Genomic DNA, 55,264 nt, shown 5'->3' on the forward strand with positions numbered 1-55,264 from the left:
CGGTCGTCGACCGGACTGCCGCTCACCTGCGCGATCAGCGTCGCGGTGATCTGCGGCGACAGGATCGGGTGCCCGTCGGCGACGCTGCGCACCGCCTCGACGAGCCGCGCCGGGGGAGTGTCCTTGAGCAGGAAGCCGCTGGCCCCCGCCCGCAGCGCGCGCACGACCAGGTCGTCGGTGTCGAACGTCGTCAGCACCACCACCCGCACCGACTCGCCGTGCCGGCCCAGGATCTGCTCGGTGGCGGCGACCCCGTCGAGCCGCGGCATGCGCACGTCCATCAGCACGATGTCCGGCCGCAACCGGCCGACGACCTCGACCGCGGCCTGCCCGTCGGTCGCCTCGTCGACGACCTCGATGTCGGGTGCGCCGCCGAGGATCAGCTGCAGCCCGGCGCGCACCAGCGGGTCGTCGTCGACGAGCACGAGGCGGATCGGGGTGGCGTCGGGCATCAGGCGTTCTCCTTCGCGGGTGGTGGCCAGGGAAGCACGGCCCGTACGACGAACGCGCCCGAGCGGTCCGGCCCGGCCGAGAGCGTGCCGCCGCTGAGCGTGGCGCGCTCGCGCAGCCCGACGAGCCCGAGCCCCGAGCCGGGTGCCGCGGGTCCGTCGCCGCCGCGCTCGTTGCGCAGGGTGATCGTCAGCTCGGTGCCGGGACGACCGGCCAGCCCCAGACGTACGACCGCGCCCGGCGCGTGCTTGCGGGCGTTGGTGAGTCCTTCCTGGACGATGCGAAAAGCATTGCGCGACACCAGTTCTGGGAGACCGGTCAGGTCGGTGCCGGTCGTGCTCACCTCGATCTGCTGACCGCCCGCGCGGGCGTCGGCGACGAGGTCGTCGAGGTCGCGCAGCGTGGGTTGCGGCGGCTCGGGTGCGCCGGGGGCGGGGGAGTCGGTGTCGCGCAGCACGCCGAGCACCTCGCGCAGCTCGGTGAGCGCCTGGTGGGAGGCGGTCTGCAGCAGCCCGGCGGTGGTGCGCACCTGCTCGGGCGGCAGGTCCTCGCGGTAGGCCAGCGCGCCGGCGTGCATCGCCACCAGCGAGATGCGGTGGGCCAGCACGTCGTGCATCTCGCGCGCGATCCGGGCGCGCTCGTTGGTGCGCGCCTGGGCGACGCGCAGCTCCTGCTCGCGCTCGGCGGTCTCGGCGCGCTCGCGCAGGTTCGCGATCAGCTCGCGCCGGGCGCCGATGAACAGGCCGAGCGCGACGAGGAAGGCGATGGTGATGGCGTTGACGACCAGGTCGCTGACCAGCGTGTTGTCGGGCGAGCGGTGCACCCAGTTGAACGTCGCGCCGCTCGCGAACAGCACGACAGCGGCGACCGCGATCTCCCGCCACCGCCGCCGGGTGGCCAGCGAGATCGCGACGAGCGAGGAGGGGCCGACCGCGGTGGCCGACACGGCCGTCAGCAGGGCGGTCGCGATCGTGATCGGCAGCGGCCAGCGACGCCGAAAAGCCAGCAGCAGCAACCCTGTTGCGCCGACGATCGGGTCGAGCGCGAGCCACAGGTGACCGGCGGTGAAGCCGCGGCTGTCACCCTCGCCGGCCATCGTGAAGAAGACGAGCAGCCCGAACGCCGCGCTGACCAGCATCCGCCAGGCGAGGCCCCACGCCTCCCGCGCGGTGAACGACGTCAGCCAGCGCGCGAGGCGCCCGTCACCCACGTCGGCGCCGGCAGCGGCGGCGCGGCGCACCCCGACCGCCCAGCCCAGCGCGACGAGGACCACGGTGCCGGCGACGTTGATCGCGGCGTCGACCAGCAGGTCCGGCACGTCGTGGATCGCGGAGAAGGCCGTGGTGCCCGCGGCGTAGGCCACCGCCACCACGGCGGTGTCGCGCCACCGGCGGCGGGCGAAGACCGACAGCGCCGCCACCGTGGCCGGGCCCATCGCGGCGATCGACATGACGCACAGCGCGCAGATCGTCAGCGCCACCGGCAGCGGCCGGACCCGGCGCCACGGCAGCAGCAGCACCGCGCCGAGCCCGACGACCAGGTCGAGCACCAGCCACGCGGGAGTGGCGAGGCGCTGCGGCTGCGGCTCGACCACCCACGCGACCCAGATCGCCAGCGCCAGCGCGGCCGCCACCGCCATCCGCGTGGCGGTCGGCGCCACCGGGCCGGGGAAGCCCCGCCCGGTGGCGGAGGGCAGGAGCGGTCGCGGGCACGCACCGAGGGTAGGTGCCGGGCGCCGGCTCGCCGGCCACGGACGTACGGCGGGCGACGGAGGTCGCGCGAGGACATACCAAAGTCGTACGCAGGTCGCACCGTCCGACGGATGTGCGGCCCCGGCGCGCGCGGGCACCGTGGTGGTCATGATCGAAGTCGAGAACCTCACCAAGCGCTACGGCGGGCACGCCGCCGTCGACGACGTCAGCTTCGTCGTGCGGCCCGGGCAGGTCACCGGGTTCCTCGGGCCGAACGGCGCCGGGAAGTCGACCTGCATGCGGATGATGACCGGGCTGACGCCGCCGACCTCCGGCACCGCGACGGTGCTGGGCCGGCCGTACGCCGCACTGCCCAACCCCGGGCGGCACGTCGGCGTGCTGCTCGACGCCGGCGCCCAGCACTCCGGCCGCACCGGCCGCGAGGTGCTCAGCCTCGGCGCCACGCTGATGGGTCTGGACCGCAGCCGCGTCGAGGAGATGCTGGCGCTGGTCGGCCTCACCGCGAAGGAGGCCGACCGCCGGGTCGGGGGATACAGCCTCGGCATGCGCCAGCGCCTCGGCATCGCCCACGCGCTGCTCGGCGACCCGCAGGTGCTGATCCTCGACGAGCCGGCCAACGGCCTCGACCCGGCCGGCATCCGCTGGATGCGTTCGCTGCTGCGCGGTTATGCCGACGACGGCGGCACGGTGCTGCTGTCCTCGCACCTGCTGCACGAGATCGAGGTCGTCGCCGACGAGCTCGTGGTCATCGGCCGCGGCCGGATCGTGGCCGCGGGCAGCAAGGCCGAGCTGATGCGCGCGGCCGGCACGGTCGTACGCACCACGGACGACGCCGCCTTCGCCGGCCACCTGCGCGGGGCCGGGCTCTCGGTCGAGCAGACCGCGGGCGGGCTGCTCGTCGACACCGACGCCGAGACCGTCGGCAAGATCGCCGCCACGCACGCCGTGGTGCTCACCGAGCTGCGTGCCGCCGACGCCGGCAGCCTCGAGGAGATGTTCCTGCAGCTGACCGCTTCCGACGCACGAGAGGGGTGGCGGCATGAGCACCGCCGCTGACACCCGCACCACCCGTCCCGAACCGCGGCCCGCCGTCGCGCTCCCGAGCCGGCTCGACGACGTCCCCGCCACCGGGGTGCCGTTCGCCCGGCTGGTCAAGGTCGAGCTGCGCAAGGCCACCGACACCCGCGCCGGCCGCTGGCTGCTGGGGCTGATCGGCCTCGTCACGCTGATCGCGCTCGTCGCCGTGCTGTTCGTGGGCTCGCCGACCGACGACAAGAACTTCGGGACCTTCCTGACCACGACGTTCCTGCCGCAGAACATCTTCCTGCCGATCGTCGGCATCCTCGTGGTGACCGCGGAGTGGTCGCAGCGCACGGGCCTGGTGACGTTCTCGCTCGAGCCGCGGCGCGGCCGGGTCGGCTTCGCCAAGCTGGTCGCGGCGATCGTGCTCGGTCTGGCCACCGTGGCCCTCGGCGCGGTCCTCGCGGCGGGTACGACCTTCGCCGGTCAGCTGATCCGCGGCACCGACCCCTCGTGGTCGATCGGGTGGCAGACCGTGCTCGGCATCGTCGTCGGCCAGATCGTCGCGGTCGCGATGGGCGTGGCGTTCGGCATGCTCCTGCAGAACACGCCGGCCGCGATCGTGGCCTACCTGGTGCTTCCCATGCTGTGGAGCATCCTCGGCGCAGCCGTCTCCTGGCTCAGCACCGCCGGCGAGTGGCTCGACACGAGCCGCACGCTGCAGCCGCTGTACGAGGCGCAGATGCAGGGCGACGACTGGCCCAAGCTGTTCGTCTCGATCGCCGTGTGGGTCGTGCTCCCGCTGGTGCTGGGGATGATCCGCCTGCGCCGCAGCGAGGTGAAGTAGCGGCGCCAACAAGCTCGGACCGGTCGGACCGCCCTCATCTCGGGGAGAGGGGCGGCCCGACCGGTCCGGAACGTTCCCGCGGCCTGTCGCCGCATCGCACGACCCGACGAGGATCGGTGAGGCAGATGAACGAGCAGGTCGCAGGACAGCCAGGTCAACCAGGACGACCAGGACAACCACGGCGGGTCGGCCCGGTCGCGCGCGGCGTGCTGTGGGTGGTGACCGTCGTGACGCTCCTGGCCGGAGCCGGCGTCACCACCGCCGCCGCGTTGCAGGGCCGCGACTTCTTCACCACCGGATACGCCCCGCTGCGCACCGGCTCCGCCGCGATGGTGACCCGCGAGATCGACGTCGAGGGACGCCGTCCCACCGACCCGCAGAACGACCCGGGCGACCTGGCGCGCGTGCGCATCCAGGTGCGCGGCATCGAGCCCGGGCGGCCGGTCTTCGTCGGGATCGCGCGCCGTGCCGACGTCGAGCGATACCTGCGCGGGACGGCCCACGACGAGATGTCGACCTTCACGACCGACCCGCTGCGGGTGTCGTGGACGCGCCGGCCCGGGGAGTCAGTGGCGCCGCCGCCCGGCGAGCAGCCGTTCTGGGTCGCGACCTCGCAGGTGACCGGCCCCGGCACCGCCGAGCTGCAGTGGGACAAGTCGCTGGGCGAGTGGATGGCCGTGGCGATGAACGCCGACGGGTCACCGGGCGTGCAGCTGGAGGCGAACGTCGGGCTGCGGTTCGGGTTCCTGCTGCCGGCGGGGCTGGGGCTGCTGGCCCTCTCGCTGGCGGGCGGTGCCGCGCTGGTCGCCACCCGGCGCCGCGCGGCGGAGCCCCGAGCTGTTCGGGCGGCCGCTCAGGCGCCGTCGGACAGGCTCATCGGCCCGTAGACCACCGCGCCGTCCTCGTGCAGCGTGACCGAGGAGACGCCGGCGTCGGCGAGCTCGCGCCACTGCTCGCCCAGCCACGACTCGGCGTCGCTCTGCGTCGGGAACGAGGTGGTGACCAGCTCGGGCCGGCCGGCGACCTCGGAGCCGGCCGAGTCCTGGTAGCTCCAGGTCCAGGCGCTCATCGGGCGTTCTTCCAGTCCTTGTCGCCGCGGGCGACCTGCGGTCGCGGCACGCGGGAGATGCGCATCTGGAACGAGCGCATGATGGCGTACGACGCCGAGCCCTTCGGGGGCTCCTGGCCGAACTTCTCGACGATCGCCTTCTTCGTGCGGCGCCACATCAGGACGGCGTCGAGGATGCCGGCGATCACGATGCCCCAGACCAGGATCATCGCGGCCAGCTGCACGGCGGCGCCGAGCCGCACGAACATCAGCACCAGCACGATGAGCATCAGCGGCAGCAGGATCTCGCCGACGCTGAGCCGCGAGTCGACGCTGTTGCGGATGAACTTCTTGATCGGGCCGCGGTCGCGCGGCGGCAGGGCGCTCTCGTCGCCACGGTTCATCGCCTCGCGCTGGGCGAGGCGGCTGGCGCGGGCCTGCTCCTTGCTCTGCTTCTTGGCGGCCTCGCGGTCGGCGGGGACGAGCGGCTTGCGCCGGGCGGCCTCCTGCTCGCGCCGCTTGGGCGTGGGGCGGCCCTTGCCGGGTTGACCGGGCTCGGTCACCGCCTCCTCGGTGGGGGCGGGATCCGTCGCGGGGGTCTGGTTCTTCTTGCGGCCGAGCACGCAGCACACTGTACGTCGTGACCTCCGAGCCCGACGCCGCCCGCCTGGACCAGCTGCGCACCACCGTCGCCGGGCTGATGCCGGCGGCCCGCGCCGACCTGGAGTCGCTCACCCGCATCCCGAGCGTCTCGCTCGACAGCTTCGACCAGCAGCACGTGCAGGCCTCGGCCGAGGCGGTCGCCGACCTGCTGCGCGCCGAGGGGCTCGAGGTCGAGATCGTCAGCGAGGGCGGCCGGCCGGCGGTCATCGGGCACCGGGCCGCGCCCGAGGGAGCGCCGACGGTGCTGCTCTACGCCCACCACGACGTACAGCCGCCCGGTGACGAGAAGGACTGGGACACACCGCCGTTCGAGCCCACCGAGCGCGACGGTCGGCTCTACGGCCGCGGCGCCGCCGACGACAAGGCCGGGGTCATGGCGCACCTGGTGGCGCTGCGCGCGCACGGCGACGACCTGCCGGTCGGCGTGACCGTGTTCGTCGAGGGCGAGGAGGAGGTCGGCTCCGACTCGCTGCCGGCGCTGCTCGACAAGCACGGCGAGCGGCTGCGCGCCGACGCGATCGTGCTGGCCGACTCGACCAACTGGGACGTCGGCACCCCGGCCCTCACCACGACCCTGCGCGGGATGTTCCGGCTGGTCGTCACGGTGCGCACGCTGGACCACTCGGTGCACTCCGGCATGTACGGCGGCCCGGTGCCCGACGCGATCACCGCCCTCGTGCGGCTGCTCGCGACGATGCACACCGACGACGGCGACATCGCGGTCGAGGGCTTCGCGACCTCGGAGGCGACCGAGCTGGACTACCCCGAGGAGCGGCTGCGCGCCGAGAGCGGACTCCTGGAGGGCGTACGCCTGATCGGGTCGGGCTCGATCCTGTCGCGCCTGTGGACCCGGCCCGCGATCACCACCATCGGCATCGACGCGCCGACCGTCGACACCTCCTCCAACACCCTGGTCGCCGAGGCGCGGGCCAAGGTCAGCGTGCGGCTGCACCCCGACGACGACCCGCGCGCGGCGTACGACCGGCTCGCCGCCCACCTGCGCGAGCACGCCCCGTGGGGAGCCCGCGTGGACGTACGGCTCGACGACGAGGGTCGCGGCTTCTCCGCCGACGCGCAGGGCCCGGTCTACGACGCGGCGCGCGCGGCGTTCGCCGACGCGTGGGGCACCGACCCGGTCGACATCGGGGTGGGTGGCTCGATCCCGTTCGTCGCCGCGTTCGCCGAGACCTTCCCCGACGCGGCGATCCTGGTCACCGGCGTCGAGGACCCCGACACCCGCGCGCACGGCGCCAACGAGTCGCTGCACCTGGGCGAGTTCGAGCGGGTCTGCCTCGCCGAGGCCGTGCTGCTGGAGCGTCTCGGGAGCTGAGCGCCCAGCGGCTCGGCGGCCCTCGGCGGCGGGGCGGACAGGACCCCGACATACGGTGAGGGCATGGCTCAGGGAACGTATGTCGAGAAGAGTTTCGAGCGCGACACCAACTACATCACCGACCGCATCGCCGCCGACGGCGAGTGGCCGGTCGAGGCGGGGCGCTACCGGTTGATCGCCGCGCGGGCGTGCCCGTGGGCCAACCGCACGATCATCGTCCGGCGACTCCTCGGTCTCGAGGACGCCATCTCGCTCGGGCTCGCCGGCCCGACGCACGACTCCGACAGCTGGACCTTCGACCTCGACCCCGGCGAGGTCGACCCGGTGCTGCAGATCCCGCGGCTGAAGGACGCCTACCTCGAGCGGTTCCCCGACTACCCCCGCGGCATCACCGTCCCCGCGATCGTCGACGTGCCGACGGGGAGGTCGTGACCAACGACTTCGCCCAGATCACCCTCGACTTCGAGACCGAGTGGACCGAGTTCTTCCGCGAGGGCGCGCCCGACCTGTGGCCGCAGGACCTGCGCGAGGAGATGGAGCCGGTGATGCACCGGATCTACACCGAGGTCAACAACGGCGTCTATCGCTGCGGCTTCGCCGGCGAGCAGGAGGCCTACGACAAGGCGTACGACCGGCTCTTCACCGCGCTCGACTGGCTGGAGGAGCGACTTGCCGGGCAGCGCTACCTGATGGGCGACACCATCACCGAGGCCGACGTGCGCCTGTTCACCACGCTGGCCCGGTTCGACCCCGTCTACCACGGCCACTTCAAGTGCAACCGCAGCAAGCTCACCGAGATGCCGGTGCTGTGGGCCTACGCGCGCGACCTGTTCCAGACCCCTGGTTTCGGCGACACCACCGACTTCACCCAGATCAAGGAGCACTACTACGTCGTGCACACCGACGTGAACCCCACGCAGATCGTGCCCAAGGGGCCCGACCTCGCCGGCTGGGCGACCCCGCACGGCCGCGAGAAGCTGGGCGGCCGCCCGTTCGGCGACGGCACCCCGCCCGGCCCGCCGCCGGAGGCCGAGCGGGTGCCGACGAAGGACAACCCGCTGGTCGGCCCCGACGGGATGGTGCAGGTCGAGGCCTGACCGAGCCGCCGGCGTACGCCCTCGCGGAGGACCGCTGAAGGGTGCGGTGGGGCGCACGGTTCGGCGGTGGACCGGCGGCGCGTGAGCCGGTGCCGGCGTACGCCCTCGCGGAGGACCGCTAAGGGGTGCGGTGGGGCGCACGGTTCGGCGGTGGACCGGCGGCGCGTGAGCCGGTGCCGGCGTACGCCCTCGCGGAGGACCGCTAAGGGGTGCGGTGGGGCGCACGGTTCGGCGGAGGACCGGCGGCGCGTGAGCCGGTGCCGGCGTACGCCCTCGCGGAGGACCGCTGAAGGGTGCGGTGAGGCGCACGGTTCGGCGGAGGACCGCTGAAGGGTGCGGTGGGGCGCACAGTTCGGCGGTGGACCGCCAAGGGGTGCGGTGGCGCTGTTCACGGTGTCGCGGAGGACCGCTGGAGGGTGCGGTGGGGCGCACGGTTCGGCGGTGGACCGGTGGCGCGTGAGCCGGTGCCGGCGTACGCCCTCGCGGAGGACCGCCAAGGGGTGCGGTGGCGCTGGGCACGGTGTCGCGGAGGACCGCTGGAGGGTGCGGTGGGGCGCACGGTTCGGCGGAGGACCGGCGGCGCGTGAGCCGGTGCCGCCGTACGCCCTCGCGGAGGACCGCCAAGGGGTGCGCCCGCTCACTCCTCCCGCGACACGCAGTCGCCCGTCGGGACCTCCGAGGACAGCTCGGCCGCCTGGTCGAGCCAGGAGTCGGTGGCGTCGTCGGTGAGCGCGTAGCCGGTGTTGGGGTCGTCGGCGGAGCGGGCGAACACGGTGCCTGCCACCTGGCCGTCGGTCGTCAGCAGCGGGCCGCCGGAGTCGCCGGGCAACAGCTGGGTGTTGAGGGCGTAGATGTCGCGGTTGACCGGCTTGCTGCCGTAGACGTCGCGCCCCACGGCGGCCATCTGCGCCCGCACCCGCGCCGCGGTGAGCGTGTAGTCGCCGCCCTGCGGGTATCCCGCCGCCACCGCCTCGGCGCCGCGGTCGAGGTCGGGAGCGCGGTCGAGCACCGGCGCGTCGAGGGTGTCGACCCGCAGGATCGCCAGGTCCAGGTCGGGGTCGAACGCCACGACCGTGGCCTCGTGCCGCTCGCCCTGCCCGCCGGGCTGCACGGTGATGCGCTGGCCGCCGGCCACGACGTGGGCGTTGGTGACCACGCGGTCCTCGCTCACGACCCAGCCGCTGCCGACGGAGCGCATCGCGCACGAGTCGGACGAGCTGCGGATCTTCATCACCGCGTCGCGGGCCCGCTCGATCGCGGGGGAGGAGGCGATGTCGGGGTCCGGTGCCTCGACCTCGACGTTAGGTTCACGCCCGGCGAACACCTCAGGGAACGGCGAGGCGTCGACCTGGTCACCGAACCGGCCCAGCGCGTCGCGCGCGCCCGGGGAGCCGCCCGGTCCATGGCGCGCCAGCCGTAGGAGCTGTCCACCGCCCGCACCCCGTCGGCGCTCAGCAGCGGCCGGGCCGAGGCGAGCACCGCCCACGAGGCCAGCAGCGTCGTGACGAGCAGCGCCACCGCGCCGAGCCCGGAGTCCAGCAGCCGCACCGGCCGTACGTTCGTCAGCCGCACCACGACGCCGGCGAGGGCGCCCATGACCCCGGCGCCGATGGCGGCGAGCAGCAGGGCGGCCAGGACCACCACCAGCGCGGCGGTGTTGTCGGCCTCGGGTCGCAGGTCGAGGGCGTCCAGGACGGCCGGGGTGGCGGCCAGCCCGAGGAGCAGGCCGGCGATCCAGCCGACCGCGGTGAGCGCAGAGGTGACCAGCCCGCGCCGCCAGCCCAACCACACGGCGAGCAGCGCCACCAGCACCAGAACCAGGTCGATCATGCCGATCAGGATGCACAACCCAGATGGGGGAGCGCTGTGACTTGCTGTGACGTTGCGGGGAACGCCACCGCCGGTGCCCGGCCGACCGCCGGTGCCGGGCCACAGCCGCCCGTGCGAGCATCCGGCGCGTGGAGCAGTTCTGGGCCGAGATCAGCGGCGTGCAGCCGGCGCCGCCGCGCGCCGTCGTCGCGCTGCTCGGCGCCCTGGCCCTGGGCCTGATCGCCTGGCGGCCGAGCTGGCGGGTGCTGCGCCAGGTCGTGACGATCGCTCACGAGGGCGCGCACGCGCTGGTGGCGCTGGCGAGCGGCCGCTCGCTGCACGGCGTGCGCCTGCACCGTGACACCTCCGGCCTCACCGTGACCCGCGGCCTGGCGCGCGGCCCGGGCGTGGTCGCGACGCTGGCCGCGGGCTACCCCGGCCCCGCGCTGCTCGGCCTCGCGGGCGCCTGGGTGCTCGGGCTCGGCCGGGCGGTGCTGCTGCTGTGGCTGCTGCTGGTGGTGCTCGCGGCGCTGCTGCTGCAGATCCGCAACTGGTTCGGTCTCGCGGCGGTGCTGCTCAGCGGCGGGGTGCTCGTGCTGGTCACCCGCTACCTGCCGGGCGAGGGGCAGACCGCGTTCGCGTACGCCCTGGTCTGGTTCCTGCTGCTCGCCGCGCCGTACGCCGTCGTCGACCTCGTGCGCGCCCGTCGCCACGGCGGCGCCCACGACTCCGACGCCGACCAGCTCGCGCGGCTCACGCCGCTGCCGGCCGGCGTCTGGGTCGTGGTCTTCCTGCTCGTCACGCTGGGCTGCCTGCTCGGCGGCGCCGCGCTGATGCTCGGCCGCCTGTGGTGACGCTGCCCGTGACCCTGCCCGTGACTCCGCTCAGAGCCAGGCGTCCAGCCGCGGCGGCGTCGCGGCCCGCCCGGTGAGCCAGGCGACCAGCTGCGGGCCCGCCTCGCCCCCGGCGTACGCCGTCGCCGCCTCTCCCGCGAGCCGCGCCCGCACGTCGGCGGGAACGTCCCTGAAGCTGAACCCGACGTCGAGGTCGACCGTGTGCACCCACACCTCGCGGGTGCGCAGCCACGCGATCTCCGTGGCCGGCACGGTGCGGCCGCGCGCGGTGCGCACCTCGGCGCGCCACTGCTGCGGGCCGAGCCGGTCCAGCCCCGCGCGCAGCCGGCGGGCCGAGGCGTGCACCAGCTCGCGCAGCCGGTCCGGGGGCAGCGTGGCGCCGTGGGCGATCTCCTCCGCGCGCTGCTCGGCGTCGGCGTACATCGGGTTCTCGATGCCGGTGCGCGCCCACTCGGCGAGCCGGGTGAGCGCCTCGGCGTTGAAGTGCACGTGGGCCAGCAGGTGCGAGCGGCTCCAGCCCGGCAACAGCGACGGCCCGGCGAACGCGGCGTCGTCGAGGCGGTCGACCTGGGCGAGCAGCGCGTCGGTGCCGTCGACCATCCAGCCGTACGCCGTCGTCACCCCCGTCATGCCCGGCCCCGCACCTCGACGCGCGAGCGGCCGAGCCCGCTGATCTCGGTGGTCAGCACGTCGCCGTCCGCGAGGTAGCGGGCGGGCGTGCGCGCGTGGCCGACCCCGCCGGGCGTCCCGGTCGCGATGACGTCGCCGGGCTGCAGGGTGAGGATGCGCGAGACGTACGCCACCAGCGCCACCGGGTCGAACACCAGGTCGGCGGTGTCGGCCTTCTGCACCGTCTCGCCGTCGACCTGCCCGAGCAGCTCCAGCCGCGGGCGCACGCCGCCCTCGAGCTCGTCGGGGGTGACCAGGAGCGGGCCGAACGGCGTGGTGGCCTCGAACGTCTTGCCCTGCAGCCACTGCGGGCTGCGGTACTGCCAGTCGCGGGTCGTCACGTCGTTGAGCACCGAGAACCCGGCGATCGCCTCGGCCGCGGCCGCCTCGTCGGCGTGCCGCACCCGGGCACCGACCACGACGGCCAGCTCGGCCTCCCAGTCGACCGCGTCGGACTCGGCCGGCAGCACCAGCGGGTCGTCCGCCCCGATCAGCGCCTCGGGGTACTTCGCGAACAGCGTCGGGAACTGCGGGATCTCGCGGCCCATCTCGGTGATGTGCTGGCGGTAGTTCAGCCCGACGCACACGATCTTGCCCGGGCGCGGGACGACCGGGGCGAAGCTCAGCTGCTCCGGGCGTACGGCCAGCGGGTCGCCACCCGCCGCGCGCTCGCGCCACCCGGGCTCGGCGAGCAGCGCGCCCAGGTCGCTCACCCCCAGGTCGAGCACGGTGTCGCCGTCGATGCGCACCGCGCGGGTGCGCTCGTCGGGGCGGCGGATGGTGGCCAGCTTCATCGGGTCTCCTCGCGGGTGGCGGTGGCGGTGGCGGTGGCAGTGGTGGTGGTGGTGGCGCGGTGCAGGTGCAGCCGCTCGTAGATCGGGGTGTCGGCGAAGCGGAACAGGGTGGTCTCCTGCTCGGCGCCGACGGTCACCGGCGCCCACGACGGCACGACGAACAGGTCGCCGTCGGTGAGGGTCCAGGTGGTGCCGGAGACCGTGACGGTCGCCGTGCCGGAGAAGACCTGCCAGACGGCCGAGCCGACCTCGCGGCGCTCGGCGGTCTGCGCCCCGGCGCGCAGCCGGTGCATCTCGAGCCGCATCGTCGGCAGCACGTCGGCGCCCGAGGTCGGGTTGGTGAACCGCACGGCGGCGTGGCCGGGCTCGACCACGCCGGCGTGCCCGGCGTCCTCCAGCGCCAGCTGGTCGGCGAGCGCGGCGTCGGTGTGCTCCCAGCGGTAGGCCGCGAGCGGCGACGCGGCCGCGAACCGGTCGACCTCGGTGAGCGGCAGCAGCCCGGGATGACCCCACAGCTGCTCGGCGCGCGAGCGGGCGGGCACCTCGGTCGAGGTCACCTGCTCGGGCCCGAACTCGAAGAACGAGGCGTCGGTCGCGTGCACGAACGGGATGTCCAGACCGTCCAGCCAGGCCATCGGCTCGGTGGCGATGTTGTGGTGGCCGTGGAAGTGCCAGCCCGGCGTGAGCAGCAGGTCGCCGCGGCGCATCGCGACCGGGTCGCCGTCGACGACGGTCCACACGCCCTCGCCCTCGACGACGAACCGGAAGGCGCTCTGGGTGTGCCGGTGCTCGGGCGCGACCTCGGCGGGGCAGAGGTACTGGATCGCCGCCCACAGCGTCGGCGTCGCGAACGGCGCCCCGCCGAGGCCGGGGTTGGCGAGCGCGATCGCGCGGCGCTCGCCGCCGCGGCCGACCGGCACCAGCCGGCCCGACTCCTGCGCGAGCGGCAGCAGGTCCTGCCAGCGCCACGCGTGCGCGGCGGCGCCCGACCGCGGCTGCATCGGCATCAGGTCGCCGATCTCGGTCCACAGGGGCACCAGCCGCTCCCGCTCGAAACCGGCGTACAGCGCGTCGAGCTCGGGGCTCGGGTCGGGCTGGGCCTGGGGCGGGGTCTGGTCAGCGGTGGGCTCGGTGTCGATCGACATGGGGGCTCCTTCAGGTCGCCGGGACGGTCGGGGTGGTGGGCTCGGGGGTGGCGTCGGTGACGTCGGCCCGCTGGCGGCGGGCGATCAGGTGCAGCAGCAGACCGGCGATGGCCGCCACGGCCGCGAAGACGACGAAGTTGGCGTCGACGCCCAGGTCGCGGGCGAGCATCCAGCCGCCAACCTGGGGTGCGACGACCGCGCCGACGCGGCCGACCCCGAGGGCGAAGCCGAGCGCCGCGCCGCGCACGGCGGCGGGGTAGCGGTCGGCGATCGCGGCGAGGATGAGGCACTGGGTGCCGTGCGTGCCGATGCCGGCGAGCACCAGCGCGCCGTACAGACCGGCGAGCGGCAGCGTCGCGAGCGTGACGCCGAGCAGCGCGAGGCAGGCGACCAGGGCCGCGACGGCCGCCGCGCGCGCCGGCCCGAACCGCACCCCGAAGTACGCCGTCAGCAGCGACCCCAGCACCGCACCCAGGTTGAGCGCCAGCAGGAAGGTCAGCGCGGAGCCGAGCTCGTACCCGCTCTGCCGCATCAGCTGCGGCAGCCAGGTGCCGAGGCCGTACCAGGTGAACAGGGTGGCCGCGGTCGCGAGCGCGAACAGCACCGACGGGGTGCGCAGCGGCCGGCGCAGGATGTCGCCCGCGGTCACCCGGTCGGCGTCGGCGGGCGCGGCCGGCGGGGCGGTGAGCCCGAAGCGCGCCTCGATCCGCTCGGCCTCGGCGACGCGCCCCTTGGCGCGCAGCCACACCGGCGACTCGGGCAGCCAGCGCACGGCGAGCGGCAGCACCACGACCAGGGCCAGGAGCGCGACCGCGAACATGGTGCGCCAGCCGTACCCCGGGATGACCCAGATGCCGAGCACGGCCGCGATCGAGCCGCCGATCGGGACGCCGGACATCATCAGGGTGGCGACGAGCGAGCGCCGGGCGGGGGAGGCGTACTCCGCGACGAGGGCGTTGGCCGACGGCACGAGGCCGCCCAGGCCGAGCCCGGCGAGGAGACGGAAGGCGCCGAACGTGCCCGGGGAGGGCGCGAGCGCGCACAGCGCGGTGAACACGGAGAACCAGACCGTGCAGCCCAGCACCGCGCCGCGCCGGCCGATGCGGTCGGCGAGCGCGCCCGCGGCGAGGGCGCCGAGAAGCATGCCGAGGAAGGCCAGCGAGCCCAGGAATCCGGCGGAGCTCTGGGTGAGCTCCCAGCCCGGCTCCTCGAGCAGGCGCGGCACCACGGTGCCGTAGACGATCAGGTCGTAGCCGTCGAAGACGACGATCAGCCAGCACAGCGCGGTGACGAGCAGGGCCGGCCGGGCCACGGGTGGGGTGGTCGGGGACATGGCGGGGAGAGTAGGTCGCTTCCCGACAGGCGGAATAGGATGTTCTGCTGTGAGGAACAGACCGGCGTACGCCGTCGAGGCCGTCGACCATGCCCTCCAGCTGGCCACGCTGTTGCGTCAGGAGGGTTCGCTGCGGGTCACCGACGCCGCCGCCGCGCTCGGGGTGAGCCGCTCGACCGCCCACCGGCTCCTCGTGACGCTGGTCTATCGCGACTTCGCCGAGCAGGCACCCGACCGGTCCTACCGCCCCGGCCCGTTCCTCGTGGCCGACCCCGGGCAGCAGCCGACCGCGCGGCTGCGAGCCGCCGCGCTGCCCTATCTCAACCAGGTCGCCGCGCAGACCGGCGAGTCGTGCAACCTGCAGGTGCGGGTGGGGGCGCGCACCAACGTGGTGGCCTACGTCGAGGGGCCCGAGGCGTTCAACGTCGGCGACCGGTTCACCCGCGAGTGGGACGCCCGGCTCACCTCGGCCGGGCGCATCCTGCTGGCCGAGCTCGGCGAGGACGAGCTCGGGCTGCTCTACCCCGACGACGAGCTGGGGGCCGCCGAGCGGCGCGCGCTGCGGCTGGAGCTCGAGCGCAGCAAGGCCCGCGGGTTCGCGATCAACGACCAGCTCACCGAGCGCGGCGTCGTGGCGGTCGCCGTGCTGGTGCGCACCCCGCAGGGCGCCCCGCTCGCGGGCCTCGCGCTCGCCATGCCCAAGCAGCGGTTCGAGGACAGCAAGCTCCCGACCTGGGTGGGGGCGCTGACCGCCGCCTCGGCCCTGCTGACGCGCGACCTGGACCGCGCCTGACCGCGCAGGGTCGGGGTGCGGCGACAATGGCGCCCGTGCGCGTGCTGCTCGCCCCCGACCGATTCGGATCCCTGACCGGCGCCGAGGCCGCCTCGGCGCTCGCGGCCGGCTGGGCCGAGGCGGCCCCGGCCGTCGACACCGTCCGGCTCCCGCAGTCCGACGGGGGCCCGGGTTTCCTTGCCGCACTCGCGGTTTCGGTCGGCGGCGACCTCGAGATGCTGTCGGTCGACCGACCCGAGCGGGCGCTCTCGGTGCCGGTCCTGCGGGCGGGCGGACGGACGTACGTCGAGGCGGCGGAGGTCGAGCGCGCGGGCGAGGCCCTCGACACCGAACCGCTCGGCGCCACGCTGCACACCCTGCTCGCCGCCGGCGCCGAGCACGTCGTCGTCGGGCTCGGCGGCCTGCGCACGCTGGACGGCGGACGCGGTCTGGTGCGCGGGCTCCTGGGGTCCGGCGGCGACGGCGGGTCCGGCCTCGCCGCGGCCCGCGAGCTGCTCGCCGGGCGCACGGTCACCGTCGCGGTCGACACCGACCGCACCCTGCTCGGCATGCAGGGCGCGAGCGCCACCGCCGTCGACACCCTCGGCCTGACCCGCGAGGCCGCCCAGGAGTCCGAGCGCGAGATGGGGGAGTGGGTCGACGTCGTACGCCGGGCGCTGCCACCCCCGCGCGACCTGATCAGCGGTCAGCAGCAGCGGCCCGACCGGCTCCCCGGCGCGGGCGCGGGCGGCGGCGCGGGGTTCGTCCTCGCGGTGCTCGGCGCGAGCCTGCGCCCCGGCCCCGAGGTGGTCGCCGAGGCCACCGGGCTGGTCGAGGCGGCGCGGGCCAGCGGCCTGCTGGTCACCGCCACGACCGTGTACGACTGGCGCGTCCTCGCGCACAGCGTCGCCGAGCAGGTCGCGCGCGCCGCGACGACCCTGGCCGTCCCGGGCGTGCTGCTCGCCGACGAGGTCCAGGTGGGACGGCGCGAGACGATGTCGCTCGGCTTCTCCGGCAGCTACGGCGTGCTGCAGCCCGGGCGGATGCGCCCGCGCGGCCACCGGTTCGACCCGGCCGAGGACGAGGCGGCGCTGCGCCGCCTGGCCGCGCGGGTCGCCGGGACCTGGACCCCCGCGAGGGGCTGACCGGGATCGGCCGGCCCACGACGTACAGTGGAGGCACGGGCCGGGAACACATCCGGCACCACCCCGGTTGCACGTTGCGAAGACCGGCATCAGCGAGTGAAGGACGGCACATGAGCGTCGAGACCAACACCCCGACCACCAGCACCGACACCCAGGAGAAGACCCACGGCGTCGAGCTCACCCCGGTGGCCGCGACCAAGGTCAAGAGCCTCCTCGAGCAGGAGGGCCGCGACGACCTGCGGCTGCGCGTCGGTGTGCAGCCCGGTGGCTGCTCCGGCCTGATCTACCAGCTCTACTTCGACGAGCGCACGCTCGACGGCGACCTGACGCGCGACTTCGACGGGGTCGAGGTCGTCGTCGACCGGATGAGCAGCCCCTACCTCGAGGGCGCGACGATCGACTTCGCCGACACCATCGAGAAGCAGGGCTTCACGATCGACAACCCCAACGCGGGCTCGTCCTGCGCCTGCGGCGACTCGTTCTCCTGATCCCTCCCGTGCGCAGCGCGCACGACCCGTACCGGCCCGCCCGCGACCTTCGCGAGCGGGCCGGTTCGGTTGTGCAGCCGGTTCGGTTAGGGTCGCGCGGGTGAAGATCGCCGTGACCGGATCCATCGCCACCGACCACCTGATGACCTTCCGCGGGCGGTTCGCCGACTCGCTCGTCGTCGAGCAGCTCGACAAGATCTCGCTGTCCTTCCTCGCCGACGGCCTGCAGATCCACCGCGGGGGAGTCGCGGCCAACATCGCGTTCGGGATGGCCCGGCTGGGGCGTACGCCCGTGCTCGTCGGCGCGGTCGGCGAGGACTTCACCGACTACCGTTCCTGGCTGGAGCGGCACGGCGTCGACTGCGAGTCGGTGCTGGTCTCCCAGACCCAGCACACCGCCCGGTTCGTGTGCACCACCGACGACGACATGGCCCAGATCGCCACGTTCTACCCCGGCGCGATGTCCGAGGCCCGCGAGATCGAGCTGGCGCCGGTCGCGACCCGCGTCGGCGGGCTCGACCTGGTGATGGTCGGCCCGAACGACCCCGAGGCCATGCGTCGCCACACCGAGGAGTGCCGCACCCGCGGCATCCCGTTCGTCGCCGACCCCTCCCAGCAGCTGGCGTTCGCCGACGGCCCGTTCATCCGCAACCTCGTGGAGGGCGCGGACTACCTGTTCACCAACGAGTACGAGGCCGAGCTCACCGAGCAGAAGACCGGCTGGACCGCCGACGACATCCTCGACCGCGTCGGCACCCGCATCGTCACCCGCGGCAAGGACGGCGCGAGCATCCTGCGCAAGGGTGAGCCGACGATCGAGGTGCCGATCGCCGACCAGGTCACCGCCGTCGACCCCACCGGCGTCGGCGACGGGTTCCGGGCCGGGTTCTTCACCGGCCTGACCTGGGGCCTGGACCTGCAGCGCTGCGCCCAGGTCGGGTCCACGCTCGCGGCGTACGTCGTGTCCACCGTCGGCACGCAGGAGTACCACCTCACCCACGCCGACTTCCTCGCGCGGCTGCGCGAGGCCTACGGCGACGAGGCCGCCGACGAGGTCGCGCCGCACCTGAGCCCGGCATAGGACCGGCATGGTCGAACCGCCGCCCTCGATCTGGAACCTCGCCGCGGCACCTCTGCGCGAGGGCGAGGAGGTTGTGGCCGTCGGCGGAGACCTGGAGCCCGGCACGCTGCTCGAGGCCTATCGCCACGGGCTGTTCCCGATGGGGCTCGGCCGGCACGGCACCCGGCCCATCGGCTGGTGGAGCCCGATCCGCCGCGGCGTGCTGCTGCCCGGCGACCTGCACGTCAGCCGTTCGCTGCGCCGCTCGGCCCGGCAGTTCCGGATCAGCGTCGACGAGGCGTTCGGGGCGGTGCTGTCCGGCTGTGCCGACCCCGCGCGCGAGGGGCGCTGGATCACGCCCGAGATCGCGGAGGCGTACGTCCGTCTGCACGAGCTGGGCTGGGCCCACTCGGTCGAGGTCTGGCAGGGGAGCGCCTGGTCGGCGGGGTCTACGGCGTCGCCGTCGGCGGGCTGTTCGCGGGGGAGTCGATGTTCCACCGGGTGACCGACGCCTCCAAGGTCGCGCTGTGGGCGCTGACCGAGCTGTGCTTCGCCGACGGGGCCGCCGACCGGCTGATCGACGTGCAGTGGCAGACCGCCCATCTGGCCTCGCTGGGCATCCGCGAGATCTCCCGCGCGGACTACCTCACCCGGCTGTCGCGGGCCCTGGTGCTGCCCCTCCCGGCGACCCTCGCGACGACGGCGGGGTGAGCGCCGGCAACGTCTGGCACTCGGGTAGTGTTCCCTTGTGCCCCATAAGGATCTGCGGAAGGTAGCCGACGTGAGCCGCCCTCTCGACCGTTCGTCTCGACCGGCGGTGCGACGCCGGGTCGGCGCTGCTGGTCTCGCCGGACTGACGGCTCTGCTGCTGACCGGTTGTAGCGAGACGGTGAAGCGGGGCTTCCTGCCCAAGGGCGTCACCGAGAACAGCGACGACATCACCTTCTTCTGGAACGCCACCTGGCTGTGGGCGCTCGCCGTCGGCGTGCTCACCTGGGGCCTGATGTTCTGGTGCCTCGCGCGCTACCGCGCGAAGAAGGGTGACAACACCCTGCCGCCGCAGATGCAGTACAACGTGCCCCTGGAGATCCTCTACACCGTCGTCCCGGTGTTCATGGTCGCGGTGCTCTTCGGCAAGACCGTCGAGCTCGAGGAGAAGCTGCTCGACACCTCCCAGAAGCCCGACGTCACCGTCAACGTGGTCGGCAAGCAGTGGAGCTGGGACTTCAACTACATCGAGGCCCGCACGTACGACTCGGGCGTCCAGGCCGAGCTGACCGGCAAGCCGGGCGTCGAGGAGACCCTCCCGACGATGTACCTCCCGGTGAACAAGCGGGTGGAGTTCGTGCTGACCTCGCGCGACGTCATCCACTCCTTCTGGGTGCCGCAGTTCCTGCAGAAGCTCGACATGGTGCCCGGTCGGGTGAACCGCTTCCAGGTCACCCCGACCGAGACTGGAACCTTCACGGGCAAGTGCGCCGAGCTGTGCGGCGCCTACCACAGCGAGATGCTCTTCCAGGTGAAGGTCGTCCCGCAGGCCGAGTACGACCGCCAGATGGCCACCTTCCGTGACCGCGGCCAGACCGGCTTCCTCAGCAACAGCCTCAACCGCTCGGGCATCGAGCAGGGGCAGCAGCAGTACCTCCCGCCGGGCGTGCGGGAGTCCGACGTGCGGGAAGAGGAGGGCAACTGATGGCCACCACGACCACCCACCGACCGGGCGCCGCGGGTGACACCCCGCAGCAGCCCACGCGCAGCCAGCGCAACATGGGCCGCACCATCGTCAAGTGGATGACGTCGACCGACCACAAGGTCATCGGCAACCTGTACTTCATCACCTCGTTCATCTTCTTCCTGGTCGGCGGCGTCATGGCGCTGATCATCCGCGCCGAGCTGTTCGCGCCGGGGATGAACGTCGTGGAGACCAAGGAGCAGTTCAACCAGCTGTTCACCATGCACGGCACGGTGATGCTGCTGCTGTTCGCGACCCCGCTGTTCGCCGGGTTCGCCAACGCGCTGATGCCGCTGCAGATCGGTGCGCCCGACGTGGCGTTCCCGCGGCTGAACATGTTCGCCTACTGGCTCTACCTGTTCGGCGCGCTGATCACCGTCTCGGGCTTCCTGACCCCGCAGGGCGCGGCCGCCTTCGGCTGGTTCGCCTACACGCCGCTGTCCGACACCATGTTCAGCCCCGGACTCGGCGGCAACCTGTGGGTGTTCGGTCTGGGCCTCGCGGGCTTCGGCACGATCCTCGGCTCGGTCAACTTCATCACCACGATCATCTGCATGCGCGCACCGGGCATGACCATGTTCCGCATGCCGGTGTTCACCTGGACGCTGCTGATCACCTCGCTGCTGGCGATCATCGTCTTCCCGGTGCTGGCCGCCGCGATGTTCGGTCTGGGTGCCGACCGCGTGCTGGGCGCGCACGTCTACGCCGTCGAGAACGGCGGGGCGATGCTGTGGCAGCACCTGTTCTGGTTCTTCGGTCACCCCGAGGTCTACATCATCGCGCTGCCGTTCTTCGGGATCATCTCCGAGGTCATCCCGGTGTTCTCGCGCAAGCCGATCTTCGGCTACAAGACCCTGGTCTTCGCGACCATCGCGATCGCGGCGCTGTCGGTCAGCGTGTGGGCCCACCACATGTACGCCACCGGCGCGGTCCTGCTGCCCTTCTTCGCCGTCATGACCATGCTCATCGCGGTGCCGACCGGTGTGAAGTTCTTCAACTGGATCGGCACGATGTGGCAGGGCAAGATCACCTTCGACACCCCGATGATCTGGGCGTTCGGCTTCCTGGTGACCTTCCTGTTCGGTGGTCTGACCGGCGTCATCCTGGCCAGCCCGCCGCTGGACTTCCACCTCACCGACACCTACTTCGTGGTGGCGCACTTCCACTACGTGGTGTTCGGCACCGTCGTGTTCGCGATGTTCGCCGGGTGGTACTTCTGGTGGCCCAAGCTCACCGGCCGGATGCTCGACGAGAAGCTGGGCAAGATCCACTTCTGGATGCTGTTCATCGGCTTCCACATGACGTTCCTCATCCAGCACTGGCTGGGTGTGGTGGGCATGCCGCGGCGCTACGCCGACTACATGCCCGAGGACGGCTTCACCTGGATGAACCAGCTGTCGACCGTCGGGTCGTTCCTGCTGGGCGCCTCGATGATCCCGTTCCTGTACAACGTCTGGAAGACCTGGCGCACGGCTCCGATGGTCGAGTCCGACGACCCGTGGGGTTACGGCATGTCGCTGGAGTGGGCCACCTCGTGCCCGCCGCCGCGGCACAACTTCGACTCCATCCCGCGCATCCGGTCCGAGCGTCCCGCGTTCGACCTGCACCACCCGGAGGCAGCGCCCACCTCGGTGCGGCCCGCCCCTGACACGTTGGCCAAGGTGCTCGGCCCGGCCGACCACGGCTCTCAGACGATGGGCGGCGACCGTCCGGAGGACAAGGAGAACTCCAAGCGATGAAGGTCGAGTTCAAGCTCTTCGCGATCCTCACGGTGTTCTACATCGTGATGGGGTTCATCTACATGCTCTGGACCGGCGGGTCCGAGCCGGTGGGCGCGGTGGGGCTGTTCCTCACCGCGGGCATGTGCGCCATGATCGGCGGCTACGTCTACGTCACGGCCCGCAAGCTGGACCCGCGGCCCGACGACGACCCCGAGGGCGAGATCCACGAGATCGAGGGCGAGTACGGCTTCTTCAGCCCGCACAGCTGGTGGCCGCTGTTCCTCGGCGCCTCGTGCGCGATCGTCTTCCTCGGCGCAGCCGTGGGCTGGTGGCTGGTCATCCTCGGCTTCCCGCTCGTGGTGCTGTCGACCCTCGGCTGGACCTTCGAGTACTTCCGCGGCGAGAACGCCATCTGAGCCTTCCGTACGCGCGTGACGTCCCGGGTCGACATCGACCCGGGACGTTCGCGTTTTGCGCCAAGTTGGTCGAGTAGGCCCCGCGAGGAACGAGCGGGCCGTATCGAGACTCCCAAGCCGCCAAGCGTGCCTATCGGGTCGATACCGACCCCACCTGCCCGCCGGACGGGAGACTGTACGTCCATGACGACCATCTCGCTCGAGCGCGAGGCCCACGAGGGCGATGGAGCGGTCTTCTTCCTCACCGTGTCCGCCGGCGGCGCCAGCGAGCGGTTCTTGCTGGACACCGGCTCCGCCACGACCGACGTCCCACACGACTGGTGCGAGCCACGTGCGGCTGCACGGACGGGCAGCCCCGGCCGCTCGGTGCTCGGCGACGGCAGCCCGAGCCGCGGCGACCGTACCGCAACCTTCACCGTGGCCGACCGGACGCTGCGGGAGCAGCCGGTCGTTGTTCGAGAGCCACCGCAGCCGGCCATTCTCGGTGTCGACGTGCTCGGGCAGTGGCGATGCTCGTACGACCTCGCAGCAAGCACGCTCGTGATCGGCGACGGGGTTGCGCACGTCGGCCCTGAGCAGCCCCTGACCGTAGGGCCGCGGGGTCACCATTACGTCGAGCTCAGCTGGCCAGGCGTCTCGACTTTCGGCGTGTGGGATACCGCGGCCAGCATCACGGTCGTAGACAAGCAGTGGTGCACCGACCGGCCCGAGCTGTTCAGGCCGGCCGGTGAGGCCGTTGGCCAGGACGCCGGTGGCCACCGCAGGTCGACGCCGTTGGCCACGATGACAGGCCCCACGATCGCGGGTCACTCGTTCCCGGACTCGCTGGTGGCGGTCGTGGACCTGTCGTTCCTCCCGGCTGAGCCAGCCTCGGACGTGATCGTCGGCTATCCGGTCATCTGCGCGGCGAGGTGGATCTTTGACGGGCCGCGCCGCACCTGGTCGGTGCACCCGCACGCGCCTGCTTAAGAGCCCTCCCAGGCCCCGCGGCGTACGCCGACGTGCCGGGCAGCCCCGCCCCTTGGCTGCGCGTGCGCTGCCCGCCGACAAGCGTGCGGGCCGGCCGAAAACGTACAGTTGCCCCGTGGTGGCGATGAGTCGGGCCGAGTTCGAGGACGAGGCGGGCCAGGCCCTGGACCTGATCCCGCCGGAGCTGCTCGCGCGGCTGCAGAACATCGCGATCCTCGTCGAGGACGACCCGCCCGTCGACCAGCCGAACCTGCTGGGGCTCTACGTCGGCGTCCCGCTGCCGGAGCGCACCGACTCCTGGGCCTACGGCAGCCTGCCCGACCGGATCACCCTGTTCCAGCGTCCGCTGGAGCGGATCAGCGCCACCCGCGAGGAGCTGCGCGAGCAGATCGCGGTCACCGTGGTGCACGAGATCGGGCACTACTTCGGCATCGACGACGACCGGCTGCACGAGCTCGGCTGGGGCTGAGCCCGACCCCCGACGTACGTCCGCCGCCCGACCCCGACGTACGCCCACCGCCGGCCACGGGACAACGCGAACGGCCCCGCCCGGCCGAAGCCGGGCGGGGCCGTGTCCCGCAGGGGGCGCGTCGCTCAGTGGCGGTCGGCGCGCTGCGTCTGGTGGTCGTAGGCGGTCCCTTCGCGGACCTCCTCGGCCCCACCGTGCAGCTCGCCCTCGAAGCCCAGCTCGCCACCGTGGGCGCGGCCGTGCTCGACCGCGCTGGTCTCCAGCTCGCTGGACTCCAGCGACTCGTGCTCGTCGCCGTGGTGCTGCGCGGCGGCCAGCTCGGCCGGGGTGACGGCCTCGATGCGGTCGGTGAAGAAGAACCGCGACAGGGCCTCGCGGGTCTTGTCCTTGCGCGCGGTGCCGGCCGAGACACCGTTGGCGTCCTGGCCCGGCAGCGACTCGATCGGGCGCCAGGACTGGTAGGCGACCAGCGGCCAGCGCTCGTACTCGTTGAGCGGCTCGTGCGCCTCGAAGAACCGGCCCTCGGCGGTGCGGATGATGCGGCCGGTCTCCCGACCGTGCAGCACCAGGTCGCGGTCGCGCCGCTGCAGGCTGAGGCACAGCCGCTTGGTGAGCATGAACACCAGGATCGGTCCGACGAGCAGCAGCACGCGCAGCACGTTGGTGATGTCGTTGATCGACAGGCCCAGCTTGATCGCCATGATGTCGTTGCCGGCCGCGATGAAGTTCACGGCGTAGAACGTGATGGCGGCCATGCCGAGACCGGTGCGCACCGGGCGGTTGCGCGGGCGGTCCAGGATGTGGTGCTCGCGCTTGTCGCCGGTCACCCAGGCCTCGAGGAACGGGTAGGCGCCCGCGATCGTGAACATCACCGGGATCAGCAGGATCGCGCCCAGAAAGATGTTGAAGCTCCACGTGGTGCCGAAGATCTCGAACTCCAGGAAGCCGGGCAGCAGACGCAGCGCACCGTCGGCGAAGCCCATGTACCAGTCGGGCTGGGAGCCCGCCGTGACCTGTGTCGGTTCGTACGGTCCGTACGCCCAGATCGGGTTGATCTGGACCAGGCCGGCGATGAGCGCGGTGATGCCGAACACGATGAAGAAGAAGCCACCGGCCTTGGCCGCGTAGACCGGCATCATCGGGAAGCCGACGACGTTCTTCTCGGTGCGGCCGGGGCCGGGGTACTGGGTGTGCTTGTGCACCATCACCAGGATGATGTGCGCGGTGAACAACCCGACGATGATCGCGGGCAGCAGCAGCACGTGCACCGTGAACAGGCGGGGGATGATCATCTCGCCCGGGAAGGCTCCGCCGAACACCAGGTAGGAGATGTAGGAGCCGACCACGGGGATGGAGAGCATGAAGCCCTCGGCCGCCCGCAGACCGGTGCCGGACAGCAGGTCGTCCGGCAGCGAGTAGCCGGCGAAGCCCTCGACCATCGACAGCATCAGCAGGTTCACGCCGATGACCCAGTTGATCTCGCGCGGCTTGCGGAACGCGCCGGTGAAGAACACGCGGCACATGTGCAGCATGATCGAGACGATGAACAGCAGCGCCGACCAGTGGTGGATCTGCCGGATGATCAGGCCGCCGCGGATGTCGTGCGAGATCCGCACGGTCGAGGCGTACGCCTCGGACATCTCGATGCCGCGCAGCGGCTCGTAGCTGCCGTCGTAGGTGGTGTGGCCGAGGCTCGGCACGAACCAGAACGTCAGGAACGTGCCGGTGATGAGCAGGATGACGAGGAGTACATCGCCACCTCGCCCAGCATGAACGACCAGTGGTCGGGGAAGACCTTCTTGAGCAGGTAACGCCCGCCCTTGGCCCCGCCCGTACGCTCGTCGACCCAGTTGCCGAGGCCGGCCACCGGGCCGCCGGACCGCTTGACCGGTCCGCGCTCGTCGTCGTCCCGCAGTGCGCTGGCTCCGCGGCGTGGGGTGCTCGGGTCTGCTGCGGTGCTCATCCACGCTCCCAGAAGCTCGGGCCGACAGGCTCGGCGAAGCCCTGGTCGGCGACCAGGTATCCCGCGCCGTCGACGGAGATCTTCAGCTGCGGCAGCGGACGCTTGGCCGGGCCGAAGATCACCTTGCAGTCATCAGTCATGTCGAACGTCGACTGGTGGCACGGGCACAGCAGGTGGTGCGTCTGCTGCTCGTACAGGCCGACGGGGCACCCGACGTGGGTGCAGATCTTGGAGTAGGCCACGACCCCGTCGATGCCCCAGCTGCGCTGGCGGGCGCTCTTGATCTTGGCCTCGTCGAGCCGGACCAGCAGGACCGACGCCTTGACCTTCTCGTTGAGCGGCTGCTCGGTCTCGTCGATGCCCTCGGGCAGGACGTGGAAGACCGACCCCATGGTGACGTCGCTGAGCCGGATCGCGGTGCCCTCCGGGTCACGCACCAGGCGACGCTTGCGGCCGTTGATGCGCGAGTCCCACAGGGAGGTGGACAGGTCGTTGCCGGGGAGCGGGCCGAGCGAGCCGACCAGCTGCAGCCCGAGCGGGATCGCGAACAGGCCGAGCGCGCCGCCGAGGGTGTACTTGATCAGCGGGCGGCGCTGGATCTGGGAGGACTCGGCGCCCTCCTCGAGGATGGCCACGAAGCCCTCGCGGTCCTCCTCGGAGGAACGCTGCGGGTGCCGCTCCTCGACGACCTCCTCGTCGGACATCAGGGTCTTGGCCCAGTGCACCGCGCCGAGGCCGATGCCGAGCAGGGACAGGCCCAGGGTCACGCCGAGCGCGACGTGCAGCGCCAGGACGTTGCCGATAATCGGCAGGGTGATGACCGACTGGTCGTCGATCGCGAAGTAGGCGACCGCGAACAGCACGGTGGCGACCATCGACATCAGGAACAGCGAGGCCACCTGACGCTCGTAGCGCTTCGCCGCGGCCGGGTCGTCGTCGCCGTGCCGGTGCTGGTGCGGCGGCAGCCCCGGGTTCGGGAAGTGGGCCGGGAGCCGGTCGGGGGACGCCTCGAGGTGGTGACCCGCGGACAGGTCGACGGCGCCGCGGGACTCACCCGTGCCGTCGCCGTGCTGGCCGGGGAGGTTGCTGGAGTCGCTCAATTCAGGCTGCCTTCCGTCCGAGCCAGACCGCTGCGCCGATCATCAGGCCGATGCCGATCGTCCAGGCGAACATGCCCTCGGTGACCGGGCCCAGGTTGCCCAGGTTGTGGCCACCGGTGTTGGCCTCGCCCTCCATGTACTGGAGGTAGCTGATGATGTCGTTCTTGTCGCTGGGGGTCAGGTTGGTGTCGTTGAACACCGGCATGGACTGCGGGCCGGTGAGCATGGCCTCGTAGATGTGCTTGCCGGACACGTCGTCCAGCTTCGGGGCGTACTTGCCCCGGGTGAGTGCGCCGCCGCTGCCGACGAAGTTGTGGCACATCGCGCAGTTGACGCGGAACAGCTCGCCGCCCTTGGCGACGTCGCCCTGGCCGTTGTAGTTCTCGGCGTTCGGGACGGCCGGGCCGGTGCCGAGCGAGGCGACGTACGCCGACAGCTGGCGGGTCTGCTCGGGGGTCATCTGCGGCTTGCCGCGAGGGGCCTGCACGCCGGGCTGGGTCATCGGCATACGGCCGGTGCCGACCTGGAAGTCGACGGCCGCGGCGCCCACGCCGACCAGCGACGGGCCGGCCTTGGAGCCGGTGGCGGCGGTTCCGTGGCAGCTGGCGCAGTTGGCCTGGAACAGCTGCTTGCCCTTGACGACGTCGTCGGCCGCGGCGGTGGGGGCCGCCTCGGCGTCCTTGGGGGCGAGCGCTGCGTAGGCGCCGCCGGTGAAGACCAGGGCGAGCAGCAGCACGACGAAGATCGCTGCCGGGTGCCTGCGGCGGGCGGCGAGGAAGCTCACGGGGTTGTCCTGTCGTCGTCGGGGCAGGTGGTGGGGGAGGGGGTCGCGCGCTGCACCGCGATCACTGCAGGAGGTAGATCGTGGCGAACAGGGCGATCCAGACCACGTCGACGAAGTGCCAGTAGTAGCTGGTCACGACGGCGCCGGTGGCTTGGCTGTGGGTGTAGCGACGCGAGGTGAAGGTGCGGGCGATGATCAGCAGGAAGGCGATCAGACCGCCGGTGACGTGCAGGCCGTGGAAGCCGGTCGTCAGGTAGAACATCGAGCCGTAGGAGTCGCTGTCGATGCGCACCCCCGCGCCGACCAGCTCGGAGTACTCCAGCACCTGGCCGGCCACGAAGACCGAACCGAACAGGTAGGTGAGGACGTACCACTCGCGCATGCCCCACTGCTTCACCTGCAGCAGCGTGCCCGTGCGGTAGGGGATGCCCTGCTCGGCCTTGAACACGCCCAGCTGGCACCAGATCGAGGAGATCACCAGGATCAGGGTGTTGGCCGCGGCGTACGGCACGTTGAGGTGCGGGGTGTTCTGCTCCCACAGCTGCGGGGCGGCGCCGCGAATCGTGAAGTACATCGCGAACAGACCCGCGAAGAACATCAGCTCGCTCGCCAGCCACACCATGGTGCCGACGGCCGTCATGTTGGGACGGGTCACAGGGCCGTGAGCGGCAGGGGCTCCGGGGCTGGGTTGAGTCGTTGCGGTCGCCACTCGCTCATTATGGCCCCATCCAGGGTCCGGTCGCGGAGCGGGTCCCGACGGGGTGTCGAACGCTCGAGGTGCCGGCTTCGTTCCCGGGCCCGGTCGGTAGCATCGGCGCCATGGCCGCACCTTCCTCTGCCGTGACGACCACGGCCTCTGGCGCCTCCCGCACGCCCGTTCGCACGGTGAACGTGCTCCTCTACAGCGACGACGTCGCGACGCGTGACGCCGTCCGGGTCGGGGTCGGGCGCCGCCCGGCCAAGGACGTCGAGATCGGCTCGTGGCGCGAGTGCGCGACCGCCCCGGCGGTCATCGAGGCGGTCGAGAGCGGCGGCTACGGCCTGATCGTGCTCGACGGCGAGGCGTCGCCGGTCGGCGGGCTCGGGCTGTGCCGGCAGCTGAAGAACGAGATCTTCGACTGCCCGCCCGTGGTCGTGCTCACCGGTCGCCCGCAGGACGGCTGGCTCGCGTCGTGGTCGCTGGCCGAGGCCTCGGTCCCGCAGCCGCTGGACCCGCTGGTGCTGGCCTCGACCCTCGCCGACGTCGTCCGCACGCACGTCCCGGCCGGCTGACCCGCATGGCGCAGGACACCGCGCCCACCTGGCCGACCGTCCTGAAGACGCTCCTCGCGGGCGAGAGCCTGCCCGCCGACGCGGCGCAGTGGGCGATGGACCAGATCCTCACCGGCACGGCGACGCCGGTGCAGCTCGCCGCCTTCCTCGTGGCGCTGCGGGCCAAGGGGAGACCGCCGACGAGATGCGTGGCCTCGCCGACGGCATGCTCGACCACGCGATCACGATCGAGGTTCCCGGTGCCACCCTCGACATCGTCGGCACCGGCGGCGACCAGCGGCACACCGTCAACATCTCCACGATGTCCTCGATCGTCGCCGTCGGCGCCGGGGCGCACGTGGTCAAGCACGGCAACCGGGCCGCGTCCTCCTCGTCGGGGTCGGCCGACGTGCTCGAGGCGCTCGGTGTGCGGCTCGACCTGGAGCCCGAGCAGGTGCGCCAGGTCGCGCTCGACGCGGGCATCACCTTCTGCTTCGCGCAGACCTTCCACCCCTCGCTGCGCCACGCCGGCAGCGCTCGGCGCGAGATGGGCATCCCCACGGCGCTCAACCTGCTCGGGCCGCTCACGAACCCGGCCCAGCCGCGCTACTCCGCGATCGGCGTCGCCGACGCTCGGATGGCCCCGTTCATGGCGCAGGTCTTCGCCGACCGCCGCCGCGACGCCGCGGTCTTCCGCGGCGACGACGGGCTGGACGAGCTCACCCTCTCCACGACGTCGAGGGTCTGGTGGGTGCGCGACGGTGAGCTCAGCGAGCACGTGCTCGACCCGACCGCGCTGGGGCTGCAGACCGCCCCGGTCGAGGCGCTGCGCGGCGGCGACGCCGCGCACAACGCCGAGGTCGTACGCCGGGTGCTGGCCGGTGAGCCCGGCCCGGTCCGCGACGCCGTGCTGCTGAACGCCGGGATCGCGCTGGCGCTGACCGAGCTCGACGAGGCGCCCGGTCGCTTCGGGCCGGAGTCCGACCTGGACGCGCTGGTGCGCCGCGGGATCGAGCGGGCCCGCGCCGCGATCGACGAGGGTGCCGCCGCCGCCGCGCTGGAGCGGTGGGTCACCGCGACGGTCCGCTGGCAGCAGCCCACCCGCTGACCGCCGATACCGGGGTTGTGACGTACGCCGGGCGTACGTGACGGTCAGCAGGGCCGATATCGGGGGTTGTGACGTGCGCCGGCGGGGCTGGGCTCAGTCGCCGCCGATGCTGAACGCAGCGCCGAGGTCGTCGTTGCTGTAGGTGCGGAAGGCGATGTGCGTCTGGGTGTCGCGCACGCCCTCGACCTTGTTGAGCCGGTCGGCGATGACGTCGGCGAAGTCCTCGTGCCGCTCGACCCGGGCGACCGCGATGAGGTCGACGTCACCGGTCACGGAGTAGACCTCGCTGACACCCTCGATCTCGGCGATCTGCTGGGCCACCTCGGGGATGCGGGAGACGTCGGCCTTGATGAGAACGATGGCGGAGATCACCCCTGCACCCTATCGACGGGCCGCGCCGGCCGCGGGTCAGACCGGTGCGCCGCTGCTGGGGCTCGGGCCGCCGCTACGCACGTCGGTGGGTGCGGTGATCGTGACGGGCGCGCCGTAGTCGCGATAGGTGATCGAGCGGGTGCTGGTGGACAGCTTGATCTGCACGTGCACCGGGCGCCGCGACGGCTCCAGGAACACGGTGAACGACGCGCCGTCGGCGTTGCCCCGCAGCTCGGTGAGGCCGGTGCGCCCGTCGTACGACGCGTCGCGGCCCACGACCTGGAAGGTCACGTCGTCGTCGATCACCGACTCGAAGTTGCACGGGTTGTCGTCGTCGAGCTCGAGCTCGTCGTCGCTGCGCTGGCGGTAGGGCCCGTCGGAGCCGGTGCGGGAGTAGTCGGACCCGTCGACGTGGATCTCCTCCCGGCTGCCCGTGCGCAGGGTCCAGGCGGCCTTGCCGGAGCAGCGCGCGGTGCCCTGGGCCTGCTGGTTGTCGCGGCCGGTCAGCTCGAAGCGGAAGCTGATGCGGGCGTTCTGGGCGGAGCTGACCGTGGGGCCCAGCTCCGCGGCCGAGATGCTGCTGCCGGTGATCGGGTTGGGGGCGGGGTCGAGGGCGCTCGGTGCGCCGCTGCTCGGGTTTGATCCGGTGGGAGCCGGGCTGCTCGGGGCAGGGGTGCTCGAGGTGCCCGGCGCCGGGCTCGACCCGGAGGGACCGGGGGCCGTCGTGGCGGACGACGGGGGAGCGGACTCGACGGTGACCTCGGAGCCCTGGCAGGCGGTCAGGGCGGTGAGGGCGACCAGGGCGGACGGCGCGGCGATCCAGCGGCGGCGCGTGGGCATGGGGGAACTCCTTCGTCGGTCTGATCATCGCTGGGACGCGCACCCGGCCGCGAGCGTTCCGTGACGATCACGCGCCGCGACGCGGGCCGCCCAGCCGTCTCGGCCGGATCGTCGCCCGACACCTCAGACGACCAGCTCAGCCCGCCGCGGCGGCACCGGAGGCCACCGCACCAGGCGGGCGGTGCAGCGTGCGGCCACGGGGCTCGTCGAACCCCGCCACCTGCTCCTGCGATCGCACCAGCGGCTCGAGGCGGTCGCGGGAGCGGCCGGCGCCGTTGACCGGGCAGGTCCACTCGCCGTCGAGGCTGACCAGGCGGGTGCCGGGCGTCTCGAGCCAGCGCAGGATCTTCTCGGTCTCTTCCGGCAGCGCGGCCGGGACCGGGCCGGTCGGTGGCGCGACGACCTCGGCGCTGGCCCGCACCGCCTCGACGGTGAGCATCGGGTCGGTGCCCCTGGCCGCCACCGCGGTGCCGGCGAGCCGGCCGTAGCGCACGCAGACGATCTCCCAGCCGCCCTCGGCCCGCCACCGGGCGCCGACCAGCTCGGGGCTCGCCGCGAGCGGCGCCAGGCGTTGGGCCCGGGCGGTGCCCCGCACGAGGGTCAGCAACCGGTCGCGCACCGAGCCGGCGTCTTCGTAGCGCTCCTGCTCGGCCAGCTCGGCCATCCGCTGCTCGAGCGCGCGCACGAGCGGCTCGGCGTCGCCGGTGAGCGCCGCGGTGACCTGCGAGACGACCGCGTCGTAGTCGGCGACCGACTGCTGACCGGTGCACGGCGCGCCGCACCGGCCGAGCTCGGCGAGCACGCACGCCGCCGTCGGCTTGGCCGGGGACAACCGCGTGGTGCACTGGCGCAGCGGCACGACCTCGTGCACCGCGGCCACCGCCTGCTCGGCCTGCTTGCGGCCGGAGAACGGGCCGACGTAGCGGGCGCCGTCGTCGCGCACCTCGCGCACCACCGACAACCGAGGGAACGGCTCGACGGTGAGCTTGACCCACACCGCCCGCTCGGGGAAACGGCTGCGGCGGTTGTATCGCGGCTTGTGCTCGGCGATGAGCCGCAGCTCGCGCACCTCGGCCTCGAGCGGTGTGGCGCACACGATCGGGGTGACGCTCTCGGCGATGCCGACCATCTCGGCCATCCGGGTGCGGTGCTCGCTGGCCGTGAAGTACGTGCGGACCCGGCGCCGGATGTCGACGGACGTGCCGACGTAGAGCGGGCGCTGCTGGCCGTCCTTGAAGACGTAGACCCCCGGGGCGGAGGGCAGGCTGTCGGCGAGGAAGCGCTTGCGGCGCTGGGCCGGGCTGACCCGGGAGGAGTAGGACGACAGCTCCTCGAGCGTCGTCACGCCCAGGCTGCCGACCCGCCCGAGCAGACCGTGCAGCACGTCGACCGTGGCGCGGGCGTCGTGCAGCGCGCGGTGGTCGGGGGTCGTGCTCGCCTGGAAGAGCCGGGCCAGGCTGCCGAGCTTGCGGTTGGGCGCCTCGTCGCGGGTGACCAGCTGCCGCGCGAGGTGCGCGGTGTCGATCACCCGTGGGCCGGGCCACTCCAGCCCCAGGCGCTGGGCGTTGGTCTTGAGGAAGGTGATGTCGAAGGGTGCGTTGTGGGCCACCAGGACGGCGCCGCGGGCGAACTCCAGGAAGGCCGGCAGCGCGGTCTCGATGCGGGGCGCGTCGGCGACCATGCGGTCGGTGATGCCGGTGAGCACCGAGATGAACGCCGGGATCGGCAGACCGGGGTTGACCAGGGTCTGGAACTCGCCGAGCTGCTCGCCGCCACGCACCTTGACCGCGCCGATCTCGGTGATCTCGCTGGCGAGCGGGCTGCCGCCGGTGGTCTCGAGGTCGACGACGACGAAGGTCACCTCGTGCAGCGGGGTGCCGAGATCGTCGAACGTGGCCTGCACCGGCAGCGGGGTGGTCATGGGCGGAACGCTAGGTGCGGGGTGTGACAACGCCCCGTCGGCACGCCGGGTCGGGGGCTCAGTCCAGGTGGGCGAAGGCCGGCCAGCTGAGCTCCCAGGAGCGCCGCAGCCCGGTGCACAGCCGGATCGGCTGGTCCTGCTCCTCGTTGTCGACGTCGACCCCGTTGTCCAGCGTGCCGACCTGACGGCACTGCGCGAACAGCGCCAGCTGCCGCGGGCCGAGATCACCCACCAGCAGGGCAGAGCGGGCGGGCCCGCTCGGCCGGGCGACGTCGTACAGACCGTTGTGCCCGCTGTACGCCCGCGGCAGCCCGTGCGCCGGCCCGAACCGGTCGATCGCCCCGGCCTCGCCGTAGTTGGCCGTGATGATCACCGGCGGCGGTGCGCCCGGGTCGGCGGCGACGGCCGCGCGGTAGGCCCGCGCCACCTGCCCGACGTACGTCGGCCACCCCACCTGGTCGGGCATCAGTGAGCTGACCTTCGTGACCGGTGTCGCCCCCACGACGCTCACCGGGATCACCGGCAGGGCGAGCACCGCCGAGACCGCCCCGGTGATCGCGGCGACCCGCCACAGGCGACGTGGCGAGCTCGTCGTGATGACGCCGGCGGTCAGCCACACGACCAGCGCCACGACGACGTAGTGCGGCTGCGCGCCGGCGACGAACGTGAAGGCGTAGACGGCCACGGTCACGACGACCAGATAGCGGGTGCGCGGCTCGCGCGCGAGGGTGACGACGCCGCGCCACAGCAGCGGGAACAGCGGGCCGACACCGGCGACGAGCAGGATCAGCACGGTGACCCGCACCTCGCCCGCGTCCTCGGCGAGCGCCTGCCCCATCCGGATCTGCGGCCAGTCGTGGGTGGCCTGGTAGACGAGGTTGGGCAGGGCCACGACCAGCGCCAGCAGCCCGCCGGCCCACAGCCAGACCGAGGCGAACACCCGACGCGGCCCCAGCACCGCGAGACCGAGCACCGCCGCGACGCCGACGACGGCCACCAACCACCGGTTGTACGTCGTCAGCCCGGCGACCAGACCGGTCGCCACCCACCAGCGCGGCGAGCGAATCGCCTTGAGCGACAACAGGATCAGCAGCGGCAGGAAGAACAGGTCCAGCGTCGAGGTGAGGAGCAGGTGGCCGAGCATCAGCGGGAGCGTGGCGCAGGCGTACGCACCGGCGGCGAGGGTCTGCCGCGACCGGTCGGCGCCGAGCTCGCGGGCCAGCAGCGCGACCACGACGACCGCGGCCATCGCGGCGAGCGTCGCGGGCACGCGCAGCGCCCACACCGTGTCGGAGACCTGCGTGGTGAGCCGCGCGACGAACGGCGTGAGCGGCGGCTGGTCGACGTAGCCCCAGGCCGGCGGGAGCATCCGGTAGTAGAGCTCGTCGCGGTGGTAGCCGTAGCCGACGCTGCCGGCGGTGAGCACGGCTCCGAGACCGGCGCTGACCCCCAGACCGGGCCGGAGACCTGCTCGCGCACGGCGGCCACGCACTCAGTCTGGCCGAGTCGCGCGGCCGGCGCGGGCGTACGGCGAAACCTCGTGGACGCGCCGTGCGGCGCGGGCGCACACTCCCTGGCATGCCGCCGACCGTCGCGATCGACCTGCCACCGGGCCTGGAGCCCACCGCGTGGGTCGACCGGCGCGCCGAGGCGGCCGCGCGCAGCTGGTGCCCCGCCCAGCGCACCCACCCCGGCGACGTGGCGTGGTCGGCGGCGCAGCACGACGTCGACGACGAGTGCCGGTCGCGGGTGTGGTGCGCCGGAGACGCGTCGGGTCCGGTGCTCGCCTGGAGCAGGGTGGAGCCGGCCGGCCCGGGCGTGGCGTACGCCGACGTGCACGTCGACCCGACGCACCCCGAGGCCACGGGGCTGGCCGAGCAGGCGCTCGGCTGGTCGCGCGGGCACGCCCCGGCGACCCTGCTGACGCTGCTGGACCGGGAGCGCGTGCTGCTCGACGCCGTGACGGCCGCGGGCGGCCGCGAGCAGGACGGGCCGTGGTTCACCCACCTGCTGACCGACCTGGTCGACGGGTCGGGGCGCCCGCTCGAGCGGCTGCGGCCCTCGCTGCCGGCCGGTTATCGGGTGCGGGCGGTCACCGACGACGAGGCCGACGAACGGGTCGAGGTGCACCGCGCCTCCTGGGCCCCGGCGCGCATCAAACGGCTCGCCGGTCAGGTGCCCGACGGCGAGGAGGCGGGCTCGCGGTTCTCGCGCCCGGCGTACGACCGGGTCCGGGCGACCCGGCTCTATCGCCGCGAGCTGGACCTGGTGGTCGAGGCCCCCGACGGCAGGCTGGCCGCGACGGCGCTCGGCTGGTTCGACGAGCGCAGCCGCAGCGGGCTGATCGAGCCGGTCGGGACCGCGCCCTCGCACGCCACGCGCGGGCTGGCCCGGGCCGCGTGCGCCCAGCTGATCCGCGAGCTGGCCCGGATCGGGGCCCGCACGGCGCTGGTGTGCCCGCGCGGCGACGCGGGGTACCCGATCCCGGCCCGGCTGTACCGCAGCCTCGGGATGGTGCCGGTCGCGCGCACCCGGACGTTCCGGCTGGGGTCGGGCTGACGACGCTCGCTGCGGCGTCGGTGGGCCGAGGTCAGCATCGGTGAGGGGGATCGGTGACCAGGCGTGCGCCGGAGCGCACGGTCGCTCACCGATGCGGCGCACCGATGCGGCGCACCGATGCGGCGCACCGATCCGGGCGGGCGCGGCCCCGGGGGCCGGGCGGAGGTCGTCGCGGAGGGCTTGTCGGTGGTCGACCCTACGGTCGTCGCAACGACCCGAGGACCGGCCTCGGGCAGCACCGGAAGGAGGTCGGCGATGCGTTCCGACACCCACTCCGACCTGCAGATCGACTGCTCGACCTGCCCGGTCCGCGGGCACCAGTGCGACGACTGCATGGTCACGGCCCTGCTGTCGATCTCGCCCCACGAGCTCCCGCTCGACGCCGTCGAGGTCCGCGCCCTCGACGCGCTGGTCGGCACCGGCCTGGTCAGCGAGGCCGAGGCCGCCGCGGCCACCGCGCGTCCCGAGCGACCCCAGCGCGCGGCCACCTGGGCCTCGGTCGGGTGAGTCCGACGAGCCCGGGCCGGCCCTCCCGCGAGGAGGTGGTGAGAGAGTCGTCCTCGTGAGACCGAGCCGGCGTGCGCTGCTGCTCGGTGCCGCTGTCGCGGTGACGGCCGGTTGCGACCGCGGGCCGGCCCCGGCCGGTGGTTCCTCCACGACGGGTCGGGCGTCGTCCGGGTCCGGTGACCCGGCTGCGACGGGCCCGTCCTCGCCCGACGGCGTGCCCTCGTCCGCAGCACCACCCTCGTCAGCGGGCCCGGCCTCGACCGCGGCGCCGTCCGGCGCGGGCACCTCGCCGTCCCGCGGCATCACGGTCACGGGCGACGGCCCGCTCGCTCGCCGCCGCGAGGTGGAGCGGTTGGCGGCGGTCGCCTCCGGCCAGGTGCGCCAGCTGTGGCGCGCGGCGCCCGCAGCCGTGCGCATCGTGGTGCCCGCGAGCGACACCGAGTTCTCCCGGATCACCGGCTCCACCTCCGACCAGGTCCCGGCGCTCACCCGGCCCGACCGCACCGTCGTGCTGCACCCCGACCTGTGGAACCGGGTCAGCGCCCGCGGGCGCCAGGTGGTGCTCACCCACGAGCTGACCCATGTGCTGCTCTCGCCGCTGCCCACCACGCCACGGTGGGTGGGGAGGGCGCCGCCGAGGTCACCGCCTACCGGCCGACCGGGCTGCGGCCCGACCAGGTCGCTCCCGGGGTGGCCCGCCGGGTGCGCTCGGGGTCACCACCGGCCGGGCCGCCGGACGACGCAGCCCTCGACCCAGGACATACGGCGGACCTGAGCGACGCCTACGGCCTGGCCTGGGCGTGGTGCGCGTTCCTGGTGGCCCGCCGCGGAGCGGGCGTCTTCACCGGCTTCGTGCGCACCGCGAGCGCGCAGCCGGGGCAGACCGGGCGGGCGTTCCGGGCGGCGTACGGCGCCGGCCCGGCCGGGCTCGGCGGGGCCTACGAGACCTGGTTGGCGTCCTGGGCGTAGAGCCGCTCGACCTCGTCGGCGAAGTCGTGCAGCACCAGCTCGCGGCGCACCTTGCCCGAGGGGGTCAGGTATCCCCGGGCGGCGGTGAGGTCCTCGCGCAGCACCTCGAAGGTGCGGATCTGGTCGGTGGCGTCGGGCGAGGCGTTGGCCTGGCCGATGGCGCGGGCGATCTCCTCGCGCACCTGGGCGTCGTCGGCGGCGACGTCGGGGGTCAGCCCCGGCCGGTCGTGGTTGTCGCCCCACAGCGCCAGCATCGGCGCGTCGAGCGTGACCAGCGCGCCCAGGTGCGGCCGGCCCTCGCCGACGACGACCACCTGCGACACCAGGGGGTGACTGCGCACCTGGCCCTCGAGCGCGGCCGGGCTGACGTTCTGCCCGGTCGAGGTGACGATGAGCTCGCTCTTGCGGCCGGTGATCTTCAGGAAGCCGTGCCCGTCGAGCCGGCCCATGTCACCGGTGCGCAGCCAGCCGTCGTCGGTCATGGTGCGCTCGGTCGCGACCTCGTCGTCCCAGTAGCCGCGGAACACCCCGGCCCCGCGCACCTGCACCTCGCCGTCCTCGGCGATGCGCACCGCGACGCCCGGCAGCGGTTGCCCGACGGTGCCCATCCGGGTCAGCTGCGGGGTGTTCACCGTGGTCGAGGCGGTGGTCTCGGTGAGGCCGTAGCCCTCGAGCACCGGCAGCCCCATCCCGCGCAGCACGTGACCCAGCCGCTCGCCGAGCGGGGCGCCGCCGCTCATGGCGTAGTCGAGCCGGCCGCCGAGCGCCTCGCGCAGCCCGCGATAGACCAACCGGTCCATCGCGGCGTGCTGCAGCTTCAGCCGCACCGACGGCCCGCGGGGCTTGTCCAGCGCGCGGCTCCACTCCTCGGCGACCCGGGCGGCGCGGGCGAACAGGGTGCCGCGCCCGTCGCCCACCGCCTGCTGCTGGGCCCGGTTGTAGATCTGCTCCAGCATGCGCGGCACCGACAGCACGAACGTCGGGCGGAAGGTGCCCAGGTCGTCCAGCACCTGGTCGGGCTCGGGGAGTGACCCAGGCGCACCCGCGAGTAGACCGCGACGACCTGGACGAACCGCGCGAAGACGTGCGCCAGCGGCAGGAAGAGCAGGGTGGCGGCGTCGTCGACGTCGACGAGGTCCTTCAGCCGTTCGACGGCGTTCTCGGTCAGCGTGAGGAAGTTGCCGTGGGTCAGCTCCACGCCCTTGGGGCGGCCCGTGGTGCCGCTGGTGTAGATGACCGTGGCGAGGGTGTCGCGGTCGGGCAGCGTGGTGCGCGAGCGCAGCTCGGCGTCGGTCACGTCGTCGGCGCCGGCGGCGATCTCCTCGAGGCCGCCGCTGTCGATCTGCCAGACGTCGCGCAGCCGATCCAGGTCCGGGCGCACCTGCCCGACGGCGGCGGCGTGCTCGGCGGTCTCGACCACCGCGGCGACCGCGCCGCTGTCGCTCAGCACCCAGCCGATCTGGTCGGTGGGGGCGCCGTCGTACAGCGGGACGACGACCGCTCCCGCCGCGAGCAGCGCGAAGTCGACCAGGGTCCACTCGTACCGGGTGCGCGACAGCAGCGCCACGCGGTCGCCGGGCTCGATGCCCGCGGCCATGAACCCCTTGGCGAGGCGCTCGACCTCGTCGGCGAACTGGGCGTGGGTGACCGGTGACCAGCCGCCCTCGGCCGTGCGCCGGGAGTAGCCGACGCCGCGCGGGTCGACCGTCGCGTTGCGCGAGGGGAGCAGACCCAGGTTGCCGGCCGCCGTCGGCACGACCAGCGCCGGGACCTCGAACTCCTGCACCCCGGCACCTTTCGCGCGCGTCGCCCGGGGATCTCCGGGCACGAGCCGGACACTACCGCCGCCCGCGACGGCGTCCAACGACCCTTGCGGTGCAGGCCCGGCGCCGCAGCGCGGCGTCTACAGTGCCCGCATGGCCGACAGCACTCAGTCCTCGATCACCATCGACGCCGCTCCGGAGACGGTGCTCGACATCATCGCCGACTTCGACGCCTACCCCGAGTGGGCCGGGCAGGTGAAGCGAGCCACCGTCGTGAGCGAGGACGCCGACGGGTGGGCAGAGCAGGTCGAGTTCGAGCTGGACGCCGGCGTCGTGAAGGACACCTACACCCTCGGTTACGACTGGGACGTCGACGAGGACGGCACCGGCACCGTGTCGTGGACGCTGGTCAAGGCCAACCTGCTGCGTGCGCTCGACGGCGCCTACACCCTGCAGTCGACCGGCGGCGGCTCCACCAAGGTCGACTACCAGCTGGCCGTCGAGGTCACCATCCCGATGATCGGGGCGCTGCGCCGCAAGGCCGAGAAGATGATCATCGACACCGCGCTCAAGGAGCTGAAGAAGCGCGCCGAGGCGTGAGGGGCAGCGGGCGGCCCGCGGGTAGGCTCCCGGGAGCTTCGCCCGGGCGCACCCGTCCGTGGCGCGACCCGCTGCCGCAGGAGGGGCCGTGAGCGAGAAGGAGTCCGCCGACCGCGACGCCGTGTCGTCGGTCGCCGACGAGGCCGTACGCCTGGTGTCGGCCCTCGCCGCCCTCGGCGGCGACCTGGCCGGCTCGCGCGAGCACCCCGCCGGCGCCGACCCGGCCGAGACCGACCCGCTCGGCGGCGACGACTCCGCTCCAGGCGGCGACGCCGCTGCCGAGCCCGTCACGTGCGGCTGCAGCAACGACGCGGTCTCCAGCGTGTGCGGTCTCTGCCCCGTCTGCCGGGTCGCGACCTTCGTCGCGGAGGTGCAGCCCGAGACGATCGAGAAGGTCGCCGACCTGGTGAGCATGGTCGCCGGCTCGCTGCAGTCGTTCGCCGCCCAGCGCCGCGCCGAGCAGGCGGGCACCAGCGGCGACAAGCCCCCGGCCGCCGACGACGACGAGCAGTCCTGACGCTGGCATGATCGGTCTCGCTCGACGCCGCTGAGCGCGCCAGCCGCGGCAGAAGGAGGAGGCATGACCACGCCCACCCGGGCGATCGGGATCGACATCGGGGGCACCAAGGTCGCCGGGGGAGTCGTCGACGAGAACGGCGAGGTGCTGCTGCGGGCCCGCCGGGACACCCCGCACCGCTCGACCGCCCCGCACGTCGTCGAGGACATGATCGTCGACGTCGTGCAGGAGCTCGTCGAGGCCGAGGACGCTCCGGTCAGTGCCGTCGGGATCGGCGCCGCGGGGTTCGTCGCCGCCGACCGGGCGACCGTGGTCTTCGCGCCGCACCTGTCCTGGCGCCACGAGCCGCTGCGCGACGCGCTCGCCCGCCGGGTCGACCTGCCGGTCTTCGTCGACAACGACGCCAACGCCGCCTGCTGGGCCGAGTGGCGCTTCGGGGTCGGTCGCGGCGAGTCGCACCTGGTGATGGTCACGCTCGGCACCGGCATCGGCGGCGCCGTGCTGCTCGACGAGAAGATCCAGCGCGGCCGGTTCGGCATCGCGGGGGAGTTCGGGCACATGCAGGTCATGCCCGGCGGCCACCGCTGCGAGTGCGGCAACCGCGGCTGCTGGGAGCAGTACGCCAGCGGCAACGCCCTCGTGCGCGAGGCCCGTTCGCTGGTGCTCGCCGGCAGCCCGCTCGCCGCCGACCTCGCCGCACGGGTGGGGGGCGACGTGCACAACATCACCGGGCCGATGGTCACCGAGGCGGCCCAGCAGGGCGACCCGACCGCCGCCGAGCTGCTCGCCGAGATCGGCCAGTGGCTGGGCATCGGGCTGGCCAACCTCGCGAACGCGTTCGACCCCGGCGCCTTCGTGATCGGGGGCGGCGTGAGCCAGGCCGGGCCGCTGCTGCTGGACCCGGCGCGCGACGCGTTCCGCCGCCACCTGGCCGGTCGCGGCTACCGGCCCGAGGCCCGCATCCTGGCGGCCAGCCTGCGCAACGAGGCCGGGCTCGTCGGCGCCGCCGACCTGGCGCGCGACGCCGTGCTGCGCGACCGACCCGACGAGGAGGACGAGGCGTGACCGACGCGACCGTGCGCGTGGTGTCGTACAACATCCGTGCGCTGAAGGACGACCGCGATGCCCTGGTCCGGGTGATCCGCGCGCTGGAGCCGGACGTGCTGTGCCTGCAGGAGGCGCCGCGTCACCCCTTCTCGGGGCACCGGATCTCGGCGCTCGCGGCCGACTGCGGCCTGACCTGGGGCGGCGGCGACGACCGCGGCCGGATGAGCACGACGCTGCTCACCGGGATGCGGCTCGACGTGCTGGCCAGCGGTCACCGGCTGCTGCCCGTGGTGCGCCCGGCCGAGCCGCGCGGCTGGGCCTTCGCGACCTGCCGCCTGCCCGGCTACCAGCCGTTCGTGACCGTCAGCCTCCACCTGAGCCTGAAGGCCAAGGAGCGTCCGGAGCACGCCAAGCTGCTGCGCGACGCCAAGGAGCTGGCCGACAACGTGCCGGCGGTGCTGGCCGGCGACGTCAACGAGACCAGCAAGGGCAGCGCGTGGCAGCTGTTCGCGGCCGGGCTGGACGACCCGAGCGGCGAGATCAACACCTTCCCGGCGAAGGCACCCGTCAAGCGGATCGACACGATCTTCACCTCCCCGGTGCTGCGCGCGACCCGACCGCAGGTCGACCTCGACCAGGCCGACCTCAAGGCGGCCAGCGACCACCTGCCGCTGTGGGCCGACCTCGACCTCAGCGGGTTGGCGGTGGGGAACAGCGAAGCCCCTCCTCCCATGGCGGCCGGGTAGCCCTTCCTGGTCGAGCGGGCGCTCCAAGGCGGCCGTATCGAGACCCGTCACCCCAACAAGGTGGTCGAGTAGGCCGAGCCGCTAGGCGAGGTCGTATCGAGACCCGTCACCAGGCTCTGTGGTCGCCGAAAGGCGCCTGGAAGCGGGAGTCGGTCCGTGGTTGGCCCGGTCTGGCGGCTCGCGGTGGCGACGCTTCTGACAGAGCCCGACGTTGTTGACACGGACTGGCGTTGTTGACAGACGTGCGTGCTGTAGCAGCCCTCTGTGTCAACAACGCGGGGTCGTGTCGAGATCGTGGGGTGCTGTCAGGACCGACCCCGCCCAGACTGGCAACCGACCAGTCTGTTAGGTGGTGACCATTCTGGCGATGTACGCCATCGGCGACTCGCGAGTCCGACGTCACCACAGGCGTACTCACGCCTCCCGGCGCCTTTGGGTCACCACAGACCGTGGTGGCGGGTCTCGATACGGGCTCGCCTAGCGGCTCGCCCAACTCGACCAGCTTGGTGGGGGTCTCGCTCCGGCCTACTCGACCAGCTGGGGACTCGACCTACAGGACCGCGCCGTCGACGTCGTCGTCCCAGTCGTCGTCGCGCTTCTCGGGCTGGCGCAGGATCAGCAGGACCAGGCCGCCGACGAAGACCGCGCAGGCGAGCAGCCACCAGACGGGGCGCGCGTAGCGGTCGAAGAAGAACAGGTAGAGCAGCCACAGCGGGCCGCCGACGAGGCCGCCGATGGCGCCGTAGAAGTTGAGGTCGCCGGCCGGCAGCGGTCGCGGCGGGGGAGGGACGAAGCCGTCCTCCTCGTCGAGGATGCTCTCGCCGGTCGGCATCCGCCACTGGCTCGGCAGGCCGGCCAGCGGGTCGGTGGCGGTCGGCTCGGTGGCCCGGTCCGGGCCCGGCTCGGTCGGCTGGCCCGGCCCCGCACCGTCGGTTTCGTCGGGCGCCCCCGCTCCCGCCGTACGTCCGTCGTCGCCCGACCCCTCGCCCTCGCCCGAGCCGCGTCCGGAGTCACTACCCGAAGCGCGTCCCGAGCCGTGCTCGGAGTCGCGCTCGACGTCGACGTCACCCTGGTCGAGGTCGTCGATGTCCGGCCACGGCTCGCTCTGCAGCTGCGCCACGATCTCGGCGAACCGCGCGCGGTCGTCCTCGGGTCCGGACCGGTGGTCGGTCATGCGCCCTCCTGGGCGGGCTCGCCGGCGAGCCGGCGGACGAACTCCACGATCCGGTCCTCGATCAGCTCGGCGTCGTAGTCGAGGGTGGCCACGTGGTAGCTGTTCTCCAGCACCACGTCGGTGACGTCGGTGGAGGAGATGCGCGACAGGAACAGCTCGGAGTTGCTCGGGTGCACGGTGTGGTCCTGGGGCGAGTGCAGCAGCAGCACCGGCTGGGTGACCTGCGGCAGGTCGCGGGTGACCTGCTTCCACATCGCGAGCGCCGAGTGCAGCGCGCGCAGCGGGTGCGGTCGTAGGCGCCCTCGGTGACCCCGGGCTTCTTGATGTCGTCGCCGAGGCCGGCGAGCGAGGGCACGAGGTACTTGGCGAGACCGACCACGCGCAGCCGCGGGTCGGGCAGCTTGTAGGCGGGGTTGATCAGGGCCAGCCCGTCGAGCGCGTCGCCCTGCTCCTCGGCGAGCAGCGTGACGAGGCTGCCGCCCATCGACATGCCGACGGCCACGACGACGTCGCAGCGCTCGCGCAGCTCGGCGAAGGCCGCGGCCACCTCGGCGTACCACTCCGGCCAGGTGCGGGTGTTGAGGTCCTGCCAGGTGGTGCCGTGCCCGGGGAGGCGCGGGAGGCGTACGGACCAGCCCTGCTCGACGCACCGCTCGGCGATGCCGCGCATGGAGCCCGGGTGGCCGGTGAACCCGTGCTGCACCAGGACGCCGACGCGGGATCCGTCATGGCTGAGCGGCTCGGCGCCGGGCACGATCTGCATACCGGCATCCTTGCACCCGAGCGCGCGGCTGCACACGGGCGGAAGGGATTTGGCGCACGCCCCGAAGAGCGGCCGGGTGGTGCCGTAGAGTTCGGGCGTCGTCAGCGAGGAGGCGTTGCGTTGTTCTACTGGGTCCTGAAGAAGATCGTCCTCGGACCGATCCTGAACCTCCTCTTCAAGCCGTGGGTGGACGGTGAGACCAACGTCCCCAAGTCCGGCGGCGCGATCCTCGCGAGCAACCACCTGTCGTTCTCCGACTCGATCTTCCTGCCCCTGGTGCTGGAGCGCCGGGTGACCTTCCCGGCCAAGATGGAGTACTTCACCGGCACGGGGCTCAAGGGCCGCGCGACCGCCGCCTTCATGCGCGGCGTGGGCCAGATCCCCATCGACCGCTCCGGCGGCAAGGCCAGCGAGGCCGCCATCGAGTCGGGGCTGAAGGTGCTGCGCAAGGGCGAGCTGTTCGGCATCTACCCCGAGGGCACCCGTTCGCCCGACGGGCGCCTCTACAAGGGCAAGACCGGTGTCGCGCGGATGGCGCTCGAGGCGGGGGTGCCGGTGCTGCCGGTCGCCATGATCGACACCGACAAGGCCCAGCCCACCGGTCAGGTCGTGCCCAACATCATGCGGGTCGGGGTGCGCATCGGGAAGCCGATGGACTTCTCCCGCTACGAGGGCATGGAGAACGACCGGTTCGTGCTGCGCTCGATCACCGACGAGGTGATGTACGAGCTGATGCTGCTGTCCGGGCAGGAGTACGTCGACGTCTACGCCGCCTCGGTCAAGGACCGGCTGGCCGGCAAGGTCAAGGAGATCGGCGGCGGCGCGGCCGCGATCGGCAAGTCGATCCAGGAGGGCACCAGCCGCATCGGTCAGCGGCTCGGCCACGACGACTCCAAGGACGAGCACAAGGACGACAAGGACGACGACAACATCAACGACGACCCGGAGGGGTTGCCGCACGTCCACGACGTCGAGGTGGTCGAGAGCGAGGCGTCCGAGAGCGACGCGCTCGCCGCCGAGGCGGCCGCCGACGCCACCACCGACCCGGGCCCGCAGGCGCGAGGCGCCTGAGCGGCCCGGTCAGCCGCCGGGGCGCTCGCGCAGCATCTGCAGCACCCGGGCGTCGATGCTGTCCGGCAGCAGCCGGCCCTCGAGGTTGACCTCGCCGGCCCAGTCGGTGAGGGCCGCCCGCAGGTCCTGGTGCGTACGCCCTTGCTCGGCCAGCCGTCGACGTACCTCCTCGGCGAGCGGCCCGGTGAGCGGGATCGGCTCGCCGGGGAGGCCGAAGTACAGCTCGTGCAGGTCCAGCAGCCGGGTCAGCTCGGTGACCGGGTCGGGGTGGTCGTCGACGCGCAGGTCGGCGAGGACGCCCGTCTCGTCGTAGCCGCGGCCGGGTTGGTGGGCGACCACGGCCGCCGACTGGCGTCCGCGGCGGTCACCGCCCGCCTCGTCGCCGGCGCGCAGCGCGGCCACCAGCCGCGCCTCGAACGGCAGGTCGCCGCGCTCGAGCCAGGTGCGCTCCATCTGCTCGACCACCTGCTCACCGGCCAGGATGTTGCCCTGGATCGCCCAGGCCAGGTCGTCGGCCTCGCCGGAGCGGCCGCCCGCCCAGTCCGGCGCCTCGGCACCGGTGAAGGTGGCCGCGCCCTCGGCCCCGACCACGCCCAGCTGCCGGGTGGCCGAGCCGGCGTCGGCCGCGGTGCACCGCTCCAGCGCCGCCTCCGGGGACTGCCCGTCGGCGAGGGCGTCCAGCAGCTCGCGGCGGTAGGCGACCCGGCCCCAGGCCTGGGTGGCGACCGCGCCGTGCGGGCCTGCCTCGGGCACCAGCGCACCCACGGCGAGGAACTTGCTCGCGACCGCGACGCCGTACGCATCGCCCTGTCGCGCCACGATCGAGAAGGTCATGCCGGAAGCGTAGGTCGCGCCGACACCGCGAGGGCGGTCGAGGAGCGGACGTGACCGGGAGGCACTCGACGGCGGCGTTTACCCTTGTTGAGTGAGTACGACCCTCGACCCCACCAGCATCGACACCGCAGCCCCCGCGTCCACCACCGGTCTGCGCTGGCCCGACCTGCCCGCGGCCCAGCAGCCGACGTGGCCGCAGGACGGTTCGCTGGAGCGGGTGCGCGAGACCCTCGCCGGGCTCCCGCCGCTGGTCTTCGCCGGCGAGTGCGACGTCCTGCGCGACCGGCTCTCCGACGCCGCCCAGGGCAAGGCGTTCCTGCTGCAGGGCGGTGACTGCGCCGAGATGTTCGAGTCGGCGACGGCCGACAACATCCGCGACCGCATCAAGACGCTGCTGCAGATGGCGGCCGTGCTGACCTACGGCGCCAGCACCCCCGTCATCAAGCTCGGCCGCATCGCGGGGCAGTACGCCAAGCCGCGCAGCAAGGACACCGAGACGCGCGGCGACGTGACGCTCCCGGCCTACCGCGGCGACATGGTCAACGACTTCGCGTTCAGCCCCGAGGCGCGCCGACCCGACCCCGACCGCCTGGTCCGCGCGTACCACACCTCGGCCGCGACGCTGAACCTCGTGCGCGCGTTCACCACCGGCGGCTTCGCCGATCTGCGTCACGTGCACGAGTGGAACCGCGGCTTCATCGCCAACGCGGCGTACGCCCGCTACGAGTCGATGGCGCGCGACATCGACCGCGCCATGAAGTTCATGGTCGCCTGCGGCGTCGACTTCGAGTCGACCCCGCTGTCGGCGGTCGAGCTGTTCTCCAGCCACGAGGCGCTGCTGCTGGACTACGAGCGGCCGCTGACCCGCATCGACTCGCGCACCGGCAACCCGTACGCCGTCTCCGGCCACTTCGTGTGGGTCGGCGAGCGCACCCGCCAGCTCGACGGGGCCCACCTCGACTTCGTCTCGCGCATCCACAACCCGGTCGGGGTCAAGCTCGGCCCGACCGTCGACCCCGACGAGGTGCTGCGGATCATCGACAAGGTCGACCCCGAGCGTCAGCCGGGCCGGCTCACCTTCATCACCCGGATGGGCGCCGGCACGATCCGCGACGCCCTGCCGCGGCTGGTCGAGAAGGTCACCGCGAGCGGTGCCCAGGTGGTCTGGGTGTGCGACCCGATGCACGGCAACACGTTCGAGTCGGCCTCGGGCTACAAGACCCGCGAGTTCGACGACGTGGTCGATGAGGTGCGCGGCTTCTTCGAGGTGCACCAGGCGCTCGGCACCGTCCCCGGCGGCATCCACGTCGAGCTGACCGGCAACGACGTGACCGAGTGCCTCGGCGGGTCGGAGAAGATCCTCGACGGCGACCTCGAGAAGCGTTACGAGACCGCCTGCGACCCGCGGCTGAACCACCAGCAGAGCCTGGAGCTGGCGTTCCTCACCGCGGAGATGCTCACCGCTCGCTCGTCCTGAGCCGAGGCGGGGCGGCGGCCTGCGGTCGCCGCCCCGCCGAGGTGAGGTGCCCGCCGAGCCGGCCCCGGGCGTACGACCCCGGCTCAGACCACCGAGATCGTCACCTCGGTGCCCTTGCGCACCGACGTGCCGGACGTGGGGTCCTGGTTGCGCACGGTGTCGAGCAGGCCGCCGAAGATGCGGTTGACCTTGACCTTCAGCCCCGCCCCCTCGAGGGTCTGGCGCGCCTGGGTGGTGCTCATGTCGAGCACCGACGGCACGCTGACCATCTCGGGTCCCTTGGAGATCACCAGCGTCACCTGCTGACCGCGGAACAGGTTGCCCGACGCGGGGGTCTGGCTGATCACGCTGCCCTGGGGGACGGTGTCGCTGAACTCCAGCGGACCGGTGGTGACGGTGAGGCCGCTGCCGGTGAGCACGCTGCGGGCGGCGTCCTCGGTCTGCCCGCGCACGTCGGGCACCGCGATGGGCTGGCGGCCCTTGCTGACGACCAGCTGCACGGGGGAGCCGGCCTTGAGCTGGGCGCCGCGCGCCGGGCTGGAGCGGATCACCGTGCCCGCCGGCACGGTCTCGCTGAACTCCTGGGTGGGCGTCGGCACGGCCAGGCGCGCCTCGCGCAGCCGGGTGGTCGCGACCTGCTGGGTGGCGCCGACGACCTCGGGCACCGTGAAGCGCTGCGGCCCTTGGACACCCGGAGCACGACCGACTCCGAGCGCGGCTGGTCCGCGCCGGCAGCCGGCTCGGTGCGCACGACCCTCCCGGCCGGCACCGTCTCGCTGAAGATCTCCGACACCTGGGCCTGCAGGCCGGCGGCGTCGATCGTGCCGATGGCCTCGCCCTGGGGCAGCCCCGCGACGTCGGGCACGGCGACCTGCGAGCCGGGGCCGAGGGTGAACCACCACCCGGTGCCGCCGCCCACGAGCAGCAGCGCGAGCAGCGCGCCGATCAGCACGCCGCGGCGGCTGCGCCCGTCGGGCGAGCCGGCCGGCGCGACCGACGAACCCGACCCCGACGTACGCCCTGGGCCGGGTCTCCCGGCCGGTCCGGAGAGCGCAGCGCCCGCGCCGGGACCGCCCGGCCCGCCGCCGCCCGGGCCGCCTCGTCCGGCGGGGCCGCCCTTGCGCGGGCCACGCGGACCGCGCGGGCTGTCAGGCCCGCCGGGCACCGGGGCGCGGTCGGTCGGTGGGCGGCGCAGCTGGGTGGTCTCACGGCTGCCGCGCCCGATGGTCTCGGTCGCCAGGTGCGCGTCGGCCTCGGGCGGGTCCTGCCCGTCCGGCGTGCGGTCCAGGTCGCTGGCGTCGAGCACGGCGCGGGTGCGGCGCAGCTCGTGCAGCATCTCGGTCGCGTCGTCGGGCCGCTGCGCCGGGCGCTTGGCCGCCCCCAGCGCCACCAGCTCGTCGAGCTCGGCCGCCACGCTCGGCACGACGTCGGACGGGCGCGGCACCGCCCCGTGCACGTGCTGGTAGGCCACGTGGATCGGGGTGTCGCCGCCGTAGGCCTTCTCTCCGGTGAGCAGCTCGTGCAGGATCAGCGTCGCGGCGTAGACGTCGGAGCGCTTGTCGGCCAGCCCGTGCTCGACCTGCTCGGGGAGAGGTAGGCCGCGGTGCCCAGCAGCACGTCGTGGTTGGTGGTCAGCGTCTCGGTCGTGAGCGCCCGGGCGAGCCCGAAGTCGGCCACCTTGACCACGCCGTCGTCGCCGATGATGACGTTCTCGGGCTTGACGTCGCGGTGCATCGTGTCGGCGCGGTGCGCGGCGCCGAGCGCCTCGAGCACCGGCTCGACGATGTCCAGGGCAGCCCGAGCGGTGAGCGGGGCGTCGCTGCGGATGACCTGGCGCAGCGTGCGCCCGCGCACCAGCTCCATCGCGAGGAAGACGTGCTCACCGTCCTGGCCCTGGTCGTACACCCCGACGACGTGCGGGTGCGACAGCCGGGCGGCCGCGCGCGCCTCGCGCCGGAACCGGGCGACGAACGCCTGGTCGCTGGCCAGGTCGCGGCGCATGACCTTGAGGGCGACCTCGCGGTCGAGACGGGTGTCCAGCGCGACGTAGACGGTGGCCATGCCGCCGTCGGCCAGGTGCGCGAGCACCTGGTATCGCCCGTCGATCGTCTGACCGACGAGCGTCGTCGCGGAAGGGGTGGACACTCCCTGAGTGTACGAATCCGGCCGGCCGGACCCGGTCAGGCTCGGCCGAGAAGGCGGGATCAGAACCGGGCCATGTGCGCCTTGACCGCGCGGACGTAGCTCTTGGTGTCGGGGTACATGCCGTTCTTGCGCACGCCGCCGAGGCCCTGGTAGTACCCCGCGATCGCCTGGTCGGTGCTGCTGGCGTTCTGGGCGAGCCAGCGCAGGTAGACCACGCCGGCGACCACGTTGTCCTTGGGGTTCATCAGGTTCAGCTCGCGCCCGGCGAGCCCGCTGCACCACTCACCGGTGCCGGGCATGACCTGCATGATCCCGACGGCGTTGGCCACCGACACCGCCCGCTGGTTCCAGCCCGACTCCTGCCAGGAGATGGCCAGGGCCAGCTTCGGGTCGACGCCGTAGCGACGCGCGGTCGAGACGATCAGCGAGCGGGTCTCGCTGCGCGAGGGCACGTCGACCTCCTTCAGCGCCGCGCGGTTGCGCTCGGCGGACCGGACGACGTGGTCGGGGTAGGTGCGCCCGAGGAAGGTGTTGCGCGAGGACGGCTTGGAGGTGCGCGACTCCTTCTTCTTGTCGTCCTTCTTCTCGCCGCGCCGGTCGTCGCGCTTGTCGGACTTCTTGGTGTCCTTCTTCTTGCTGTCGTGCTTGTGATCCTTCTTCGGCGACCGCGCCTGGTCGCCGTCACCGCGGAAGCTCGCCGGCACCGGGACCTGCAGCTTCTGACCCACCGTGATGCGGTGCGGGTCGGCCAGCCCGTTGGCCTTCATGATCGAGCCCCAGCTGGTGTCGTAGTAGCGGGCCAACGAGATCAGGTTGTCGTTCCTGCGCACGGTGTGCGAGAGCGTACGGCGGGCCGGAGCCTTGTCCTTGGCCTCCTTCTTGGCCTTCGACCGGTCCGAGGCCTTCTTCTTGGCCTTGGGCTCGGGGGCCGCGGAGCGCTTGGGCATCTCGCCCGGGACCTGGATGGTGGTGCCGATGCGCAGCAGGCGCGGGTTCTCGAGCTTGTTCTTGGCCACCAGCGCCTTGATCGTCGTCTGATGGCGCACGGCGAGCTTGGCGAGGGAGTCGCCGGGCCTGACGGTGTAGCGCTGCCAGGGCCGGCCCGTCTCACGCTGCAGGGCCTGTGCGGAGGTCGCCTGCTCGGAGAAGACGTAGGGGTTGGCGGGAGGGGTGTAGTCCACGGGGGCCATCGGGTGGTCCTTCCGTTCGCTGAGACGTCGGCTCCGGTGAGGGGGATGCGGATCCGTCGGTGCCGCCGCGGGGGCGTCAGCGACGCTAGCCAGGGTGGTCCTCCTCCTCCGGGAGGCGCGCCGTCCGCCCCCGCCCCTACGCTGGCCCGGTGACCGAGCCCCAGAACCCCCACCCGGCGCCCACCGAGGAAGACCTGGAGCTGGAGCGACTCGTCGCCGACTGGCTGCCGGTGCCCGACTTCGCCGAGGCGATCGACGTGCGGCTGCGCGAGGCGCGGCGCCTGATCTCCGACCGCGTGGTGCTCGCCCACCGGGTGGGCGAGCGCCGGGTGATGGCCGTGCCGGCGGGGTTCGTGCAGGACGGTGAGGTGCTGCCCTCGATCCCCGGCACGCTCACCGTGCTCTCCGACGCCGGGCTCAGCGACCGGCAGGCACTGACCTGGTTGTTCACCCCTGACGACACGCTGCCGCTGCCGGGGGCGCCGATCGACATGCTGCGCGCGGGCCGCAAGGCCGAGGTGCGTCGGCGGGCGCAGGAGCTGCTGGCCTGAGCCGCGTCACCGGCGGCGCACCGCGGCCCGGGGCCGGCGTCAGGCGTTGCGCTCGGTGGTGAGCGTCACCAGCTCGCCCAGCACGGTGCGGGCCTGGTCGTCGACGATGTCGGCGCTGCGCAGGGCCGCGGCCGCGACGTCGACGAGCTCGTCGATCAACCGCTCGACCCGTTCGACCGCACCGCTGCCGGTGATGGTGTCGCGCATCCAGGCCAGGTCGTCGTCGGCGAGGTCGGCGTCGCCGAGCAGCGCCTCGAACCGCTCGGTGTCGGCGTCGTCGAGCGCGTCGAGGGTGTACGCCATCAGCACCGTGCGCTTGCCCTCGCGCAGGTCGTCGCCGGCCGGCTTGCCGGTGGCGGCCGGGTCGCCGAAGACGCCCAGCAGGTCGTCGCGCAGCTGGAAGGCCTCGCCGAGCGCGCGGCCGTAGCGGGCCAGGTCGTCCAGCAGCGCCTCGTCGCCGCCGGCGCACGCGGCGCCGATCAGCAGCGGCTGCTCGACGGTGTAGCGCGCGCTCTTGACCCGCGCGACGTGCCGGGCGCGGGCGATGCGCTCGTCGGTGGGGGCGTCGTCCCAGCCCAGCGCCGCCTCGAGCACGTCGAGGAACTGTCCGGCCATCAGCTGGGCGCGCATCGCATCGAACTCGCCCCGGCCCCGAGCCAGCTCTTCGGCCGGGAGTCCGCTGGTGGCGTACAGCTCGTCGGTCCAGGTCAGGCACAGGTCGCCGACCAGCACCGCGCCCGCGGCGCCGAACCGGTCGGTGTCGCCGAGCCAGGATCGGTCGGCGTGCAACCGGCCGAGGCGGCGGTGCACCGACGGCTGGCCGCGGCGGGTGTCGCTGTCGTCCATGACGTCGTCGTGCACGAGGGCGCCGGCCTGGAACATCTCCATCGAGCTGGCCGCCGTGACCAGGGCGTCGCTGTCGGCGCCGCCGGCCGCGCGGTATCCCCAGTAGAAGAAGGCCGCGCGCAGCCGCTTGCCGCCGCGCAGCAGGTCGGCCGCGGCCTGCAGCAGCGGCTCGGCGGCGGTGCCGATCGGCGCCAGCACCTGCTGCTGGGCCTTCAGCTGAGCGTCGATCGACGTCTGCACACGGGTGCGCAGCCGCTCGACGTCCAGGGGTTGGGCACGAGATCGTCCTTCGAGATCGGGTGTGGCCACGAGCGTACGGCGTCGCCGCGCCCGTACGATCGGCGGCATGTCTGCCGCGACGATCCCGCAGCTGCTCACCGGCGAGCGGACCGCGTACAGCTTCGAGTTCTTCCTCCGAAGGACGACGCGTCCGAGGCCGTGCTGTGGGAGTCGATCCGGCGCATCGAGCAGGTGCGGCCGGCCTTCGTCTCGGTCACCTACGGCGCCGGCGGTAGCACCCGCGACCGCACCGTGCGGGTCACCGGCCGGATCGCCCGCGAGACGACGCTCACGCCGATGGCCCACCTGACCTGCGTCGGGTCGTCGGTGAGCGAGCTGCGCCAGATCGTCGGCGAGTTCTCCGCGGTGGGCATCCGCAACGTGCTGGCGCTGCGCGGCGACCCGGCCGGCGGGCTCGGGCAGCCCTGGACTCCGCACCCCGAGGGCCTCGACCACGCCGACGAGCTGGTCACCCTGGTGCGCTCGCTGGGGTCGTTCACGGTCGGCGTCGCGGCCTTCCCCGACAAGCACCCCGAGTCGGGCACCCTCGAGGACGACGCCGAGGTGCTGGTGCGCAAGGCCGACGCCGGCGCCGAGTTCGCGGTGACGCAGATGGTCACCGACGTCGACACCTACCTGCGGCTGCGCGACCTGGTCGCCGCGCGGGGAGCGACCTGCCGATCGTGCCCGCGCTGATGCCGGTGACGCGGTACGGCCAGCTGCAGCGGATGACCGAGCTCAACGGTCAGCCGCTCGCCGACGAGGTGCTGCGGCGCATCGAGGCGGTCAAGGACGACCCGGCCGAGGTGCGCCGCGAAGGGATCCGCATCGCCACCGAGCACGGCCGCCGACTGATCGCCGAGGGCGCCCCCGGGCTGCACTTCATCACCATGAACCGCTCCACCGCCACGCTCGAGGTCTTCGCCCGCCTGCAGGATTGAATTTGTTCGGCTCCTCGCGGGTTCCACCTCGCAAGCTCGGTGGTCCCCGGTCGTCGCCGAACTGCCGTCCACGTTGGGGTGCGCCACCGTCCCGGTGGGGCTTGCGTCCGCGGGTTCCACCGCGCCCAACGGTTCAGGCTGACGACGCGCCGCGGTGCCCCGGCGAGCGCTACCGTGCACATGGGGCCACTCCCTGGGGAAGCAAGGCCCCGCGGCGGCGCAGCACGACTGGATGCCTCCCGGCGGTCAAGGAGCAGGCAGGGGAACGAATCATGAAGACGGCCCCCGCAGCAACCATCGGCACACTGCTCCTGGGGGCAATGGCGCTCTCCGGGACGGGCTCTGCTGCGGAGAGCGGTGTACCCGAGCCCCCGCCTCCGGAGAACACGAGATCTGCTGTGGACCCCCAGCAGATCGCACGCGCGGTCGCTGCTCTTGCCCGGCTGGAGACGGTGAAGCGGAGCTACCCCGGCCAGGTAGACGGTGCCTACATCGTGCAGGGTCGGCTGCACGCGATCCCTACCACCAAGGCTGCCGAGCAGGCTCTGCGCTCTCAGGGAATCGTCCCCGAACCCGGGAAGGTGCCCGAGAAGGAGCTGAGGGCCAAGCAGCAGCGGTTCGAGCTCGCCCTCAAGAAGCAGGGGATCCCTTTCCCGGTGGGCATCGGGACCGACGTCGAGTACGGCACCGTCTCCGTGGACGTCCTCGACGTCTCCCCTCCAGGCCGGCAGTCACCGACCTCGCCCGGCAGTTCGGGGTCGCAATCAACGTCATCACCACGCAGGAGGTGCCTGCCTTCTCCGTCCAGCCGACCGGTGGGCGCGGGGGCTTCCTTAGCCGACCTCGGCGGCCTGGCCGGCGGTGATCCGCAGCAGCTCGTCGTACGTCGTGCGCAGCACCACGCACGGGTGACCACCCGAGGCCCACACGTGGTCGTAGCGCCCCAGCGAGACATCGACGACGGTGTCGACCGGGCGCAGCAGCCCGACCGGTGCGACGCCGCCGATCGCGAATCCTGTGATGGCTCTGACGGTTTCGGCGTCGACTCTGGACAGTGAGGCGAGGTCGAGCAGGCCGGTCAGCTGGATCTCGTCGACCCGGTGCCCGCCGGACGTCAGCACCAGCAGCGGGCGCCGCGAGCCGTCGTCGTGCTCGGCCTCGAACAGCAGCGAGCTCGCGATCTGTCCGACCTCGACGTCGAGGGCCGCGGCCGCCTCTGCGGCCGTGCGCGCGGGCTGACCGAGGTCGACGAGCGGGCCCTGGGCGGACTGCTCCTGCAGGACGGTCCGCACCCGGGCCACGCCCTCGTGCTGGCGCAACCGGGGGCTGTCGGTGGTCGGAGCGATGCTGTCGCCTGCGGTCATGGCCGGACGGTAGTCGCCCAGCAGGCGACCGCGCTCGGGGTTGACGCGATGTCAGAGCGCGGAGGTACTCTTCTCGGCATCGAACATCTGTTCGATCAGAGCGGGTGCTCGGGCACCCGGTCGCCCGTGACGCAGCGGGCCGAGACGGCTCGGGGCCGGACGCGAAGGAGAGCGACGATGCGCAGCTATCAGGACCAGATCGAGGTGCGCGTCGCCGTGCCCGACGAGGGCGAGCCCGGCACCGAGCAGACCCCCACGATGTTCGTCTGGCGCGGCCGGCTCTACGTCGTGCGCGCCGTGCTGAGCCGGTGGCGGGCCCGGGCCGACTGGTGGCGCACGGCCCTGCAGACCGAGGGCAGCGCGGCGCTCGCCGCCGTCGTGGCGCCCGAGCAGACCGTCTGGCGCGTCGAGGCCAGCCCTGGCCGGCAGCTGGGCGTCGGCACCTATGACCTGGCGTGCGCGCCCGAGACCGGCGGCACCGTGCGCTGGACCTTGCTGCGCGTCGCCGACTGACCACCCGCCCGCACCACTTCCGCAGGAGGAAGAGCCCATGGCCACACCCATCGCAGCAGCGACCCCGTCCGGCCGCGCCACCCGCCCGGTGCGGACCGCGACCGCGAAGACGACGAAGAGCAGGGCGAGCGCACCGACCGCACGGGCGACGCCGTGCTCGTCCGTGCCCACGGCCCCGGTCGCCGGTGCCGTGCTCGAGCTGGTCGAGCGCTCGCGCACCGGGCTGCTCGCCGCCTGCCACGCCTCCGGTGCGGCCGAGCGGTTCACCCTGGCCCACCTCGCGGCGCTGCGGGCCGGGGCGGCTCTGCTCGCGGCCCGCGGCCAGGCCGGTCGCCGCTCTCGTCCGCGCAGCGTCTGGGAGACCATCCCGGCCGCGGCTCCCGAGCTCACCGAGTGGGCGACGTTCTTCGCCGGCACCGCCCGGCGTCGGCAGGAGCTCGAGCGCGGCGCCGAGGCGAGCGTCCGCGAGGCCGACGACCTGGTGCGGCAGGCCGAGACCTTCCTGGAGCTGGTGCTGGCCCACCTC

The 55,264-nt window shown here is 73.1% G+C and carries 54 protein-coding genes and 8 pseudogenes (2 of these 62 only partly in view); 32 read left to right on the forward strand and 30 right to left on the reverse strand.

The window, feature by feature from the left end; genetic code table 11:
• Together QUE40_RS06580 and QUE40_RS06585 are read right to left on the reverse strand one after the other, a co-directional pair.
• Nucleotides 1–452, reverse strand: partial view of a response regulator gene (locus QUE40_RS06580; RefSeq protein ID WP_289232662.1) — the 5' portion only. The gene continues 220 nt to the left of window position 1, outside the view; 452 of the gene's 672 nt are visible here — the first part of the coding sequence; its start codon is at nt 450–452; the stop codon falls past the left edge of the window.
• Nucleotides 452–2,110, reverse strand: a complete 1,659-nt coding sequence (locus QUE40_RS06585) for a sensor histidine kinase (protein WP_289232663.1) — start codon at nt 2,108–2,110, stop codon at nt 452–454. Before QUE40_RS06585 ends, QUE40_RS06580 begins: the two co-directional genes overlap by 1 nt.
• A 199-nt stretch (nt 2,111–2,309) precedes the next feature.
• Between QUE40_RS06585 and QUE40_RS06590 the strand changes: the two genes are divergently transcribed.
• The 3 genes from QUE40_RS06590 (at nt 2,310) to QUE40_RS06600 (ending at nt 4,916) form a co-directional block, all read left to right on the forward strand.
• The gene (locus tag QUE40_RS06590; protein WP_289232664.1) at nt 2,310–3,218 is read left to right on the forward strand and encodes an ABC transporter ATP-binding protein; all 909 of its coding nucleotides are present in this window, start codon (nt 2,310–2,312) and stop codon (nt 3,216–3,218) included.
• Complete coding sequence (locus QUE40_RS06595; RefSeq protein ID WP_289232665.1) at nt 3,202–4,029, forward strand: ABC-2 transporter permease; 828 nt, start codon at nt 3,202–3,204, stop codon at nt 4,027–4,029. Before QUE40_RS06590 ends, QUE40_RS06595 begins: the two co-directional genes overlap by 17 nt.
• A 125-nt stretch (nt 4,030–4,154) precedes the next feature.
• Nucleotides 4,155–4,916, forward strand: coding sequence for a hypothetical protein (locus tag QUE40_RS06600; protein WP_289232666.1), 762 nt, complete (start codon nt 4,155–4,157; stop codon nt 4,914–4,916).
• On the opposite strand, the gene QUE40_RS06605 is transcribed toward QUE40_RS06600, so the two are convergent.
• Nucleotides 4,883–5,098, reverse strand: coding sequence for a hypothetical protein (locus QUE40_RS06605; RefSeq protein ID WP_142004978.1), 216 nt, complete (start codon nt 5,096–5,098; stop codon nt 4,883–4,885). The two genes, QUE40_RS06600 and QUE40_RS06605, sit on opposite strands and share 34 nt — an antisense overlap.
• A complete protein-coding gene (locus QUE40_RS06610) occupies nt 5,095–5,700 on the reverse strand; it encodes a DUF3043 domain-containing protein (RefSeq protein ID WP_236022274.1) in 606 nt (201 codons plus the stop codon). Before QUE40_RS06610 ends, QUE40_RS06605 begins: the two co-directional genes overlap by 4 nt.
• A gap of 77 nt (nt 5,701–5,777) precedes the next feature.
• Between QUE40_RS06610 and QUE40_RS06615 the strand changes: the two genes are divergently transcribed.
• Both QUE40_RS06615 and QUE40_RS06620 read left to right on the forward strand, forming a co-directional pair.
• On the forward strand, nt 5,778–7,070 hold the full coding sequence (locus tag QUE40_RS06615; protein ID WP_433997074.1) for a dipeptidase: 1,293 nt from the start codon (nt 5,778–5,780) through the stop codon (nt 7,068–7,070).
• Nucleotides 7,071–7,133: 63 nt separating this feature from the next.
• Nucleotides 7,134–8,167: pseudogene (locus QUE40_RS06620) on the forward strand (glutathione S-transferase family protein).
• A 637-nt stretch (nt 8,168–8,804) separates the two neighbouring features.
• Here QUE40_RS06620 and QUE40_RS06625 read toward each other — a convergent pair.
• Both QUE40_RS06625 and QUE40_RS06630 read right to left on the reverse strand, forming a co-directional pair.
• Nucleotides 8,805–9,491: a MarP family serine protease gene (locus tag QUE40_RS06625; RefSeq protein WP_289232668.1), complete on the reverse strand. Its 687-nt coding sequence runs from the start codon at nt 9,489–9,491 to the stop codon at nt 8,805–8,807.
• Nucleotides 9,398–9,997 (reverse strand): CvpA family protein, encoded by a 600-nt coding sequence (locus tag QUE40_RS06630; RefSeq protein WP_289232669.1) that lies wholly within the window; start codon nt 9,995–9,997, stop codon nt 9,398–9,400. The genes QUE40_RS06625 and QUE40_RS06630 overlap by 94 nt, the downstream gene beginning before the upstream one ends.
• Before the next feature lie 128 nt (nt 9,998–10,125).
• Between QUE40_RS06630 and QUE40_RS06635 the strand changes: the two genes are divergently transcribed.
• The gene (locus tag QUE40_RS06635) at nt 10,126–10,830 is read left to right on the forward strand and encodes a M50 family metallopeptidase (RefSeq protein ID WP_142004983.1); all 705 of its coding nucleotides are present in this window, start codon (nt 10,126–10,128) and stop codon (nt 10,828–10,830) included.
• Nucleotides 10,831–10,860: 30 nt separating this feature from the next.
• Here the strand turns inward: QUE40_RS06635 and QUE40_RS06640 are convergent, their stop codons facing one another.
• Genes QUE40_RS06640 through QUE40_RS06655 form a run of 4 tightly spaced genes read right to left on the reverse strand, consistent with a single transcriptional unit; the run spans nt 10,861 to nt 14,771 of the window.
• Nucleotides 10,861–11,460, reverse strand: a complete 600-nt coding sequence (locus tag QUE40_RS06640) for a maleylpyruvate isomerase N-terminal domain-containing protein (RefSeq protein ID WP_289232670.1) — start codon at nt 11,458–11,460, stop codon at nt 10,861–10,863.
• A complete protein-coding gene (locus QUE40_RS06645) occupies nt 11,457–12,293 on the reverse strand; it encodes a fumarylacetoacetate hydrolase family protein (protein ID WP_289232671.1) in 837 nt (278 codons plus the stop codon). Before QUE40_RS06645 ends, QUE40_RS06640 begins: the two co-directional genes overlap by 4 nt.
• Nucleotides 12,290–13,438 (reverse strand): cupin domain-containing protein, encoded by a 1,149-nt coding sequence (locus tag QUE40_RS06650; RefSeq protein ID WP_289232672.1) that lies wholly within the window; start codon nt 13,436–13,438, stop codon nt 12,290–12,292. Before QUE40_RS06650 ends, QUE40_RS06645 begins: the two co-directional genes overlap by 4 nt.
• A gap of 10 nt (nt 13,439–13,448) precedes the next feature.
• Nucleotides 13,449–14,771 (reverse strand): MFS transporter, encoded by a 1,323-nt coding sequence (locus QUE40_RS06655; RefSeq protein WP_289232673.1) that lies wholly within the window; start codon nt 14,769–14,771, stop codon nt 13,449–13,451.
• 49 nt (nt 14,772–14,820) lie between these two features.
• Between QUE40_RS06655 and QUE40_RS06660 the strand changes: the two genes are divergently transcribed.
• The 10 genes and pseudogenes from QUE40_RS06660 (at nt 14,821) to QUE40_RS06705 (ending at nt 23,543) form a co-directional block, all read left to right on the forward strand.
• On the forward strand, nt 14,821–15,564 hold the full coding sequence (locus QUE40_RS06660) for an IclR family transcriptional regulator (RefSeq protein ID WP_142004988.1): 744 nt from the start codon (nt 14,821–14,823) through the stop codon (nt 15,562–15,564).
• A gap of 35 nt (nt 15,565–15,599) precedes the next feature.
• The gene (locus QUE40_RS06665; protein WP_289232674.1) at nt 15,600–16,688 is read left to right on the forward strand and encodes a glycerate kinase; all 1,089 of its coding nucleotides are present in this window, start codon (nt 15,600–15,602) and stop codon (nt 16,686–16,688) included.
• Between the two features lie 110 nt (nt 16,689–16,798).
• Nucleotides 16,799–17,176: an iron-sulfur cluster insertion protein ErpA gene (gene erpA, locus QUE40_RS06670; RefSeq protein WP_289232675.1), complete on the forward strand. Its 378-nt coding sequence runs from the start codon at nt 16,799–16,801 to the stop codon at nt 17,174–17,176.
• Nucleotides 17,177–17,276: 100 nt separating this feature from the next.
• On the forward strand, nt 17,277–18,257 hold the full coding sequence (locus QUE40_RS06675) for a carbohydrate kinase family protein (RefSeq protein WP_142004991.1): 981 nt from the start codon (nt 17,277–17,279) through the stop codon (nt 18,255–18,257).
• 7 nt (nt 18,258–18,264) lie between these two features.
• Nucleotides 18,265–18,947: pseudogene (gene aat, locus QUE40_RS06680) on the forward strand (leucyl/phenylalanyl-tRNA--protein transferase).
• 70 nt (nt 18,948–19,017) lie between these two features.
• Nucleotides 19,018–19,929: an aa3-type cytochrome oxidase subunit II gene (gene ctaC, locus QUE40_RS06685; RefSeq protein ID WP_236022275.1), complete on the forward strand. Its 912-nt coding sequence runs from the start codon at nt 19,018–19,020 to the stop codon at nt 19,927–19,929.
• On the forward strand, nt 19,929–21,707 hold the full coding sequence (ctaD, locus tag QUE40_RS06690; protein WP_433997049.1) for an aa3-type cytochrome oxidase subunit I: 1,779 nt from the start codon (nt 19,929–19,931) through the stop codon (nt 21,705–21,707). The genes ctaC and ctaD overlap by 1 nt, the downstream gene beginning before the upstream one ends.
• Entirely contained in the window at nt 21,704–22,105 is a 402-nt protein-coding gene (locus tag QUE40_RS06695) for a cytochrome c oxidase subunit 4 (RefSeq protein ID WP_142004995.1), read from the forward strand. Before ctaD ends, QUE40_RS06695 begins: the two co-directional genes overlap by 4 nt.
• Before the next feature lie 183 nt (nt 22,106–22,288).
• Entirely contained in the window at nt 22,289–23,074 is a 786-nt protein-coding gene (locus tag QUE40_RS06700; protein ID WP_289232676.1) for a pepsin/retropepsin-like aspartic protease family protein, read from the forward strand.
• A 115-nt stretch (nt 23,075–23,189) separates the two neighbouring features.
• Nucleotides 23,190–23,543, forward strand: a complete 354-nt coding sequence (locus QUE40_RS06705) for a metallopeptidase family protein (protein ID WP_236022276.1) — start codon at nt 23,190–23,192, stop codon at nt 23,541–23,543.
• A gap of 125 nt (nt 23,544–23,668) precedes the next feature.
• Here QUE40_RS06705 and qcrB read toward each other — a convergent pair.
• The 4 genes and pseudogenes from qcrB to ctaE all read right to left on the reverse strand — a co-directional run bounded on the left by qcrB (nt 23,669) and on the right by ctaE (nt 28,099).
• Nucleotides 23,669–25,506, reverse strand: a pseudogene (gene qcrB, locus QUE40_RS06710) (cytochrome bc1 complex cytochrome b subunit).
• Nucleotides 25,503–26,606 carry a cytochrome bc1 complex Rieske iron-sulfur subunit gene (gene qcrA / locus QUE40_RS06715; protein ID WP_142004997.1) on the reverse strand — a complete coding sequence of 368 codons (1,104 nt, stop codon included), beginning with the start codon at nt 26,604–26,606 and terminating at the stop codon, nt 25,503–25,505. The pseudogene qcrB and the gene qcrA overlap by 4 nt, the downstream one beginning before the upstream one ends.
• 1 nt (nt 26,607) lies before the next feature.
• A complete protein-coding gene (qcrC, locus tag QUE40_RS06720) occupies nt 26,608–27,390 on the reverse strand; it encodes a cytochrome bc1 complex diheme cytochrome c subunit (RefSeq protein WP_142004998.1) in 783 nt (260 codons plus the stop codon).
• Nucleotides 27,391–27,451: 61 nt separating this feature from the next.
• Nucleotides 27,452–28,099, reverse strand: a complete 648-nt coding sequence (ctaE, locus tag QUE40_RS06725; RefSeq protein ID WP_392425869.1) for an aa3-type cytochrome oxidase subunit III — start codon at nt 28,097–28,099, stop codon at nt 27,452–27,454.
• 110 nt (nt 28,100–28,209) lie between these two features.
• Here ctaE and QUE40_RS06730 point away from each other — a divergent pair, with 110 nt between their 5' ends.
• Complete coding sequence (locus QUE40_RS06730) at nt 28,210–28,662, forward strand: response regulator transcription factor (RefSeq protein ID WP_289232677.1); 453 nt, start codon at nt 28,210–28,212, stop codon at nt 28,660–28,662.
• A gap of 5 nt (nt 28,663–28,667) precedes the next feature.
• A pseudogene (gene trpD, locus QUE40_RS06735) lies at nt 28,668–29,749 on the forward strand (anthranilate phosphoribosyltransferase).
• Nucleotides 29,750–29,842: 93 nt separating this feature from the next.
• On the opposite strand, the gene QUE40_RS06740 reads toward trpD, so the two are convergent.
• From QUE40_RS06740 to QUE40_RS06755, 4 genes are all read right to left on the reverse strand, one after another.
• Nucleotides 29,843–30,121: an Lrp/AsnC family transcriptional regulator gene (locus QUE40_RS06740; RefSeq protein ID WP_142005002.1), complete on the reverse strand. Its 279-nt coding sequence runs from the start codon at nt 30,119–30,121 to the stop codon at nt 29,843–29,845.
• Nucleotides 30,122–30,157: 36 nt separating this feature from the next.
• Nucleotides 30,158–30,961, reverse strand: coding sequence for a hypothetical protein (locus QUE40_RS06745; protein ID WP_142005003.1), 804 nt, complete (start codon nt 30,959–30,961; stop codon nt 30,158–30,160).
• Between the two features lie 136 nt (nt 30,962–31,097).
• Complete coding sequence (locus QUE40_RS06750) at nt 31,098–32,882, reverse strand: DEDD exonuclease domain-containing protein (protein WP_289232678.1); 1,785 nt, start codon at nt 32,880–32,882, stop codon at nt 31,098–31,100.
• Nucleotides 32,883–32,940: 58 nt separating this feature from the next.
• Nucleotides 32,941–34,308, reverse strand: a complete 1,368-nt coding sequence (locus tag QUE40_RS06755; protein WP_289232679.1) for a glycosyltransferase family 39 protein — start codon at nt 34,306–34,308, stop codon at nt 32,941–32,943.
• Between the two features lie 152 nt (nt 34,309–34,460).
• Here QUE40_RS06755 and QUE40_RS06760 point away from each other — a divergent pair, with 152 nt between their 5' ends.
• The 4 genes from QUE40_RS06760 (at nt 34,461) to QUE40_RS06775 (ending at nt 36,917) form a co-directional block, all read left to right on the forward strand.
• Nucleotides 34,461–35,441 carry a GNAT family N-acetyltransferase gene (locus QUE40_RS06760; protein ID WP_289232680.1) on the forward strand — a complete coding sequence of 327 codons (981 nt, stop codon included), beginning with the start codon at nt 34,461–34,463 and terminating at the stop codon, nt 35,439–35,441.
• A 255-nt stretch (nt 35,442–35,696) separates the two neighbouring features.
• On the forward strand, nt 35,697–35,948 hold the full coding sequence (locus tag QUE40_RS06765; RefSeq protein WP_289232681.1) for a hypothetical protein: 252 nt from the start codon (nt 35,697–35,699) through the stop codon (nt 35,946–35,948).
• A 214-nt stretch (nt 35,949–36,162) separates the two neighbouring features.
• Entirely contained in the window at nt 36,163–36,723 is a 561-nt protein-coding gene (locus QUE40_RS06770) for a hypothetical protein (RefSeq protein ID WP_289232682.1), read from the forward strand.
• 41 nt (nt 36,724–36,764) lie between these two features.
• Nucleotides 36,765–36,917, forward strand: a complete 153-nt coding sequence (locus QUE40_RS06775; RefSeq protein ID WP_289232683.1) for a hypothetical protein — start codon at nt 36,765–36,767, stop codon at nt 36,915–36,917.
• On the opposite strand, the gene QUE40_RS19625 is transcribed toward QUE40_RS06775, so the two are convergent.
• On the reverse strand, nt 36,887–37,399 hold the full coding sequence (locus QUE40_RS19625; RefSeq protein WP_433997075.1) for a hypothetical protein: 513 nt from the start codon (nt 37,397–37,399) through the stop codon (nt 36,887–36,889). The genes QUE40_RS06775 and QUE40_RS19625 overlap by 31 nt on opposite strands.
• Nucleotides 37,400–37,486: 87 nt before the next feature.
• Nucleotides 37,487–38,745, reverse strand: a pseudogene (locus QUE40_RS19630) (AMP-dependent synthetase/ligase); the annotation flags it as partial.
• 88 nt (nt 38,746–38,833) lie between these two features.
• Here QUE40_RS19630 and QUE40_RS06790 point away from each other — a divergent pair.
• The 4 genes from QUE40_RS06790 to QUE40_RS06805 all read left to right on the forward strand — a co-directional run bounded on the left by QUE40_RS06790 (nt 38,834) and on the right by QUE40_RS06805 (nt 41,590).
• A complete protein-coding gene (locus QUE40_RS06790; RefSeq protein ID WP_142005010.1) occupies nt 38,834–39,280 on the forward strand; it encodes an SRPBCC family protein in 447 nt (148 codons plus the stop codon).
• Nucleotides 39,281–39,368: 88 nt separating this feature from the next.
• Complete coding sequence (locus QUE40_RS06795) at nt 39,369–39,797, forward strand: hypothetical protein (RefSeq protein ID WP_289232684.1); 429 nt, start codon at nt 39,369–39,371, stop codon at nt 39,795–39,797.
• Nucleotides 39,798–39,860: 63 nt separating this feature from the next.
• Complete coding sequence (locus QUE40_RS06800) at nt 39,861–40,862, forward strand: ROK family glucokinase (protein WP_142005012.1); 1,002 nt, start codon at nt 39,861–39,863, stop codon at nt 40,860–40,862.
• The gene (locus QUE40_RS06805) at nt 40,859–41,590 is read left to right on the forward strand and encodes an endonuclease/exonuclease/phosphatase family protein (RefSeq protein WP_289232685.1); all 732 of its coding nucleotides are present in this window, start codon (nt 40,859–40,861) and stop codon (nt 41,588–41,590) included. The genes QUE40_RS06800 and QUE40_RS06805 overlap by 4 nt, the downstream gene beginning before the upstream one ends.
• Nucleotides 41,591–42,140: 550 nt before the next feature.
• Here QUE40_RS06805 and QUE40_RS06810 read toward each other — a convergent pair.
• The 3 genes and pseudogenes from QUE40_RS06810 to QUE40_RS18995 all read right to left on the reverse strand — a co-directional run.
• Nucleotides 42,141–42,764, reverse strand: coding sequence for a hypothetical protein (locus QUE40_RS06810; protein WP_289232686.1), 624 nt, complete (start codon nt 42,762–42,764; stop codon nt 42,141–42,143).
• 143 nt (nt 42,765–42,907) lie between these two features.
• Nucleotides 42,908–43,324, reverse strand: a pseudogene (locus QUE40_RS18990) (hypothetical protein); the annotation flags it as partial.
• A pseudogene (locus tag QUE40_RS18995) lies at nt 43,210–43,527 on the reverse strand (alpha/beta hydrolase); the annotation flags it as partial. The pseudogenes QUE40_RS18995 and QUE40_RS18990, both read right to left, overlap by 115 nt.
• Before the next feature lie 120 nt (nt 43,528–43,647).
• Between QUE40_RS18995 and QUE40_RS06820 the strand changes: the two are divergent.
• Nucleotides 43,648–44,598: a lysophospholipid acyltransferase family protein gene (locus tag QUE40_RS06820; RefSeq protein ID WP_236022278.1), complete on the forward strand. Its 951-nt coding sequence runs from the start codon at nt 43,648–43,650 to the stop codon at nt 44,596–44,598.
• 9 nt (nt 44,599–44,607) lie between these two features.
• On the opposite strand, the gene QUE40_RS06825 is transcribed toward QUE40_RS06820, so the two are convergent.
• Nucleotides 44,608–45,432, reverse strand: coding sequence for a DUF1028 domain-containing protein (locus QUE40_RS06825; protein WP_289232688.1), 825 nt, complete (start codon nt 45,430–45,432; stop codon nt 44,608–44,610).
• Between the two features lie 118 nt (nt 45,433–45,550).
• Here QUE40_RS06825 and QUE40_RS06830 point away from each other — a divergent pair, with 118 nt between their 5' ends.
• Complete coding sequence (locus tag QUE40_RS06830; protein WP_142007438.1) at nt 45,551–46,909, forward strand: class II 3-deoxy-7-phosphoheptulonate synthase; 1,359 nt, start codon at nt 45,551–45,553, stop codon at nt 46,907–46,909.
• A gap of 83 nt (nt 46,910–46,992) precedes the next feature.
• On the opposite strand, the gene QUE40_RS06835 is transcribed toward QUE40_RS06830, so the two are convergent.
• From QUE40_RS06835 to QUE40_RS06850, 4 genes are read right to left on the reverse strand one after another with little or no spacing between them, the layout of a single operon-like run.
• Nucleotides 46,993–47,574, reverse strand: coding sequence for a PASTA domain-containing protein (locus QUE40_RS06835; RefSeq protein ID WP_289232689.1), 582 nt, complete (start codon nt 47,572–47,574; stop codon nt 46,993–46,995).
• Complete coding sequence (locus QUE40_RS06840; protein ID WP_289232690.1) at nt 47,457–48,380, reverse strand: PASTA domain-containing protein; 924 nt, start codon at nt 48,378–48,380, stop codon at nt 47,457–47,459. Before QUE40_RS06840 ends, QUE40_RS06835 begins: the two co-directional genes overlap by 118 nt.
• Before the next feature lie 56 nt (nt 48,381–48,436).
• Complete coding sequence (locus tag QUE40_RS06845) at nt 48,437–49,054, reverse strand: protein kinase domain-containing protein (protein WP_289232691.1); 618 nt, start codon at nt 49,052–49,054, stop codon at nt 48,437–48,439.
• 59 nt (nt 49,055–49,113) lie between these two features.
• On the reverse strand, nt 49,114–50,244 hold the full coding sequence (locus QUE40_RS06850; RefSeq protein WP_289232692.1) for a lytic transglycosylase: 1,131 nt from the start codon (nt 50,242–50,244) through the stop codon (nt 49,114–49,116).
• A 149-nt stretch (nt 50,245–50,393) separates the two neighbouring features.
• On the opposite strand from QUE40_RS06850, the gene QUE40_RS06855 reads away from it, so the two are divergent.
• Nucleotides 50,394–50,795, forward strand: a complete 402-nt coding sequence (locus QUE40_RS06855) for an Rv2175c family DNA-binding protein (protein ID WP_236022280.1) — start codon at nt 50,394–50,396, stop codon at nt 50,793–50,795.
• A 39-nt stretch (nt 50,796–50,834) separates the two neighbouring features.
• Here QUE40_RS06855 and QUE40_RS06860 read toward each other — a convergent pair whose 3' ends face one another.
• A complete protein-coding gene (locus QUE40_RS06860; protein WP_289232693.1) occupies nt 50,835–51,950 on the reverse strand; it encodes a polyprenyl synthetase family protein in 1,116 nt (371 codons plus the stop codon).
• A 129-nt stretch (nt 51,951–52,079) separates the two neighbouring features.
• Here QUE40_RS06860 and QUE40_RS06865 point away from each other — a divergent pair.
• Nucleotides 52,080–52,861: pseudogene (locus QUE40_RS06865) on the forward strand (methylenetetrahydrofolate reductase).
• 833 nt (nt 52,862–53,694) lie between these two features.
• Here the strand turns inward: QUE40_RS06865 and QUE40_RS06870 are convergent.
• Nucleotides 53,695–54,225 carry a YbaK/EbsC family protein gene (locus QUE40_RS06870; RefSeq protein ID WP_289232694.1) on the reverse strand — a complete coding sequence of 177 codons (531 nt, stop codon included), beginning with the start codon at nt 54,223–54,225 and terminating at the stop codon, nt 53,695–53,697.
• Between the two features lie 177 nt (nt 54,226–54,402).
• Here QUE40_RS06870 and QUE40_RS06875 point away from each other — a divergent pair, with 177 nt between their 5' ends.
• A complete protein-coding gene (locus QUE40_RS06875; RefSeq protein WP_142005022.1) occupies nt 54,403–54,738 on the forward strand; it encodes a DUF6504 family protein in 336 nt (111 codons plus the stop codon).
• A gap of 37 nt (nt 54,739–54,775) precedes the next feature.
• Nucleotides 54,776–55,264 carry the 5' portion of an SAV_6107 family HEPN domain-containing protein gene (locus tag QUE40_RS06880; protein ID WP_289232695.1) on the forward strand. Its footprint extends 57 nt past the window's final position, so only the first 489 of its 546 coding nucleotides appear in the window; its start codon is at nt 54,776–54,778; its stop codon lies off the right edge, out of view.

The sequence above is a fragment of the Barrientosiimonas endolithica genome (genome assembly GCF_030296655.1).
Classification (GTDB): Bacteria; Actinomycetota; Actinomycetes; order Actinomycetales; family Dermatophilaceae; genus Barrientosiimonas; species Barrientosiimonas humi.

Excerpts from the sequence above, each read along its gene's own strand:
- QUE40_RS06590 (WP_289232664.1), top strand. The coding sequence starts at position 2,310 with ATGATCGAAGTCGAGAACCTCACCAAGCGCTACGGCGGGCACGCCGCC.
- QUE40_RS06595 (WP_289232665.1), top strand. The coding sequence starts at position 3,202 with ATGAGCACCGCCGCTGACACCCGCACCACCCGTCCCGAACCGCGGCCC.
- QUE40_RS06600 (WP_289232666.1), top strand. The coding sequence starts at position 4,155 with ATGAACGAGCAGGTCGCAGGACAGCCAGGTCAACCAGGACGACCAGGA.
- QUE40_RS06605 (WP_142004978.1), bottom strand. The coding sequence starts at position 5,098 with ATGAGCGCCTGGACCTGGAGCTACCAGGACTCGGCCGGCTCCGAGGTC.
- QUE40_RS06615 (WP_433997074.1), top strand. The coding sequence starts at position 5,778 with ATGCCGGCGGCCCGCGCCGACCTGGAGTCGCTCACCCGCATCCCGAGC.
- QUE40_RS06630 (WP_289232669.1), bottom strand. The coding sequence starts at position 9,997 with ATGATCGACCTGGTTCTGGTGCTGGTGGCGCTGCTCGCCGTGTGGTTG.
- QUE40_RS06640 (WP_289232670.1), bottom strand. The coding sequence starts at position 11,460 with ATGACGGGGGTGACGACGGCGTACGGCTGGATGGTCGACGGCACCGAC.
- QUE40_RS06645 (WP_289232671.1), bottom strand. The coding sequence starts at position 12,293 with ATGAAGCTGGCCACCATCCGCCGCCCCGACGAGCGCACCCGCGCGGTG.
- QUE40_RS06650 (WP_289232672.1), bottom strand. The coding sequence starts at position 13,438 with ATGTCGATCGACACCGAGCCCACCGCTGACCAGACCCCGCCCCAGGCC.
- QUE40_RS06655 (WP_289232673.1), bottom strand. The coding sequence starts at position 14,771 with ATGTCCCCGACCACCCCACCCGTGGCCCGGCCGGCCCTGCTCGTCACC.
- erpA (WP_289232675.1), top strand. The coding sequence starts at position 16,799 with ATGAGCGTCGAGACCAACACCCCGACCACCAGCACCGACACCCAGGAG.
- ctaD (WP_433997049.1), top strand. The coding sequence starts at position 19,929 with ATGGCCACCACGACCACCCACCGACCGGGCGCCGCGGGTGACACCCCG.
- QUE40_RS06695 (WP_142004995.1), top strand. The coding sequence starts at position 21,704 with ATGAAGGTCGAGTTCAAGCTCTTCGCGATCCTCACGGTGTTCTACATC.
- QUE40_RS06700 (WP_289232676.1), top strand. The coding sequence starts at position 22,289 with ATGACGACCATCTCGCTCGAGCGCGAGGCCCACGAGGGCGATGGAGCG.
- QUE40_RS06730 (WP_289232677.1), top strand. The coding sequence starts at position 28,210 with ATGGCCGCACCTTCCTCTGCCGTGACGACCACGGCCTCTGGCGCCTCC.
- QUE40_RS06745 (WP_142005003.1), bottom strand. The coding sequence starts at position 30,961 with ATGCCCACGCGCCGCCGCTGGATCGCCGCGCCGTCCGCCCTGGTCGCC.
- QUE40_RS06750 (WP_289232678.1), bottom strand. The coding sequence starts at position 32,882 with ATGACCACCCCGCTGCCGGTGCAGGCCACGTTCGACGATCTCGGCACC.
- QUE40_RS06760 (WP_289232680.1), top strand. The coding sequence starts at position 34,461 with ATGCCGCCGACCGTCGCGATCGACCTGCCACCGGGCCTGGAGCCCACC.
- QUE40_RS06765 (WP_289232681.1), top strand. The coding sequence starts at position 35,697 with ATGCGTTCCGACACCCACTCCGACCTGCAGATCGACTGCTCGACCTGC.
- QUE40_RS19625 (WP_433997075.1), bottom strand. The coding sequence starts at position 37,399 with ATGACCGACGACGGCTGGCTGCGCACCGGTGACATGGGCCGGCTCGAC.
- QUE40_RS06790 (WP_142005010.1), top strand. The coding sequence starts at position 38,834 with ATGGCCGACAGCACTCAGTCCTCGATCACCATCGACGCCGCTCCGGAG.
- QUE40_RS06800 (WP_142005012.1), top strand. The coding sequence starts at position 39,861 with ATGACCACGCCCACCCGGGCGATCGGGATCGACATCGGGGGCACCAAG.
- QUE40_RS06810 (WP_289232686.1), bottom strand. The coding sequence starts at position 42,764 with ATGACCGACCACCGGTCCGGACCCGAGGACGACCGCGCGCGGTTCGCC.
- QUE40_RS06825 (WP_289232688.1), bottom strand. The coding sequence starts at position 45,432 with ATGACCTTCTCGATCGTGGCGCGACAGGGCGATGCGTACGGCGTCGCG.
- QUE40_RS06850 (WP_289232692.1), bottom strand. The coding sequence starts at position 50,244 with ATGGCCCCCGTGGACTACACCCCTCCCGCCAACCCCTACGTCTTCTCC.
- QUE40_RS06870 (WP_289232694.1), bottom strand. The coding sequence starts at position 54,225 with ATGACCGCAGGCGACAGCATCGCTCCGACCACCGACAGCCCCCGGTTG.
- QUE40_RS06875 (WP_142005022.1), top strand. The coding sequence starts at position 54,403 with ATGCGCAGCTATCAGGACCAGATCGAGGTGCGCGTCGCCGTGCCCGAC.